At 71.9% G+C, this 54437-nt stretch carries 63 protein-coding genes, 1 pseudogene and 1 riboswitch (2 of these 65 cut by a window edge); of the genes and pseudogenes, 7 read left to right on the top strand and 57 right to left on the bottom strand.

The genetic code is table 11. The annotated features are described in order from the left end of the window. The 3 genes from ACPXCB_RS21340 to ACPXCB_RS21330 form a co-directional block, all read right to left on the bottom strand. Positions 1-40, bottom strand: partial view of a DUF742 domain-containing protein gene (locus ACPXCB_RS21340; protein WP_088998388.1) — the start only. It extends 326 nt beyond the left edge of the window; 40 of the gene's 366 nt are visible here — the first part of the coding sequence; the start codon lies at positions 38-40; the stop codon falls past the left edge of the window. A gap of 88 nt (positions 41-128) precedes the next feature. Continuing rightward, a complete protein-coding gene (locus tag ACPXCB_RS21335; RefSeq protein WP_067359650.1) occupies positions 129-536 on the bottom strand; it encodes a roadblock/LC7 domain-containing protein in 408 nt (135 codons plus the stop codon). Then, complete coding sequence (locus tag ACPXCB_RS21330) at positions 533-3703, bottom strand: nitrate- and nitrite sensing domain-containing protein (RefSeq protein WP_425877336.1); 3171 nt, start codon at positions 3701-3703, stop codon at positions 533-535. The genes ACPXCB_RS21335 and ACPXCB_RS21330 overlap by 4 nt, the downstream gene beginning before the upstream one ends. 445 nt (positions 3704-4148) lie before the next feature. Between ACPXCB_RS21330 and ACPXCB_RS21325 the strand changes: the two genes are divergently transcribed. Continuing rightward, on the top strand, positions 4149-5330 hold the full coding sequence (locus tag ACPXCB_RS21325; RefSeq protein WP_425877335.1) for an ABC transporter substrate-binding protein: 1182 nt from the start codon (positions 4149-4151) through the stop codon (positions 5328-5330). Between the two features lie 109 nt (positions 5331-5439). Here ACPXCB_RS21325 and ACPXCB_RS21320 read toward each other — a convergent pair whose 3' ends face one another. Both ACPXCB_RS21320 and ACPXCB_RS21315 read right to left on the bottom strand, forming a co-directional pair. After that, on the bottom strand, positions 5440-6273 hold the full coding sequence (locus ACPXCB_RS21320) for an ABC transporter permease (protein ID WP_425877334.1): 834 nt from the start codon (positions 6271-6273) through the stop codon (positions 5440-5442). 100 nt (positions 6274-6373) lie between these two features. Then, entirely contained in the window at positions 6374-7405 is a 1032-nt protein-coding gene (locus ACPXCB_RS21315; protein ID WP_425877333.1) for an ABC transporter substrate-binding protein, read from the bottom strand. Positions 7406-7670: 265 nt separating this feature from the next. Between ACPXCB_RS21315 and ACPXCB_RS21310 the strand changes: the two genes are divergently transcribed. From ACPXCB_RS21310 to ACPXCB_RS21295, 4 genes are all read left to right on the top strand, one after another. Further along, entirely contained in the window at positions 7671-8456 is a 786-nt protein-coding gene (locus ACPXCB_RS21310) for an ABC transporter ATP-binding protein (RefSeq protein WP_151454592.1), read from the top strand. Positions 8457-8458: 2 nt separating this feature from the next. After that, the gene (locus ACPXCB_RS21305; RefSeq protein WP_425877354.1) at positions 8459-9409 is read left to right on the top strand and encodes an LLM class F420-dependent oxidoreductase; all 951 of its coding nucleotides are present in this window, start codon (positions 8459-8461) and stop codon (positions 9407-9409) included. Then, positions 9406-9708 (top strand): cupin, encoded by a 303-nt coding sequence (locus ACPXCB_RS21300; RefSeq protein WP_088998381.1) that lies wholly within the window; start codon positions 9406-9408, stop codon positions 9706-9708. The genes ACPXCB_RS21305 and ACPXCB_RS21300 overlap by 4 nt, the downstream gene beginning before the upstream one ends. A gap of 77 nt (positions 9709-9785) precedes the next feature. Continuing rightward, a complete protein-coding gene (locus ACPXCB_RS21295) occupies positions 9786-12572 on the top strand; it encodes a hypothetical protein (RefSeq protein WP_425877332.1) in 2787 nt (928 codons plus the stop codon). A gap of 112 nt (positions 12573-12684) precedes the next feature. On the opposite strand, the gene thiC is transcribed toward ACPXCB_RS21295, so the two are convergent. The 7 genes and pseudogenes from thiC to ACPXCB_RS21260 all read right to left on the bottom strand — a co-directional run bounded on the left by thiC (position 12685) and on the right by ACPXCB_RS21260 (position 18734). Then, the gene (thiC, locus tag ACPXCB_RS21290; protein ID WP_425877331.1) at positions 12685-14277 is read right to left on the bottom strand and encodes a phosphomethylpyrimidine synthase ThiC; all 1593 of its coding nucleotides are present in this window, start codon (positions 14275-14277) and stop codon (positions 12685-12687) included. 17 nt (positions 14278-14294) lie between these two features. After that, a complete protein-coding gene (thiD, locus tag ACPXCB_RS21285; protein ID WP_425877330.1) occupies positions 14295-15083 on the bottom strand; it encodes a bifunctional hydroxymethylpyrimidine kinase/phosphomethylpyrimidine kinase in 789 nt (262 codons plus the stop codon). A gap of 200 nt (positions 15084-15283) precedes the next feature. Next, positions 15284-15886, bottom strand: a pseudogene (locus tag ACPXCB_RS21280) (thiamine phosphate synthase); the annotation flags it as partial. A 152-nt stretch (positions 15887-16038) separates the two neighbouring features. Beyond that, entirely contained in the window at positions 16039-16809 is a 771-nt protein-coding gene (locus tag ACPXCB_RS21275; RefSeq protein WP_425877329.1) for a thiazole synthase, read from the bottom strand. 4 nt (positions 16810-16813) lie between these two features. Next, entirely contained in the window at positions 16814-17014 is a 201-nt protein-coding gene (gene thiS / locus ACPXCB_RS21270) for a sulfur carrier protein ThiS (protein WP_425877328.1), read from the bottom strand. Continuing rightward, the gene (gene thiO / locus ACPXCB_RS21265) at positions 17005-18114 is read right to left on the bottom strand and encodes a glycine oxidase ThiO (RefSeq protein ID WP_425877327.1); all 1110 of its coding nucleotides are present in this window, start codon (positions 18112-18114) and stop codon (positions 17005-17007) included. The genes thiS and thiO overlap by 10 nt, the downstream gene beginning before the upstream one ends. Then, positions 18108-18734 carry a thiamine phosphate synthase gene (locus ACPXCB_RS21260; protein WP_425877326.1) on the bottom strand — a complete coding sequence of 209 codons (627 nt, stop codon included), beginning with the start codon at positions 18732-18734 and terminating at the stop codon, positions 18108-18110. The genes thiO and ACPXCB_RS21260 overlap by 7 nt, the downstream gene beginning before the upstream one ends. Further along, positions 18729-18837: riboswitch (TPP riboswitch) on the bottom strand. (Overlaps the previous gene by 6 nt.) A gap of 122 nt (positions 18838-18959) precedes the next feature. On the opposite strand from ACPXCB_RS21260, the gene ACPXCB_RS21255 reads away from it, so the two are divergent. After that, positions 18960-19865, top strand: a complete 906-nt coding sequence (locus ACPXCB_RS21255; RefSeq protein ID WP_425877325.1) for a DUF559 domain-containing protein — start codon at positions 18960-18962, stop codon at positions 19863-19865. A 175-nt stretch (positions 19866-20040) separates the two neighbouring features. Here ACPXCB_RS21255 and ACPXCB_RS21250 read toward each other — a convergent pair whose 3' ends face one another. The 4 genes from ACPXCB_RS21250 to ACPXCB_RS21235 form a co-directional block, all read right to left on the bottom strand. Continuing rightward, on the bottom strand, positions 20041-21003 hold the full coding sequence (locus tag ACPXCB_RS21250; protein WP_425877324.1) for an aldo/keto reductase: 963 nt from the start codon (positions 21001-21003) through the stop codon (positions 20041-20043). A 137-nt stretch (positions 21004-21140) separates the two neighbouring features. After that, positions 21141-21938, bottom strand: a complete 798-nt coding sequence (locus ACPXCB_RS21245; protein ID WP_425877323.1) for a nucleotidyltransferase domain-containing protein — start codon at positions 21936-21938, stop codon at positions 21141-21143. Continuing rightward, positions 21935-23614 carry an ABC-F family ATP-binding cassette domain-containing protein gene (locus ACPXCB_RS21240; RefSeq protein ID WP_425877322.1) on the bottom strand — a complete coding sequence of 560 codons (1680 nt, stop codon included), beginning with the start codon at positions 23612-23614 and terminating at the stop codon, positions 21935-21937. Before ACPXCB_RS21240 ends, ACPXCB_RS21245 begins: the two co-directional genes overlap by 4 nt. A 41-nt stretch (positions 23615-23655) precedes the next feature. Beyond that, entirely contained in the window at positions 23656-24261 is a 606-nt protein-coding gene (locus ACPXCB_RS21235) for a class I SAM-dependent methyltransferase (protein WP_425877321.1), read from the bottom strand. Between the two features lie 221 nt (positions 24262-24482). On the opposite strand from ACPXCB_RS21235, the gene ACPXCB_RS21230 reads away from it, so the two are divergent. After that, on the top strand, positions 24483-25598 hold the full coding sequence (locus ACPXCB_RS21230; protein ID WP_425877320.1) for a hypothetical protein: 1116 nt from the start codon (positions 24483-24485) through the stop codon (positions 25596-25598). Positions 25599-25677: 79 nt separating this feature from the next. On the opposite strand, the gene ACPXCB_RS21225 is transcribed toward ACPXCB_RS21230, so the two are convergent. From ACPXCB_RS21225 to ACPXCB_RS21025, 41 genes are all read right to left on the bottom strand, one after another. Next, positions 25678-26730, bottom strand: a complete 1053-nt coding sequence (locus ACPXCB_RS21225) for a P1 family peptidase (protein ID WP_425877319.1) — start codon at positions 26728-26730, stop codon at positions 25678-25680. A 68-nt stretch (positions 26731-26798) separates the two neighbouring features. Beyond that, a complete protein-coding gene (gene truA / locus ACPXCB_RS21220) occupies positions 26799-27629 on the bottom strand; it encodes a tRNA pseudouridine(38-40) synthase TruA (RefSeq protein WP_425877318.1) in 831 nt (276 codons plus the stop codon). 70 nt (positions 27630-27699) lie between these two features. Continuing rightward, entirely contained in the window at positions 27700-28260 is a 561-nt protein-coding gene (gene rplQ, locus ACPXCB_RS21215; RefSeq protein ID WP_350820879.1) for a 50S ribosomal protein L17, read from the bottom strand. A gap of 34 nt (positions 28261-28294) precedes the next feature. Next, positions 28295-29317: a DNA-directed RNA polymerase subunit alpha gene (locus ACPXCB_RS21210; protein WP_013735931.1), complete on the bottom strand. Its 1023-nt coding sequence runs from the start codon at positions 29315-29317 to the stop codon at positions 28295-28297. A gap of 98 nt (positions 29318-29415) precedes the next feature. Continuing rightward, positions 29416-30042, bottom strand: a complete 627-nt coding sequence (gene rpsD, locus ACPXCB_RS21205) for a 30S ribosomal protein S4 (protein WP_151453335.1) — start codon at positions 30040-30042, stop codon at positions 29416-29418. Positions 30043-30056: 14 nt separating this feature from the next. Next, on the bottom strand, positions 30057-30464 hold the full coding sequence (gene rpsK, locus ACPXCB_RS21200) for a 30S ribosomal protein S11 (RefSeq protein ID WP_020513613.1): 408 nt from the start codon (positions 30462-30464) through the stop codon (positions 30057-30059). 17 nt (positions 30465-30481) lie between these two features. Further along, entirely contained in the window at positions 30482-30862 is a 381-nt protein-coding gene (gene rpsM, locus ACPXCB_RS21195) for a 30S ribosomal protein S13 (protein ID WP_088998365.1), read from the bottom strand. Between the two features lie 262 nt (positions 30863-31124). Beyond that, positions 31125-31238, bottom strand: a complete 114-nt coding sequence (rpmJ, locus tag ACPXCB_RS21190; protein ID WP_012184307.1) for a 50S ribosomal protein L36 — start codon at positions 31236-31238, stop codon at positions 31125-31127. Positions 31239-31332: 94 nt separating this feature from the next. Continuing rightward, positions 31333-31554 (bottom strand): translation initiation factor IF-1, encoded by a 222-nt coding sequence (gene infA, locus ACPXCB_RS21185; RefSeq protein WP_007073013.1) that lies wholly within the window; start codon positions 31552-31554, stop codon positions 31333-31335. 228 nt (positions 31555-31782) lie between these two features. After that, a complete protein-coding gene (locus ACPXCB_RS21180) occupies positions 31783-32406 on the bottom strand; it encodes a DUF1707 SHOCT-like domain-containing protein (RefSeq protein ID WP_425877317.1) in 624 nt (207 codons plus the stop codon). 477 nt (positions 32407-32883) lie between these two features. Continuing rightward, a complete protein-coding gene (gene map / locus ACPXCB_RS21175; RefSeq protein ID WP_425877316.1) occupies positions 32884-33735 on the bottom strand; it encodes a type I methionyl aminopeptidase in 852 nt (283 codons plus the stop codon). Between the two features lie 93 nt (positions 33736-33828). Further along, complete coding sequence (locus ACPXCB_RS21170) at positions 33829-34482, bottom strand: adenylate kinase (protein WP_425877315.1); 654 nt, start codon at positions 34480-34482, stop codon at positions 33829-33831. Beyond that, complete coding sequence (secY, locus tag ACPXCB_RS21165) at positions 34483-35811, bottom strand: preprotein translocase subunit SecY (protein WP_425877314.1); 1329 nt, start codon at positions 35809-35811, stop codon at positions 34483-34485. A gap of 235 nt (positions 35812-36046) precedes the next feature. Further along, complete coding sequence (rplO, locus tag ACPXCB_RS21160) at positions 36047-36490, bottom strand: 50S ribosomal protein L15 (protein ID WP_121399885.1); 444 nt, start codon at positions 36488-36490, stop codon at positions 36047-36049. Then, positions 36490-36672: a 50S ribosomal protein L30 gene (gene rpmD / locus ACPXCB_RS21155; protein ID WP_179801875.1), complete on the bottom strand. Its 183-nt coding sequence runs from the start codon at positions 36670-36672 to the stop codon at positions 36490-36492. The genes rplO and rpmD overlap by 1 nt, the downstream gene beginning before the upstream one ends. Beyond that, positions 36672-37286 carry a 30S ribosomal protein S5 gene (gene rpsE, locus ACPXCB_RS21150; protein ID WP_132230907.1) on the bottom strand — a complete coding sequence of 205 codons (615 nt, stop codon included), beginning with the start codon at positions 37284-37286 and terminating at the stop codon, positions 36672-36674. Before rpsE ends, rpmD begins: the two co-directional genes overlap by 1 nt. A gap of 33 nt (positions 37287-37319) precedes the next feature. Further along, positions 37320-37709 carry a 50S ribosomal protein L18 gene (gene rplR / locus ACPXCB_RS21145; RefSeq protein ID WP_088998360.1) on the bottom strand — a complete coding sequence of 130 codons (390 nt, stop codon included), beginning with the start codon at positions 37707-37709 and terminating at the stop codon, positions 37320-37322. Beyond that, a complete protein-coding gene (rplF, locus tag ACPXCB_RS21140; protein WP_425877313.1) occupies positions 37706-38248 on the bottom strand; it encodes a 50S ribosomal protein L6 in 543 nt (180 codons plus the stop codon). Before rplF ends, rplR begins: the two co-directional genes overlap by 4 nt. A 16-nt stretch (positions 38249-38264) precedes the next feature. Further along, on the bottom strand, positions 38265-38672 hold the full coding sequence (gene rpsH, locus ACPXCB_RS21135; RefSeq protein WP_073828943.1) for a 30S ribosomal protein S8: 408 nt from the start codon (positions 38670-38672) through the stop codon (positions 38265-38267). A gap of 118 nt (positions 38673-38790) precedes the next feature. Beyond that, a complete protein-coding gene (locus ACPXCB_RS21130; protein ID WP_007465272.1) occupies positions 38791-38976 on the bottom strand; it encodes a type Z 30S ribosomal protein S14 in 186 nt (61 codons plus the stop codon). A gap of 1 nt (position 38977) precedes the next feature. Next, complete coding sequence (gene rplE / locus ACPXCB_RS21125; RefSeq protein WP_132230905.1) at positions 38978-39547, bottom strand: 50S ribosomal protein L5; 570 nt, start codon at positions 39545-39547, stop codon at positions 38978-38980. After that, positions 39547-39867: a 50S ribosomal protein L24 gene (rplX, locus tag ACPXCB_RS21120; protein WP_007465276.1), complete on the bottom strand. Its 321-nt coding sequence runs from the start codon at positions 39865-39867 to the stop codon at positions 39547-39549. The genes rplE and rplX overlap by 1 nt, the downstream gene beginning before the upstream one ends. Continuing rightward, positions 39864-40232, bottom strand: coding sequence for a 50S ribosomal protein L14 (gene rplN, locus ACPXCB_RS21115; protein WP_007465279.1), 369 nt, complete (start codon positions 40230-40232; stop codon positions 39864-39866). Before rplN ends, rplX begins: the two co-directional genes overlap by 4 nt. 97 nt (positions 40233-40329) lie before the next feature. Continuing rightward, the gene (gene rpsQ / locus ACPXCB_RS21110) at positions 40330-40608 is read right to left on the bottom strand and encodes a 30S ribosomal protein S17 (RefSeq protein ID WP_425877312.1); all 279 of its coding nucleotides are present in this window, start codon (positions 40606-40608) and stop codon (positions 40330-40332) included. Continuing rightward, positions 40605-40841 carry a 50S ribosomal protein L29 gene (gene rpmC / locus ACPXCB_RS21105; RefSeq protein WP_007073028.1) on the bottom strand — a complete coding sequence of 79 codons (237 nt, stop codon included), beginning with the start codon at positions 40839-40841 and terminating at the stop codon, positions 40605-40607. The genes rpsQ and rpmC overlap by 4 nt, the downstream gene beginning before the upstream one ends. Continuing rightward, on the bottom strand, positions 40841-41266 hold the full coding sequence (rplP, locus tag ACPXCB_RS21100) for a 50S ribosomal protein L16 (protein WP_007465292.1): 426 nt from the start codon (positions 41264-41266) through the stop codon (positions 40841-40843). Before rplP ends, rpmC begins: the two co-directional genes overlap by 1 nt. A gap of 3 nt (positions 41267-41269) precedes the next feature. Beyond that, the gene (gene rpsC, locus ACPXCB_RS21095) at positions 41270-42127 is read right to left on the bottom strand and encodes a 30S ribosomal protein S3 (protein WP_151453330.1); all 858 of its coding nucleotides are present in this window, start codon (positions 42125-42127) and stop codon (positions 41270-41272) included. Beyond that, positions 42127-42585: a 50S ribosomal protein L22 gene (gene rplV / locus ACPXCB_RS21090; protein WP_327029602.1), complete on the bottom strand. Its 459-nt coding sequence runs from the start codon at positions 42583-42585 to the stop codon at positions 42127-42129. The genes rpsC and rplV overlap by 1 nt, the downstream gene beginning before the upstream one ends. 40 nt (positions 42586-42625) lie before the next feature. Next, on the bottom strand, positions 42626-42907 hold the full coding sequence (rpsS, locus tag ACPXCB_RS21085) for a 30S ribosomal protein S19 (RefSeq protein ID WP_088647003.1): 282 nt from the start codon (positions 42905-42907) through the stop codon (positions 42626-42628). Positions 42908-42919: 12 nt separating this feature from the next. Then, positions 42920-43759, bottom strand: a complete 840-nt coding sequence (rplB, locus tag ACPXCB_RS21080) for a 50S ribosomal protein L2 (protein ID WP_091627702.1) — start codon at positions 43757-43759, stop codon at positions 42920-42922. 12 nt (positions 43760-43771) lie between these two features. After that, a complete protein-coding gene (gene rplW, locus ACPXCB_RS21075) occupies positions 43772-44074 on the bottom strand; it encodes a 50S ribosomal protein L23 (protein WP_088998352.1) in 303 nt (100 codons plus the stop codon). Beyond that, positions 44071-44721 (bottom strand): 50S ribosomal protein L4, encoded by a 651-nt coding sequence (rplD, locus tag ACPXCB_RS21070; RefSeq protein ID WP_151453328.1) that lies wholly within the window; start codon positions 44719-44721, stop codon positions 44071-44073. The genes rplW and rplD overlap by 4 nt, the downstream gene beginning before the upstream one ends. Further along, the gene (rplC, locus tag ACPXCB_RS21065; protein ID WP_121399890.1) at positions 44718-45383 is read right to left on the bottom strand and encodes a 50S ribosomal protein L3; all 666 of its coding nucleotides are present in this window, start codon (positions 45381-45383) and stop codon (positions 44718-44720) included. The genes rplD and rplC overlap by 4 nt, the downstream gene beginning before the upstream one ends. 11 nt (positions 45384-45394) lie before the next feature. After that, a complete protein-coding gene (rpsJ, locus tag ACPXCB_RS21060; protein ID WP_007073037.1) occupies positions 45395-45703 on the bottom strand; it encodes a 30S ribosomal protein S10 in 309 nt (102 codons plus the stop codon). 350 nt (positions 45704-46053) lie between these two features. Continuing rightward, positions 46054-47247: an elongation factor Tu gene (tuf, locus tag ACPXCB_RS21055; RefSeq protein ID WP_151453326.1), complete on the bottom strand. Its 1194-nt coding sequence runs from the start codon at positions 47245-47247 to the stop codon at positions 46054-46056. Positions 47248-47464: 217 nt separating this feature from the next. Further along, positions 47465-49561 (bottom strand): elongation factor G, encoded by a 2097-nt coding sequence (gene fusA, locus ACPXCB_RS21050; RefSeq protein ID WP_425877311.1) that lies wholly within the window; start codon positions 49559-49561, stop codon positions 47465-47467. 76 nt (positions 49562-49637) lie between these two features. Continuing rightward, positions 49638-50108, bottom strand: a complete 471-nt coding sequence (gene rpsG, locus ACPXCB_RS21045; RefSeq protein WP_077938296.1) for a 30S ribosomal protein S7 — start codon at positions 50106-50108, stop codon at positions 49638-49640. 1 nt (position 50109) lies between these two features. Further along, complete coding sequence (rpsL, locus tag ACPXCB_RS21040; RefSeq protein ID WP_014440718.1) at positions 50110-50484, bottom strand: 30S ribosomal protein S12; 375 nt, start codon at positions 50482-50484, stop codon at positions 50110-50112. 492 nt (positions 50485-50976) lie between these two features. After that, a complete protein-coding gene (locus ACPXCB_RS21035) occupies positions 50977-51324 on the bottom strand; it encodes a hypothetical protein (RefSeq protein WP_425877353.1) in 348 nt (115 codons plus the stop codon). Positions 51325-51835: 511 nt separating this feature from the next. Beyond that, positions 51836-52207 (bottom strand): hypothetical protein, encoded by a 372-nt coding sequence (locus ACPXCB_RS21030; RefSeq protein ID WP_132230900.1) that lies wholly within the window; start codon positions 52205-52207, stop codon positions 51836-51838. A 110-nt stretch (positions 52208-52317) separates the two neighbouring features. Further along, positions 52318-54437, bottom strand: partial view of a DNA-directed RNA polymerase subunit beta' gene (locus tag ACPXCB_RS21025; protein ID WP_425877310.1) — the 3' portion only. The gene runs 1774 nt beyond the window's last position; only the last 2120 of its 3894 coding nucleotides appear in the window; its start codon lies off the right edge, out of view; its stop codon occupies positions 52318-52320.

The following is a 54437-nucleotide window of genomic DNA, read 5'->3' as shown; positions in this document are numbered from 1 at the left end:
GTACCAGCGCACCACGTGGGTCCACGCGCCGTTGGTCCATCGACGATCACCTCCTCTCCCGGCCGGGCCCCTGGTCGGGCACCGGATCCTCTCGTTCCTGGCGACGCACGGTCCGCGCGTCGCGCCCGCTAGGACCGCACCGCGTCCCGCGGCAGCGGCACCAGCGCCGCACCGACGCGCTCGACCAGCAGCGCCATCTCGTAACCCACCTGGCCGACGTCGCAGCTGCGGGCCGCCAGCACGGCCATCGACGAGCCGTCGCTGATCGACATCAGGAACAGGTAGCCGCTGTCCATCTCGATGACCGTCTGGAGCACACCGCCGGCGCTGAACATCCGGGCGGCGCCCTCGGTCAGGCTGACCACGCCCGAGGTGATCGCCGCGAGCTGGTCCGCCCGGTCCGCGGGCAGGTCCCGCGAGGAGGCGAGCAGCAGCCCGTCGGCGGACACCGCCACCACGTGGGCGATCCCCGCCACGCTGTCGGCGAAGTTGGTGAGCAACCAACTCATGTCCTGCATGGCCGCTGGCCTGTTCATCGACTCGTCTCCTTGGTCGAGGTGCTGTCCTGGTCCGTTCCGGCCGCCCGGCCGCGCTGCACGCCGCGGTGGTAGGCCGACAACAGGCCCCGAACTTCGTCCGGGGTACGCCGGCTGCGGTCGCGGCCGCTCCGGGGTTCGATCCCGCCGGGCACGAGCTGTGCCTGCGGCTGCCGCTTGGGCAGCCCCGAGCGGGTGGTGCCGGCGGTGGCGGGGGCCGCCGCCTGGCTGGCCCGGGTCCAGCCCTCGTCTGCCGCCGTCCGCCAGGCGTCCGTGTCGGACGCGGGCGCCGCCGGGCGCGGGTCCGCGACCGGCGCGGCGGGGGGCGCCGCGGGGGGCGCGGGGGGAGGTGTGGGGGGAGGTGTGGCCGGCGTGGCGGGTCGCGCCGCGGCCGGCGGGGTGTACGACGGCGGTGCCGGCTGCACGGGCAGCGGAGCGGTGTCGGTGCTGCCCGGCGTACGCGTGGGCAGTCGGGGCGCACGGGGCTGCGCCGGTGCCGGCTGGGCGGCGGGTGCTGCGGCGCTGGGCGCCCCGGCGGCCTGCTGGGCCGCGGCCGACTGGCTGAAGTCGGGGCGGGTGAAGATGGCCGTGGCGTCGTTACCGTGCGACCGGAACCACACCGCCTCCATCTCCCGGAAGATCGGTGCCTCGGCCGGCAGTTCGGCGCGCGGGGTGATCGGCGCGGCGGGGGCGGGCGGGGCCGTGGCGGCCAGGCCGGCCCCGAGGCCGCGGCCGGCGCCCGGGTCGGTGCCGAAGCCGGTCTCCCGGGCGGAGCCGGCGAATCCCGCCGACAGCCCGGTGGCCGGCGAGCCGGCGATCGGGCCGACCGGCAGCGCTGGTGCGCCCGGCGCTTGCGCATCCCCGCCGGGGACGCGCTTGGGCAGCGCGTCGACCGTGGGGTACGCGACGGTCGGCGTACCGACCGAGGGGCCTGTGTCGGCGAAGGAAGGCCGGGCCGGGGGTGCCGCCGGGGGCGGCGACATCAGGCCGCCGGCCTGCACCGGGGCCGCGGTGTCCCGCGCCTGCTCCGGGGCCTGCCACGGCGTCGGGGCGGTGGACCGCCACTGGTCGGTGAGGGTGGCCGAGGCGGTACGCCCCGCGCCGGCCGGCTCACCGAGGCCGGCCGGGGTGAGCGGGTTCTGCTCGACCGCGAGCGGCTGCCGGGGCCGGGTGATCTGCTGGTCCCGGCTGTGCACGGGCGGCAGCACCACCGTCGCGGCGGGAAGCGTCACCTGGGCGACCGTGCCGCCCTCCACGTTGCGGCGCAGCTCCACCCGGATGCTGTAGCGGGAGGCCAGCCGGCTGACCACGGCCAGGCCCATCAGCCGGAACGCCGCGACGTCGACGCTCGGCGGGGCGGCCAGTCGCCGGTTGAGCGAGTCGAGCTGGTCGTCGGTCAGGCCGAGGCCCCGGTCCTCGACCTGGATCAGGACGTAGTCCCGGATCCGCCGGGCGTCGGCGACCACGGTGGTGGTCGGCGGCGAGAAGCGGGTGGCGTTGTCGAGCAGCTCGGCGACGAGCCGCACCACGTCGTTGACCGCGTGCGCCGCGACCGAGATGTCGGTGTCGACGGTGCCGAACTCGATCCGGTTGTAGAGCTCCACCTCGGACTGCGCGGCCCGCAGCACGTCCACCAGGAGGGCGTCGTCGCGGCGCGGCACGGCCGAGTCGGCGCCGGCCAGGACGAGCAGGTTCTCGTCGTTGCGGCGCATCCGGGTGGCGAGGTGGTCCAGCTCGAAGAGCTGCGCGAGCCGCTTCGGGTCCTCCTCGCCGCGCTCGATCGCGTCGAGCTCGCCGATCATGCGGTCGACGAGGGTCTGACTGCGGCGGGCCAGGTTGAGGAACATCGCCGAGACGCTGGTCCGCAGCGCGGCCTGCTCGGCCGCCACCCGGACCGCCTCGCGGTGCACGACGTTGAAGGCGAGCGCGACCTGGCCCACCTCGTCGCGGTTGTTGAGCTGGATCGGATCGCGTACCTGCCGGACGATCTCCTCGACGCCGCCGTCGCCGACGTTGCCGACGTTCTGCAGCCGCTTGACCGCGTCCGGCAGGTCGTGGTTGGCCACCGAGAGGGCGCCCTCCCGCAGCCGGCGCAGCGAGTGGTTGAGCGAGCGGGCCAGCACCACGGCGAGGGTCACCGCGACGATGAGGGTCAGCAGCACCAGCCCCGTCTCGATGAAGGCCTGCCGGATGATGGCCGACCGGGCCTGGTCGGCCTGGCTGAGCAGCCGCTCCTGGAGCCGGATCTCGGCCCACCGCATGAGGTCGTTGACCGCGCCGATGGCGGCGGTGGCGTCCTGGGCGGTCACCGGCGCGGGCTGCCCGACCGAGCGGGTGATGTCGGCGGCCACCCGGTCGGCGAGGGTCACCGCGTCGCCGGAGACCGTGCTGTCTACCAGGGCACGCTGGGTCGGGTCGGCGGCCAGGGAGAAGGCGACCAGCGCCTCCTGCTGGCTGGTCAGCGTGGCCACGAAGGAGGAGAACTGCTCCTCGTCGAGCCGGCGGGAGAGGAGGGCGGTGTAGACGACCGCCTGCTCCTCGGCGACGGCAGCCTTGGCGCGGGCGAACGCGGCGACCGCGCGCCGGGCGTCCGCGAGCCGCTCGTCACCGGGCAGCTGGGCCAGCCCGTCGCCGTACGCGACCAGGTCCGTGATGATGATCCCGTAGCGCAGCGCCGCCTCGGCGACCGCCATCTGCTGACGGTCCAGCACCTCCTGCCGGGTGCTGGCGAGCGTCTCCAGGTGCTCGTCGATGGTCGCCAGGCGCTCCCGTACGGCGGCCGGCACCTGGTCGACCCGTCCGCGCTCCGCCCGGTACGCCTCGACCCGCTGGTCGGTGCTGCGGACCCGCAGGTTGTAGGCGTCGGCCTTCTGCTGCGGCGTGGACAGGAAGGTGGCGGCGGCCATCCGCTCGGCGTGCAGGTCCTGCGTCAGCGCGGAGACGTCGATGGAGAGCGCCGTCAGTGCCTGGGCCTGGTTGGCGTCGAAGGTGTTCTCACCGACGGCGACGAGTCGGACCGTGGCCAACGCGAGCACCGCGGCGACCGGCACGACCAGGATCAGGGCGAGCTTGGAGCGGATCCGCACGTCGCGGAGCCGGGGCAGCCGACGCCGCTTGGGCTGTTCGGTGTCGCCACTCGCGGGCAGGGTCGTCGGTCCGGTGCTCACGACATCGCCTCCGTCGTTTCTTCCACGCCTGCCCCGCCGACTCGCGCCCGGTGCAGCGGACTGCGCCACACGCGGCACGGCCGCGATTTCATCAGAACTGATCCTGTTTGGGAAGTCGCGGCGGGGTAGGAAACGGTCGGAGGGCTCGCATCCCGTGATCCGGTCAACTAATACCTTCAATTCTCCATGCCCGTGAACAGGGCATGTGACTCCAGAGTGGTCATCCGTGTCGTATTAGTAAGCGCTTGCAAACTTCCCGTTGCCCCACCATGTGGGATACGCGTCCCGAAACGCATCCGAGGCTCCGCTTGACCGCAGGGCCCGGCGTTGGCAAGGTTTTGCAGGCTTCGCGCACACCGTACGGCAGACCCAACCCGTTCCTCTACTGAGGACGGACAACCCGGCGGTGACCGGGTACCGCCCGGGCCGCATCTGGAGGACTGAGTTGAGCCCCATCCGCTCCGCGACCGCCGCGGCGCTCGCATCGGCCGTGCTGGCCACCACGCTCACCGGCTGCCAGTTCGGGGCGGACGAGCAGGACACGAGTCCCATCGTCATCGCCGCGGACCTCGAACTCTCCGGCGCGGCCGCGCCCGTCGGCAAGGCGTACCAGCGGGCGCTGGAACTGAAGGTCGAGCAGCTGAACTCCTCCGGCGCGCTCAACGGCCGGAAGGTCGAGCTGCGGGTGAAGGACAACCGGTCGGACGCGAGCGAGTCACTCCGCAACATCGGTGACTTCAGCGCTGATTCCCAAGTCAGCGCCATCATCATGGGCGGCTGCAACGAATGCGCCGTCGGCGCCGTCCGCACCATCAACGAGAAGCGAATTCCCACCATTGCGCTCGCCGCCTCCAGCGCCGTGTCCGCCCCGGTCGCCGAACGGCGGTACGTGTTCAAGCTCTCCCCGAACGCGGCCGACAGCGCCGCCGCCCTCGCCGGCGAGATGCGCCGCAAGGGCGTCCGCAAGGCGGGCGTGCTGCACAGCGACGACGCCTACGGCCGCGAGGGGTCGACCGCGCTGCGCGCCGAGTTCGCGAAGGCCGGCGTCAAGTTGCTGCGCGAGGAGGCCGTGCGCACCACCGACACCGACGTCAGCAAGCAGGTCAAGGACCTGATCGGCAAGAAGCCGGACGCGCTGGTCGTCTGGACCCCGGCGGAGCAGGCGACGCTGGCCGCCACCGCCGCCCAGCAGGCCAAGTACGAGGGCGGCCTCTTCTTCGACGCGGCGGCCGCCGGAGACCTCTTCCTCGGTGCCGCTTCCGCGGCGACCGAACGCACCACGCTGGTCTTCACCCAGACCATGGTGATCGACGACGTCATCGCCACCACCCCGGCCAAGGCGGCCCGCCGCCAGTGGTTCCAGGACTACACCGCCCGCTTCGGCGGCTACAACGGATCCTCCTCGTTCGCCGCCGACGCGGTGCAGCTCATCGCCGACGCCGAACTCCGTTCGGGCGGCGAGCCCGGCGAGGTCGACCGCGACGGCGTCCGGGACGTGCTGGAGACGACCCAGCTGGACGGTCTCTCCGGGCCGATCCGGATGACCCCGGACAACCACTCCGGCCTGATGCCGCAGGCTCTCACCACCCTGGTCGCGCGCAACGGGCGCTGGCGCCTCGCGGGCTGACCGGGCGGTCGGTGGTGGACGGGATCCGGCGCACGGGACCGCGTCGGACCAGCGCGTCGGTGTGGCCCGCCGTACCCCGGCGGGCCACACCATCGACCGTTCCGACGGGTCAGCGGGCCGACGTGGTGGCGCGGACCCACGGCAGGGCGAGCCGCTCGACCAGAGACAGTGCGCTGTAGAGCAGGATGCTCATCATCGCGATCAGCACGATCGCCGCCCAGGCGGTCGCGGTGTCCCCCACGCCGTTGTACTGCAGGATCTGGTAGCCCAGCCCCGGCTTGTCGGAGTAGAACTCGCCGATCACCGCGCCGATCGCGGCCAGCGGCATCGCCACCTTGAGCCCCACGAAGATCTGCGGCAGCGCGGCGGGGAAGCGCACCTTGCGGAACGCCTGCCACCACGAGGCGTTCAGCGACCGGGCCAGCTCGGCCAGGTCGTTGGGGGTGGTGGTGAGACCGGTCGCCGTGGAGAGCACGACCGGGAAGAAGCAGAGCAGGAACACCATGGTCAGGATCGGCTTCGTACCCCAGCCGACCGAGACCACCAGCAGCGGCCCGAGGGCGATCTTCGGCACCGCGTTGACCGCCACCAGCAGCGGCGCGAACATCCGCTCGACGCGGCGGGAGCCGGCCAGGGCCATCCCGATCAGCACCCCGGCCATCGCCGACAGCAGGAAGCCGACCACCGTCATCGTGGTGGTGACGCCCAGCGCCGGCATCAGCACGTCGGCGCCCGCGACCAGCGCCTTCCACACCGCCTGCGGCGGGGGCAGCGACACCGGGTGCACCAGTTGCAGGCCCGACGTGACCAGCCACCAGGCTGCCACCGTGATCACCGCGCCGAGCAGCGGCAGCCCGACGGCTGCCGGGCGTACGCCGGAGCGGCGCGGGGCCGCGGGCTCCGTCCCGGTGCGGACGGACCGGGTACCGGTCGTCTCCGTCACGGATTTCTCCTCTCCTGCCGGCCGGGCCGGCACGCGACGGGGGGTGCGGTCCACCGGGTCGCCCCGGTCGACCGCACCCCCGTGCCACGGTGGGCGGCTGTCAGGCCTTCGGCGCGAGGCTGAAGTCGATGATCTGGTCGGGGGTGATGTTCTGCTTGAGCGCGCCGGCGCCCTGCAGGATCGCGATGCTCTTGGCGACCCGGCCGCTGTCCAGGGTGCCGAGCTGGGTGCCGGAGTTGCTGGAGCGCACGTAGCCGGCCATGAGCTGGAGCTCGGCGGCGGCCGCGGCGGGGTTGGCGGCGTCGACGTTCTTCTTCAGCAGCTCGCCCGCCTCCTGCGGGTTGGTCAGCGCGTAGTCCAGGCCCTTCAACAGGGCCCCGGTGAACCGCTTGACCATCTCCGGCTTCTCCTTGGCGATCTTGGAGGAGGTGATCAGCACGTTGCCGTAGAGGTCCTGCATCACGTTGCTGTAGGGCAGCATGACGGCCTTCTGCTTGGTCACCGTCTCGATCGTGGGCTGGCCGACGACGAACTGGCCGATGCCGTCCACCGTGCCGTTGCCGAGCATGCCCATCAGGGCCTGCGCCTGGCCGTTGACCCACTGCACCTTGCTGGCGTCCACGCCGGCCATCCGGGCGTACGTCGGGAAGAGGTTGCGCACGACGGAGCCCTCGGTGTCGGCGAGCTTCTTGCCCTCCAGGTCCTTGGGCGACGCGATGCCCTTGCCCTCGACGGTGGCGATGGCGGCCATCGTGCGCTGCTGGATCGCCGCGACCGCGACGAAGTCCTTGGCCTGGCCGCCGCCGAGCTGGAGCAGACCGCCGGTGAGGTCGATCGGGCCGAACTGGGCCTGCCCGCCGACGACCTGCTGGATCACCGCGCCTGTGCCCTGACCCGGCTTGATGTCGACGTCGAACCCGGCCTCCTTGAAGAAGCCCTTCTCCTTAGCGACCCAGGCGTAGGAGTCACGGCCGAAGTTGCCGAACGAGGTGAGGTAGGTCACCTTCTCCAACGCCGCGCCGTTGCCGCCCTTGGCGTCGGCGCCGGAGTCCGAGTCGCCGCTGCACCCGGAGACCAGGGCGAGGGCGGTGGCCAGCGCAGCGGCAGCGACCGTACGGGTCAGCCTTCTCATCAGTGCACCATGTCCTTTCCGACCGGAGCGGCGCGCCGCCGCCGGAGGGGGTTGTCTGGCGGGCCGGCCGAGGGGTTGGGCCGGCAAACCGTCGTGAGGGGACTCTTAGCTGGCACAGCGTACGAGAAACCGGCCCCGACAATGCCCCGCGTATGGGTTTCGTTACGGAAAAATCCTCGCTTCCACCCCGGACGGCGTGTCGTCCACACCGGGCGGTTACCCTGGGCCGCGATCGCTGATCGCCGACTCAGGAGGTCCGCCGGAGATGATCAAGCTTTCCGGGGTGTCCCGCACCTTCGACGGCCGCAGCGGCCGGGTCGAGGCGCTGCGCGGCATCGACCTCGACGTGGCGGCGGGCGAGTTCGTCGCCGTACTCGGCCGCTCCGGTTGCGGCAAGTCCACGATGCTGCGCCTGATCGCCGGGCTGCTCCCGGTCAGCGAGGGCAGGATCACCGTGGCCGGTGCGCCGATCACCAAGCCCCGCCCGGACATCGCGATGCTCTTCCAGCGGCCGGCCCTGCTCCCCTGGCGCACCGTCCTGGACAACGTCCTGCTGCCGGTCGAGATGTTCGGCTGGAAGCGGGCCAAGCACCGCGACCGGGCCCGGCAACTGCTGGAACTCGCCGGGCTGGGCGGCTTCGAGAAGCGGCTGCCGCACGAACTCTCCGGCGGCATGCAGCAGCGGGTCTCGCTGTGCCGGTCGCTGATCGGCGAGCCCCGGGTGATGCTGATGGACGAGCCGTTCTCCGCGCTCGACGCGCTCACCCGCGAGGAACTCTCCGGCGAGTTGCAGCGCGTGCACATGACCTCCGGGGCCACCGTCGTCTTCGTCACCCACTCGATCGACGAGGCGGTGCTGCTGGCCGACCGGGTGGTCGTACTCAGCCCCCGCCCCGGCCGGATCCGCAAGGTGGTCGACGTGAACATCCCGCGACCGCGCACCCTCGGCCGCAACGCGCACCTGGCGGACGTCGCCCGGGTCAGCGCCGACCTGCACGAACTCCTCATGGAGCGGGACCTGCCGGTGACAGCCGGCGCGGAAACACGATGAGCATGCGGGTCACCGTCTTCACCGAGCCGCACCGGGGCGCCAGCTACGACGACCAGCTCCGCTTCGCCCGGCTGGCCGAGGACGGCGGCTTCGAGGGCTTCCTCCGCGCCGACCACTACCAGGCGATGGGTGACGAGCCCGCGCCCCCCGGCCCGACCGACGCCTGGCTGACGCTGGCCGCGCTGGCCCGCGAGACCAGCCGGATCCGGCTCGGCACCCTGGTCACCTCCGCCACCTTCCGGCTGCCCGGCCCGCTGGCCGTGATGGTGGCCCAGGTGGACCAGATGAGCGGCGGCCGGGTCGACCTCGGCATCGGCGCCGGCTGGTACGAACGCGAGCACACCTCCTACGGCATCCCGTTCCCCGGGGTCGGCGAGCGCTTCGACCGGTTGGCCGAGCAGTTGGAGATCATCACCGGGCTGTGGCGGACGCCGCCGGGCGAGACGTACAGCTTCACCGGCGACCACTACCGGCTGGTGGACGCCCCCGCGCTGCCGAAGCCGGTGCAGGTGCCCGGCCCGCCGGTCATCGTCGGCGGCCGCGGCCCGAAGCGCACCCCCGACCTCGCCGCCCGGTACGCCGACGAGTTCAACATGCCGTTCAAGACGGTCGCGGAGACCGCCGCCGCGTACGAGCGGGTGCGGGAGGCCTGCGACCGGGCCGGCCGGGCCGAGTCGGGACGCGCCCCGCTCACCCTCTCCGCCGGCATCGTGGTGGCGATCGGCCGTACCGACGCCGAGGCGCACCGCCGCGCCGCCCCGCTGCACGTCACGAGCGCGCTGCCGCCGGAGGACGCGGTGGTCGGCTCGCCCGCGCAGCTCGTCGACCGGATCGGCGAGTTCGCCGCCGTCGGCGCCACCCGGGTGCACCTGCGCCTGATCGACTTCGCCGACCTCGACCACTTGGAGCTCATCGCCGCCGAGGTGCTCCCCCGACTGGACGGAACCCGATGACCGACGCACACCTCGAACTCGGCCCGGTGGGCCAGGAGATCGTGTACGAGAACGACCGCGTCCGCGTCTGGCACATCCGGCTGGAGCCGGGCGAACGGCAGCCGCTGCACCGGCACGACCACCCGTACCTCGTGGTGGCGATCCAGGGCGCGAAGAACGTCGTACAGACGATCGACGGCACCCTCATCGACGCCGACGAGCCGACCGGCGGGGTGGTCTACCGGGATCCGGGCGCCGTGCACATGCTGACCAACGTGGGCGACACGACGTACCTGGCCCGGCTGGTCGAACTGAAGTAACCGCCGTCCGGCGGGTCGCCCCCCGGCTCGCGGCGCGCCGGTGGCGGCCTGGTCAACAGGTGCGTAACGTGCCGGACATGGCCTTTCGGACCTGGGGCAGACTGCTGCTCACCGCGCTCGGGGTGAGCCTGCTGGCCGGGGCCGGTCAGCTCGGCATCGCCTTCGGCTTCGGCATCGTCCGGCTCTCCGGCACCTTCACCGGCGCCACCGTCAACCAGTGGCCGGCCCAGCTCGTCTGGGCGGGCTGGTTCGCGGCGAACGCCGCCGTGGTGGGCGCGGTGCTCACCGAGCGCCTGGCCCGCCGGGACGGCGGGCTGGCCGGCACCGGGCGCCTGCTCGCCGTCGCCGGCGCCGCCGCGCTGGGTGCCACCATCGTCGCGCCGCTCTGCATGCAGCCGGCCCGGGCGGCCGAACTCGTCTCGATGGATCCGGTCTGGGCCGTCGGCATCTGCGCGGTCCTCGGTGCGCTGGTGGGCGCGGGCGCCGCCGTCGCCGTCCTGCTTCAGCCGCCGGTGGGATGGAACGTGGCGGCGATCGCGGGCGCGCTCTGGCTGCTGGCCCTGGTCTCGGCGGCCCCGTCGCTGGTCTCGACCGGCCCGCTGGACACCGTACGACTGGGGGTGCTGGAGCCGGCGTCCCTCGACGCCGGCGCGGTGCAGGGGCTGGCCCTGGTGGTCCTGCCGCTGGTGGCGCTGCTGGCCGGCGCGGCGACCGGCGGGCTGGCCCGGTGGCGGGGCCACCCGCCGCTGGTCAGCGGCGCGACGGGGGTGGCGGGACCGGCGCTGGTCGCGTTCGCCTACCTGACCGCCGGTCCGGGCGACACCGCCGACCGCTACCAACTCACGCCGTACTACGCGGCGCTGCTCGCGGTGGCCCTCGGCGCGCTCGGGTCGGCCGCGGCCGCGCTGCTGCGCTGGCCGCTCGTCACGCGCACCGCCCCCACCGGGGCCATCGAGCCGACCGACATCCTCCGGCCGCTGCCCACCGGTCCGGCCCTGCCGCAGACCCCGGCGCCCACCGGCGGCGGCGACCCGGAGACGGTCGACCTGGCCGGCGCCACCCTGGTCGTCGCCGACCAGGCCGGCGGCGGTACGGGCTCCGGCGCGGTCACCGCCGCCACCGGCGACGGCCCGGCGCCCCGGGCCGTGCCCCCGCACTGGGACTGGCCCGCCGACGGAGGAACCGTCCCGGCTCCCGCCGCCGGCGTCCGGGCGGGCGCGGTTCCCGCGTGGACGGCCGAACCGGCGGCCTCGGCTCCCGGCAACCCGCCCACAGTCGACCGACCGCGCGAACCGGAGCCCACCCGCACCCAGGACAGCACCGACGAGCGCGCCCCGGGCACCCACGTCGCACCGATGCCACCGAGCGCTGCCGCTGCACCGGTCGCACCGAGCGTTCCGGCTGCACCGGTGGCACCGGCTGCCCCGGTGGCGCCGCTGGCACCGACCGTCCCGGCCACCCCGAGCGTCCCGGCGGCACCGGTCGCCGACGAGGCGCCGCAAGCAGGGAAGACGACGCCCGACGCGCAGCCCGCCGGCGAGGTGACGCCCGCCGAACGGTCGACCGGAGGGGCGGCGACTGCGGTACAGCCGGTCGGGGCGGCAGCGCCCGACGGACAGCCGGCCAGCGCAGCGACGCCCGCAGGACAGCCGGCCGAGGGACCGGCACAGCCGGCCAAGGGACCGGCACCCGCAGGACAGCCGGCAGAAGCGGTCCCCGACCAGCGGGTGGTCCCGAACGCGCCCAAGCCCCGCCGCGCCCGTAAGCCCCGCTCGACGCGCCAGCCCGCCGCCACGGTGGCGCCGGAGGGTGCGGGCCCGGGACCCGTCGCCACGAGCGCCCCCGAGACCGGGGCCACCGCGCCCGGCGCGGCGATGTCGTCGCCGTCCCCGGACGCCTCCGCCGCGCCTGACACCACGACTAGCACGACCGCACCCGGCACCACGACCAGCCCCCAGCCCGGCGCCCCGGCCGGCACCGGACCCGACACCAAGACCAGCCCCGCGCCCGGCAACACGGCCGGGTCTGAGTCCGGCGTCACGGCCGGGTCCGAGTCCGGCAGCACGACCGAGGCCAGGTCCGGCGCCACGACCGAGGCCAGGTCCGGCGCCACGACCGAGGCCAGGTCCGGCAGCACGACCGAAGCCGAGGCCAGGTCCGGCAGCACGGCCGACGCTGCAGCCGGCAGCACGACCGGTCCCGAGTCCGGCGCCACGGGCGACGCCGCGCCCGGCAGCACGGCCGTTGCGGGTTCCGGCGTACCGGGGTCGCACGACAGCGGCCCTCGCCCGATGCCGCTCTTCGCGGCGGACGGCGGGGCGGCTCCCGGCCGGGCCGTCGAGCCGGACGCCGGCCCCCCGTCCCCGCCCGCCCCGGCCTGGCCGGTCTCGCCCCGGCCCCAGGCCGACGGCACGGCCGAGGCGGCACAGCCGGCCACAGAACCCGCGCCCGACCCGGCGCCCCGGCCCCGCCACCGGGCCCCGATGCCCGACCTGGCCCGGGCCGCGAGCTGGGAGGCGCTCGCCACCGCACGACGGGGCGGTCCCGCCCCGGCGCCCGTCGACGTCGCGCCGGAGAACGGCATCCCCACCGCCCGGGCGGAGGCGCCGGCGCCCGGCTCCCCGTCAGCCGCCGAGGCCGAGCAGCCCACCGGGCGGGGCCGGGGCCGGCTGGGTCTGTTCCGCCGCAACCGGCCCCGGGCCGAGGACGCCCCGGCCGACCGGGGGTCCGAGCCGCTGCCGGCGCAGGACGAGGAGTACGTGGACTGGGTCACCGGCCTCAGCAAGCCGGTCCTGGACAACGAACCCGAGCAGGAGAGCGGCCGGCGGTCGTTGCGCTCCACCGGCCGCCACCACCGCGACTGACCCGACCGGGCGACGCCCGCCCCGCCCGGGGTACCGGAGCCGGGGCGGCGTCCGCCCTCCTCCCGAACGTCGGCGGGGACGGGCGTCGTCGCCGGACGCCCGGTCGCGCCGCTCAGGCGAGCGGCAGGTAGACCCGGCCACCGGAGGAGAGGAACTCCTCCGACTTGTCCTGCATGCCGCGCGCCGCGTACTCCTTCAGCTCCTGGGTGATCTTCATGGAGCAGAACTTCGGGCCGCACATCGAGCAGAAGTGGGCGGTCTTCGCCGGCTCCGCCGGCAGGGTGGCGTCGTGGTACGAGCGCGCGGTCTCCGGGTCCAGCGACAGGTTGAACTGGTCCTCCCAGCGGAACTCGAACCGTGCCCTGGAGAGCGCGTCGTCCCACGCCTGCGCGCCCGGGTGGCCCTTGGCCAGGTCGGCCGCGTGCGCCGCGATCTTGTACGCGATCACGCCGGCCTTCACGTCGTCGCGGTCCGGCAGCCCCAGGTGCTCCTTCGGGGTGACGTAGCAGAGCATCGCGGTGCCGAACATGCCGATCATCGCCGCGCCGATCGCCGACGTGATGTGGTCGTACGCGGGGGCGATGTCCGTGGTCAGCGGGCCGAGGGTGTAGAACGGCGCCTCGTGGCACCACTCCTGCTGGAGGTTCACGTTCTTCTTGATCTTGTGCATCGGCACGTGGCCGGGGCCCTCGATCATCACCTGCACGTCGTGCTCCCAGGCGACCTTCGTCAGCTCGCCCAGGGTGCGCAGCTCGGCGAACTGCGCCTCGTCGTTGGCGTCCGCGATCGAGCCGGGACGCAGCCCGTCGCCGAGCGAGAACGTCACGTCGTAGCGCGCGAGCAGCGCACACAGCTCGGCGAAGTTCGTGTAGAGGAAGTTCTCCTCGTGGTGCGCCAGGCACCAGGCCGCCATGATCGAGCCGCCCCGCGACACGATCCCGGTCACCCGGTCCACCGCCAGCGGCACGTACGGCAGCAGCACCCCGGCGTGCACCGTCATGTAGTCGACGCCCTGCTCGGCCTGCTCGATCACGGTCTCCCGGAACACCTCCCAGCTCAGCTTCACCGGGTCGCCGCCGACCTTCTCCAGCGCCTGGTAGATCGGCACGGTGCCGATCGGCACCGGCGAGTTCCGCACGATCGCCTCGCGGGTCTCGTGGATCCGCTTCCCCGTCGACAGGTCCATGACGGTGTCCGCGCCCCACCGGGTCGCCCAGGTCAGCTTCTCCACCTCCTCGGCGACCGACGAGGAGACCGCCGAGGTGCCGATGTTGGCGTTCACCTTCACCAGGAACGCCTTGCCGATGATGGCCGGCTCGCACTCGGGGTGGTTGACGTTGAGCGGCAGCACGGCCCGACCGGCGGCGATCTCGTCCCGGACGAACTCCGGCGCCATCCCCTCCCGGACCGCCACGAACTCCATCTCCGGCGTCACCAGGCCCGCCCGCGCGTACGCGAGCTGGGTGGGGCGGCGGCCGTCCGCGCCCGCGAGCGGGGTGCCCGCGCCCCGCACCGGTGCGACGTCGCCGCGCTCGGCGATCCACCCCGCACGCAGCGGCGGCAGCCCGACCTCCGGATCGGAGCCGGGGCCGGAGGTGTCGTAGAGCCGCAGCGGCGGGTTGTCGCCGGTCAGCTCCACCTCGGCGAACGGCACCCGCACGTCCGGCCGGGACCCCTCCACGTACACCTTGCGACGTGCCTGCACGACAGCCTCCCTGGTGATCAAGCGGACCAGCCGAAGTGGTCCAGCGGGCCGCGTCCCGCGCCCAGCTCCCAGTGCCGCGCGCCGGTCAGCGCGCGGAGGACGTACTCCTTGGCGGCGGCGACCGCCGTCGGCACCGGGTCGCCGAGCGCCAGCCGGACGGCGATCGCCGCCGAGAACGAGCACCCGGTGCCGTGGTTGTGCCGGGTGTCGACCCGCGGCGCGCGGAGCAGGGTCGTGACGCCGCCGCCGTGCAGCACGTCGACCGCCTCACCGCCGGCGTCCACGTCGCCGCCGGTCACCACCACGTGCGCCGACCCGCCGGCGGCCAGCGCCTCGGCGGCGGTCACCATCTCCTCGACCGTGGTCACCGGGCGTCCGGTGATGGCCGCGGCCTCCGCGCAGTTCGGCGTCGCCACCTGCGCGTACGGCAACAGCCGCTCCACGGCGGCGACCACGCCCAGCCGGTGCCCGCTGGTGGCGATGAGCACCGGGTCGACGACGAGGTGCGGCAGCCGGCCTTCCTTGGCGGCGTCCGCCACCGCGTCGGCGACCGCCGGGGTGCCGAGCACCCCCGTCTTGACGGCGCGGACGGTGAAGTCGGCGAGCACACTGTCGAGCTGCTCGGTGACGGTGCGCGGCGGCAGCGGCAGCACGGCGTCGACGCCCCTCGTGTTCTGCGCGGTGACCGCGGTGATCACGCTGGTGCCGTACGCGCCGAGGGCCGCGAAGACCTTCAGGTCGGCCTGGATGCCGGCGCCCGCGCCGGAGTCGGAGCCGGCGATGGTGAGCACGGTCGTCGGGGTCATCGTTCCTCTTCCGTGATGGCGTACGGGGGCACGGGCCGGGCCTGCGCGGTCGTTGCGCTTGAGGGCTGCGGCCGACCGTGCCCACTCCGGGCGGTCAGGCTTGATCCCTCCGTGGGCACGGTCGGCCGCAGCCCCGTCCCGGGGACCTCCGTGCGGTCCCGCCGGCTGCGCGTCGTCGCATCAGGATCTGAGCTGCCGTGCCCCGTCCGGCTCGCCGCGGCGGCGGCTGCCGTGAGGGTGGCGGCTGCTGTCTCGGGGTCGTCGGCGCGCATGATCGCGCCGAGCACCGCCACGCCGACGGCGCCCGCCTCGACGCAGGCGGTCACCTGGTCCGGGCTCTGCACACCGCCGAGGGCCAGAACCGGCACGGGGCTGGCCGTGATCAGCTCGCCGAGCCCCTCGGGGCGCAGGGGTGGGCCGTAGCCGGGCTTGGTGCTGGTCGGGTAGACGGGCGAGAGGGTGGCGTAGTCCTCCGTGGTCAGTCGCGCCAGCTCCGCCCGGTCGTGGCAGGAGCGGCCCACCAGGCCGAGCCTCGGCGGCGGGTACGGTCCCGCGGCGGGTAGGTGCACGGCGTCGCCGTCGAGCGGGTCGGGGCCAGCGACGATCAGGGTGCCGCCCGCCTCGGCGAGGATCGCGCGCAGCTCGGCGGCGAGGGCGGCGCGCTCGGCCCACGGGAGGTCCTTCTCCCGCAGCACCACCCACCGCACTCCCCCGGCCACCGCCCCCGCCACGACCTCGGCCAACGGCTGCCGAGCCTGCCGCCGGTCGGTCAGCAACAGGACGCCGGCCGGCCCGCCCGAGATCTTGGTAGGAAACGGCCCCTCCAGGGGCGCTTCCGTACCAAGATTCAAAGCCGAAGCTGGCGCGACGGCCGGAGCCAGCGCCAAAACGACAGCCGGGGGTGCCGAAACGGCACCCGGGGGCGAAGCGGAACCGGGGCCGGGGGCGGGACGGGTCACAGGTCCGGCCGTCCTTCGTCCGGGGTGGAGGCGAGCGCGTGGAAGCGCCGGGCGATCCGGCCCGCCCCGTACGCGTGCCGGCCCGCCTCGACCGCGTACCGCATCGCGGTGGCCATCGCCACCGGGTCGGCGGCACGGGTGACCGCGCTGGCGAGCAGCACGGCGTCGCAGCCCAGCTCCATGGCCAGCGCGGCGTCGGAGGCGGTGCCGATGCCGGCGTCCAGGATCACCGGCACGTCGACGCCCTGCCGGATCAGCCGGATGTGGTGCGGGTTCGACACGCCCAGGCCGGAGCCGATCGGCGCGCCCGCCGGCATCACCGCGGCGCAGCCCACGTCGGCCAGTCGGCGGGCCAGGATCGGGTCGTCCGACGTGTACGGCAAGACGACGAACCCGTCGTCGACGAGCTCCTCGGCGGCGCGCAGCAGCTCCACCCCGTCGGGCAGCAGCGTGCGCTCGTCGCCGATCACCTCCAGCTTCACCCAGTCGGTGCCGAACGCCTCCCGAGCCAGGTGGGCCACCTTGACCGCCTCGCCCGCCGTGTAGCAGCCGGCGGTGTTCGGCAGCAGCCGTACGCCGCACCGGTCCAGCAGGTCCAGCAGCCCGCCGGCGGTGCCGGGGGCGGTGTCGACGCGGCGCAGGGCCAGGGTGACCAGTTCGGTGCCGGAGGCACGGATGGCGTCCTCCAGCACGCGCAGGTTGGCCGCGCCGCCGGTGCCGAGGATCAGCCGGGACGTGAAGCTCACGCCGCCCAGGTCGAAGCTCACCGCGTCACCCGCCCTGGGCGGCGCTGAGCACCTCGACGCGGTCGCCGTCGCGTAACACGGTCGCCGGCCAGCCCGTACGCGGCACCACCTCCCCGTTGACCGTGACGGCGAGGCCGCGCTGCTGGTCGGTGACCGCGCGGACCAGGTCCGCCACGGTCGAGCCGCCGGGCAGGCTGCGCCCGGCACCGTTCACCGTCAGTTCCACGTGTGCTCCTCCTCGGATGCGGACAAGTCGTGACCGAACCGGGCCGGGCTGAAGGGGGCGAGGAGTGGGTCCGCCGCACCCGTGACGACCAGCTCGGCGATCAGGTCGGCGGTGACCGGGGTGAGCACGATGCCGTGCCGGTGGTGTCCGGTGGCGGCGAGCACGCCGGGCCGGCCGGGCAGCGGGCCGAGGATCGGGGCGTTGTCGGGAGTCCCGGGGCGCAGGCCGGCGAGCGTCTCCACCAGGTCGTACTCGGCCAGCTCGGGCAGCAGGTCGACGGCGGCGCGGAGCAGGCGCAGCACCGCCCCGGCGGACACGTCGGTGTCGGAGCGTTCCTCGACGGTCGCGCCCACCACCACCTCCCCGTCGGCGCGGGGCACGAGGTAGACGTGCTCGCCGTCGGCGTACCCCCGGATGACGTGCCGGAAGCCCGGCGCGCCGCCGCCGGGCGCGCGGAGCCGGACCACCTGACCCTTCACCGGCCGCACGGGCAGTCCCGTCAGGGCCGCCGCGCCGCAGCCGGCCGCGACCACGGTGACCGCGGCGTCCACCTCGGACAGGGAGCGCACGGCGGCGGGCACCAGCGTGGCGCCGGCCCGCTCGGCGGCCGTGCGCAGCGCGGGCACGAGCCGGCGCGGGTCGACCTGGTGGTCGGTCGCGGCGAGCGCGCCGCCGCGCACCCGGGGTGCCAGCGCCGGCTCGCGGTCCCGCAGCGCCGAAGGGCGCAGCGGCGTCACCGGCAGCCCGATCCCCTGCTGGTACGCCCACAGCCGGCGCGCCTCGGCCAGGTCGTCGGCGGTCAGCCCGACCATCAGCGTGCCCTCGGTCCGGTAGCCGACGTCCACGCCGGCGGCGGCGGTCAGCTCGGCGGCGAAGGCCGGCCAGCGGGCGGCGGAGGCGGTCAGCAGCCCGGTCAGCTCGTGCTCGCCGAAGTACGCCTCGGCGACCGGGGCGAGCATCCCGGCGGCGACGTGGGATGCGCCGGAGCCCGGGGCGGGATCGTGCACGACGACCCGCAGTCCGCGCTGCGCGCAGCGCCAGGCGATCGCCAGCCCGACCGGTCCCGCCCCCACCACGGCGACGTCCGGCCGGTTCAGCACCCCAGCGCTCCCAGCAGATCCGCCGTCGTCCGGGCGGGATCCGCCGCCCCGGAGAGCGCCCCCACCACCGCCACCCCGTACGCCCCGGCGGCCAGCAGCGCGGGCACCCGCGCGGCGGTCACGCCGCCGATCGCGACGACCGGCACGTCCACGGCGTCGGCGACGGCGCGTACCCCGGCCGGGCCGATCGGCGCCGGCAGCCTCGCCTTGGTGCCGGTGACATAACAGGGGCCCACGCCCAGGTAGCTGGCCCCGGCGGCGACCGCCTCGGCGGCCGTCCCCGGCTCGCGGGCGGTGGCGCCGAGCACGGCGGTCGCGCCGAGCACCCCGTGGGCCGCCCCGACCGGCAGGTCGTCCGCGCCGACGTGCCCACCGGCGGCACCCGCCGCCAGCGCCACGTGCAGCCGGTCGTTCACTAGGCAGGTGACGTCGTACGGGGCACAGAGCGCGACCACCCGGCGGGTCAGGTCGTACGCCTCCCGGTCGGTGGCGTCGTCCTCCACGCGGACCTGCACGACCAGTTCCGCGCGGGCCACCGCAAGGGCGGCCCGCAGCACGGTGAGCGGGTCCCGCCCGGGTCGGGTGTCGGTGATGAGATGCAGTCGCCCGAGGGACGGCACGGCAACACTCCTCCCTGCGCCGGCATTACCCGGATCAGGTTCGACGGTCGGGGGCTCACAGCCCCCCTCTCAGCCCGGTCCACCGGGCTCCCGTGGGTCACTTGCGGGTGTCACCGTACGACGGATCGGCGGATCCGCCAAGATCGGGACGCCGATTTCACATCGACCGCCCGAACCCGAGGGACGGGGCGGCGCGTGACCGTCCCGTCACGCGATGCTGTCCGGATGCCCTCCGCCGCCCGGGTGCCACCCCGCCTGGCCTTCCTGCCGTTCCGGGCCAGCGCCGCGATCGCCGACGGCCTCCTGACCCGCGCCATGCTGCGGGCTTCGGCCTGGCAACGCCTGCTGCCCGACGTGTACGTGCACCGGGACGCGCTGCGCGCTCCTGACCATCGGCTCTGGTGCGATGCGGTGGCCCTGCTTCTGCCCGCTGGCGCTGCGATCGCCGGAACGAGTGCCGCGTACCTGTGGGGCGTCGACCTGTTGGCCCGGGACCCGCCGGTCAGTGTTCTCCTGCCTCGCTCGGCGAGACTGCGTCCGCATCCCCGACTGTCGGTCACCCGTTCACACCTGCCGGAAGGCGACCTGACCTGCTTCGCCGGCCTACCGGTCACCACACCGTTGCGGACGGCGTTCGATCTCGGGCGACAGGCGCCGCGCGCCGAGGCTCTGGTGGCCGTCGACGCACTGCTGCACCGTCGGGTGGTGAGGCTGCCGGCCCTACGGGCCTACGCCGACGCTCGTCGTCGTTGGCCCGGACTGCCGCTGCTGCGGGAGGTGCTGGCGTTGGCCGAGCCCCTGAGCGAGTCTCCGATGGAGACCCGGTTGCGGCTGCTCCTGCTCGACAGCGGCCTGCCCCCACCCACGGCGCAGCACGACGTGCGCGACTCCCGAGGGCGGCTCGCCGGCCGGGTCGATCTGGCATGGCCGACGCTGCGTGTCGCGGTCGAGTACGACGGCGACCACCACCGGGAGCGCGTCCAGTTCCGGCAGGACGTCGCCCGCCTGAACGCGCTGCGCGCGGCCGGCTGGATCGTCCTGCGCTTCACCGCCGGCGACGTGCTCCGGCACCGGAACCGGACGGTACGCCTCGTCACCGCCGCCCTGCGCGAACGCCACACCGCCGTCTGACCCGCCCTCGGTGACAGCCCTGACGTTCCACTCCCAGCAGCGGGCACGTTCGCTCCGGCACCAGCGCCACTACAACGACGAGCGATGCCGACGGGTGGAACACCAAGCACGTCTCCCGGGGTCGGAAGGGTCCGTGGTGTTCCACCCGTGACTGCCCGGGCGGGGTCGACGTGGATCAGAAGGTCGCGCGCAGGGCTTCGAGGTCCTCGTCGGTGGGCTGCCAGGTGCCCGCCGCCGCGTTGGCGCGTACCTGCTCGGGCGTGGTGGCGCCGGCGATCACCGAGGTCACCGCCGGCTGGGCGGCCAGCCCGCCGATCGCCACCTGGAGCATCGACAGCCCCCGCTCGGCGGCGTACGCCTCGATCGCCTCGATGGTGTCCCAGTCGGCGGCGGCGAGGCGCTGGGCGTACCGGCCGCCACCGGCGAGGCGGCTGCCGGCCGGCGGGGCCTCGTTGCGCTTGTACTTGCCGGTGAGCAGCCCGTTGGCGAGCGGGAAGAACGGCAGCAGCCCGAGGCCGAAGCGCTCGCAGGCCGGCACCACCTCGGCCTCGACGCCGCGCTCCAGCAGGCTGTAGTGGTTCTGTGCGCTGATGAACCGGGACCGGCCGTTCGACGAGGCCACCCAGTCGGCGTCGGCGATCTGCCAGCCGGCGAAGTTGGAGTTGCCCAGGTAGCGGACCTTGCCGGCGCGGACGAGGTCGTCGAGCGCGGCGAGCGTCTCGTCGATCGGGGTGCCCGGGTCGGGTTCGTGCATCTGGTACAGGTCGATGTGGTCGGTGCCGAGCCGGCGCAGCGACGCCTCCACCGCCCGGGCGATGTAGCGGCGGGCGCCCCGGGCGCCGAAGTCGGGGCCGTTCATGCCGTTCATGTCCATGCCGAACTTGGTGGCCACCACCACGTCGTCGCGCCGGCCCTTGAGCGCCTGGCCCAGCAGTTCCTCGGAGCCGCCCTGCGGCTCTCCGTAGATGTCGGCGGTGTCGAAGAAGTTGATCCCGGCGTCGAGCGCGGCGTCGACCACCGCCCGGGTGCCGTCGAGGTCGAGCTTGCGGCCGAAGTTGTTGCAGCCGATGCCGACCACGGACACCACGAGCCCGGAGTCGCCCAACCGGCGGTAGGTCATCTCAGTCACGAGATCCACCCTATGCCCGCCGGCCCGGCGCACGTCGCAGACCACGAAGCCCCACCACGACGCACGGGCTGCGAAGTCCACCACGCAGCCGGCGAGGCCGCGCACGGGCCGCGAAGCCGCCCCACATCCCGTGGACCGTGGACCAGTCAGTCGAGCACGTCGGCGACGAGGCGGCGCGCGGCGGCGAGCGTGCCGGCCAGTTCGTCCGGCGTGTGCCCGACCCCGCCCAGCAGCGCCTGCGCCCGCCCGGCGAAGTCGGGTGGCGCGCCCGGCAGCCGCCCGGCGGAGGCGATCATGCCCTTCTCGTTGACCAGCCACCGCCCGGCCCGGGCGTGCAGCACCTGGGCGAGTACGCCGACCACCCGGAACAGGCAGCCGGCCACGTACCCGCTGTCGCCGGCCACGGCGGCCTTGGCCGCGCCGCCGATCAGGAACCGGGCCTCCCAGCCGCCGGCGGTCAGGGCGTCGGCCAGGGCGGGCGGGTACGCGAGCGTCTCCTCCCGCAGCGCGGTCAGCTCACCGGTCGGGTCGCCGAGCACCCGGCAGTACGCCACCTCGCCGGCGTACGCGCACGAGTAGAAGCCGAGCGGGTGCCCGGCCTGCACACCGACCTCGTAGCGGCCGGCCCGGCAGTCGGCCCAGATCCGGTGCACCCGGTCGAGGTCGCCGTAGATCCAGTCGACGGCCGCCCCGCCGATCCGCAGCCATCCGCCACCGTCGACCCAGGGCCCCCAACCGCCGGGCGAGGTCAACTCGACCGCCTCGTCGGCCACCGACGCGGCGACGGCGCGCAGCCCCGGCACGTCCAGCTCGCCCCGGTAGTAGAGGCCGAGGTCCCAGTCGGAGTCGGGCCGGTGCTCGCCCCGGGCCCGGCTGCCGCCGAGCGCGACGGCGACGACGCCGTCGACCGCGCAGAGGCGGTCGGCCAGGTCGGTGGGAATCACGCCACGTCCCAGACCGGCTCCGGTGTCTCCACCACCTCGTTGTCGCCCCGGAAGAGCACGAACCGGTCGAAGGTGCGGGTGAACCAGCGGTCGTGGGTCACCGCCACCACCGTTCCCTCGAACGCGGTCAGCCCAGCCTCCAGCGCCTCCGCCGAGGCCAGGTCGAGGTTGTCGGTGGGCTCGTCGAGCAGCAGCAGCGTCGCGCCGGACAGCTCCAGCAGCAGCACCAGGAAGCGCGCCTGCTGGCCGCCGGAGAGCGTGCCGAAGCGCTGGTCGCCCTGCCCCGCCAGCTCGTACCGGCTCAGCGCCGCCATCGCGGCGTGCCGGTCCATGCCGGTCCGGTGCTCGTCGCCCCGCCAGAGGATCTCGACGAGGGTCTTCGTCATCAGTTCCGGCCGGTCATGGGTCTGCGAGAAGTGCCCGGGGCGCACGCGCGCGCCGAGCCGGGCCACCCCGTCGTGCACCACCGGCGCGAGCGCGGCGGCGCCGTCGACCGGCCCGTTGGCCGGGTCGGGGTCGGTGCCGCCCCGGGCGAGCAGCCGCAGGAAGTGCGACTTGCCCGTGCCGTTGGCGCCGAGCACCGCGACCCGGTCGCCGTACCAGATCTCCAGGTCGAACGGGAAGGTCAGGCCGTCGAGCTCCAGCTGCTCGCAGATCACCGCGCGCTTGCCGGTCCGCCCGCCGGTGAGCTGCATCCGGATGTCCTGGTCCTTCGGCGGTACGGGCGGCGGCCCGGCCTCCTCGAACTTGCGCAACCGGGTCTGCGCGGCCTGGTAGCGCGACGCCAGCCCGTCGTTGTACGCGGCCTTCTGCTTGTACATCAGCATCAGCTCGCGCAGCTTCTGGTGCTCCTCGTCCCACCGCCTGCGCAGCTCGTCGAGGCGGGCGTGCCGGGCCAGCCGGGCGGAGTGCCAGCTCGCGAAGCCGCCCGGGTGTACCCAGGCGCTGCCGCCCTCCACGGCGACCACCCGGTCGGCGGTCTGGGCGAGCAGCTCCCGGTCGTGCGAGACGTAGAGCACCGACTTGGTCGACTCCCGCAGCCGCCCTTCCAGCCACCGTTTGCCGGGCACGTCGAGGAAGTTGTCCGGCTCGTCGAGGAGCAGCACCTCGTCGGGGCCGCGCAGCAGCAGTTCGAGGGCGAAGCGCTTCTGCTGACCGCCGGACAGGGTCCGGACGGGTCGTTCCCGGGCGCTCTCCCAGGACAGGCCGAGCACGATGGTGGCGACCGTGTCGAAGAGCACCTCGGCGTCGTACCCGCCGACCTCTCCCCAGGCCGCGAGCGCGTCCGCGTACGCCAGCTGGGCCTTGCCGGCGGCGGTGCTGTACTTGCCACGGACCTCGGCCGCGCGCATGGCCTCCTCGGTCTCGACCAGCCGGCGGCCGGCGTCGCGCAACGCCGGTGGGGCCAGCGACAGCGCCAGGTCGGCCAGCGTCGACTCGTCGCCGATCATCCCGATGAACTGGCGCATCACGCCCAGCCCGCCGGCGCGCGAGATCGCGCCGGTCTTCATCGGCAGGTCGCCGGCGACCATCCGCAGCAGCGTCGTCTTGCCCGCGCCGTTCGGCCCGACCAGGGCCACCTTGGCGCCCTCCCCGACCCGGAACGACACGTCGGAGTAGAGTTCCCGGCCGTCGGGAAGGATGTGCCCGACCGCTGCCACGTCCACGTATCCCACGTCGGCATCCTGCCCGAGCACGGGCCGGACGGCCCAACCAATTACCGGGTGACCCGCAGCACCCGGTAGCCCTTCTGGCTGGCGTGGCGCCCCGCCTGCCAGCCCTGCTCGACGAGCCAGCGCTGCAACGAGTCCCCGCCGAGATAGCGGGCCACCACCAGCCAGGCCACGCCGTCCGGGGCGAGTCGGGGCAGCCAGCGCAGCAGGATCGCGTGCAGTTCGTCCTTGCCGACGTGGATCGGGGGGTTGGACCAGATCTCGGCGAAGCTCAGGTCGGCGGGTACGTCGTCCGGCGCGGCGACGTGTACCCGGTCGGCCGCGCCGACCCGCGCGGCGTTGGCCGCGGTGAGTTCCCGGGCCCGTTCGTTGACGTCGACGGCCCACACGGTCGCCGTGGGGGCGGAACTGGCGAGTACGCAGGTGATCGGGCCGAATCCGCAGCCGAGATCGAGCAGGGCGCCAGCGGCCCCGGCGGACGGCAGCTCGGCCTTGCGCAGCAGCACCGCCGTGCCAGGGTCGAGGCGGGCGGCGGAGAAGACGCCGGCGGAGGAGGCCAGGGTGTAGTCGCGGCCAGCGACGGAGAACTCGACCTCGCGCGGGGTGGCGGCGGTCGTGGGCTCAGCGGTGAAGTAGTGGTCGCCGGTCACGCCGGCAATTCTCGCACCGCCGCCGGCCACGCCGGCGCGGACCCGGCCCGGCCCGGCCCGGCGGTGCAGGCGCGCCACGCCGGCGCGGGACTGGGCAGGCCGGCGCGGCCCCGCTCGACGCGGGCCCGGCGACGCCGGTGTCCAGCACGAGCCGAAACGACTCCGCCCACAATTTCCCATTATTCGCACCTAAAGGGACAATGCCTCCTACTCTGGGCGACATGGTGTATCGGTACGAGTCCGATGAGGACGCATTCATGGAGTACCCGGAGCCCGGGTCCGACGGGCCGGTGCTCGGTGCTGGTCCGCCTCCCTCCGCCGGCCCCTCCCCGTCCCGCTTCCCGACGCCGTCGCTGCCCCGCGCCAACCGGATCGCGCTGCCCTCCGCCGCGCCGGAGCCGGGCCGCGCCGCGACGCAGGTGTCGCCACCGCCGCCCGCCCACGTGCGGACGCCCGCCGAGGTGCAGTCGCCGGCCCGGCCGCCCGCGCCGGTCGAGCCCCCTCCGCCGGTCGAGTCGCCCGCGCCGGTCGAGTCGCCGCCGTCAGCAGGGCGGTCGCAGCGGGGTGGCGGCGGCAGGTTGTGGCAGGTCGTGGTCGGCGGCGCGGCCGTCCTCGCGCTGCTCGCGCTCTGCGGGCTCGGCGCCGCCGCCCTGCTGGCCGAGCGCGACGGGACGCCGCAGAACACGCCCACATCCCGACCGGAGGCGGCCGAGTCCGCCGACGTCGGGGCGCAGCCGCTCGACTCGCGGGACACCGACCAGGCGCCGCTGACCGCCAAGGAACTCTTCCCCGGCAAGCAGCTCGTCGTCGCGGACGGGGAGCCCGCCTACAAGGTGTTGAAGAGCCAGTCCAGCGCCGCCTGCGCGGTGGCGGCCACCGGGGAGGTCGCCGACCTGCTGGTCCGCCTCGGCTGCACCCAGGTGGTCCGGGCCACGCTGCGGACGCCCGACGGCGGCCACCTCGTCACCACCGGCTTGTTCAACCTGACCGACCGGGCCAACGCCGAACGCGCCCGGGACCGGATCCGGCTGCTGCTCGACGAGCGGGAGGGCCGGTTCCGGGGCATGGCGGCCGACGAGGACAGCGCGGCGATCGCCACCGCGCCGGCCCGCGTCGGCTGGCAGGTGCGCGGCCACTACCTCGCGTACGCGGTGGTCACCCGCAGCGACGGCGAGACGATCAGGTCCGGCGACACGAAGGCCCGGGAGATCCTCTTCGACATGATCGAGCTGCACCTCAACCGGGGCGTGCTGGAGCGCCGGGCGGACGGCGGCACGGCCGGCCAGCCGACCGACGAGGGCGCGAGCGACACCGGCAGGCAGGACGGGGGCGACTGACCGGGCCGCGACGGCGAGCGCGCGCAACGGGTACGTGGGCCACGGCCGCGTACCCGTTCCGCGTCCCGCCACCGGCCGCCTACGTCCGGAGCTCGACCCGGTGTGCCCGTAACAGGTCGAGCATCCGGTCGTGCGGGACCGCGTACCTGACCCGCCCCTTGACTCCGACGGTGGTGCGCGCCATGAACAGCGAGTTCAGCAGTGCCTCCTCCGCGGCCTCCAGCACCGCCGCGAAGACCGGCTCCAGGTCTGATTCGGGCGCCGTCGGCGTCTGCGTGTCGGCGGTGGAGAACGCCAAGGCGTAGTCGCCGCTGCCGCCGGCGAAGTCCGAACCGACCCGCGCCATGGCGAAGATGGCCCGGCGGGCCACCCGACCCAGCTGCCGCGCGTCGAGGCGGCCGTCCGTGGCGACCACGATGACGCAGGAGTTCCCCGGTTGCTCCGGCCGGACCGGCAGCGACAGGCTCGGCACTCCCACCTGCTCGGGCCGGATCGGCACCCCGCACACCTGTAGCAGGCCGGAGAAGTTGGACTGCACCAGCACACCGACGGTGACCGCGCCACGGGAGGTCGTGGCGAGCCGCGAGGACGTGCCGATGCCGGCCTTGAAGCCGAGGGCCGCCGTGCCCGTACCGGCGCCGACGGCACCCTCCGCGGGCAGTCCGCCGCGGGCCTCCGCCAGCGCCGCGAGGACGTGCTGCTCCCGCACCGGCCGCGCCCGGATGTCGGAGAGGAACCCGTCGTTGGTCTCCGCCACCACCGGGTTCAGCGACTCGACCGTCTCCCGGCCCGGCTGCCCGAGCATGTACGTGACCAGCGCGTCCGCGGCCCGGAACGTCGACAGCGTCGCGGTCAGCACCACCGGCGTCTCGATCTCGCCCAGCTCGGCCACCTGGGTCGAGCCGACCATCTTGCCGTGCCCGTTGCCCACGAACAGCCCCGCCGGCAGCGACCGGCGGTCGGTCAGCTGGTCCGGGACGATCGCCGTCACCCCGCTGCGGATGCTCTCCCCGTCGACAAGCGTGGTGTGGCCCACCCGCACGCCGGCCACGTCGGTGACGGCGTTCAGCGGTCCCGTCGGCAGCGTCCCGACGACGATGCCGAGGTCCCGTCCACGGCGAGGTTCCTGCACGGCTTGCGCTCCTTGACGCTCGACGATGCTCCGCCTGGACCGGGTGCCGGGAGGCGGGCCCCGGCCGGTCAGCCCTCCACGGGTACACGCAGCCGGCGGGTCGCCTCGGCCCGGTGGGCGTACTCGGCCGGGTCCTCGGGGTAGCCGACGGCGACCAGGGTCAGCCCGTGCGCCGGTGCCACGGTCACCTCGCTGGAGCGTTCCCGGCGGGCCAGCAGGCTGCCCGGCCACTCGGCCGGCCGGCGCCCGTCGCCGGCGACCAGCATGGCGCCGACGAGGCTGCGCACCATCGCCTGGCAGAACGCGTCGGCCTGCACGGTGGCCACGAGGATCCCGTCCGGGTCCCGCCGCCAGTCCAGCCGGGTCACCTCGCGCAGCGTGGTGGCGTTCTCCTTGCGCCGGCAGTACGCGGCGAAGTCGTGCTCCCCCACCAGTCCCGCCGCGGCGGCGTTCAGCGCGGCCAGGTCCAGCGGCTTCGGCCAGGCCAGGATCTCGTGCCGGCGCAGCGGCTCGGCGCCCCACGGCGCGTCGGTCACGCGGTACTCGTAGCGGCGGAAGGTGGCCGAGAACCGGGCGTCGAAGTCGGCGGGGACCTCGGCCATCGCGCGTACCCGGACGTCGGTGGGGAGCAGCCGGGCCAGTCGGCGCAGCAGCCGTCCGTCGTGCTCCCGCCACACGGCGGCCGGCAGGTCGAGGTGGCAGACCTGCCCCGTGGCGTGCACCCCGGCGTCGGTGCGGCCCGCCACGGTCAGGCCGGTCGCCGTACCCGCGCCGAGGACCAGGTCGAGGGTCTCCACGAGCACCCCGGCGACCGTGCGCCGGGTGGGCTGGGCGGCCCAACCGGAGAAGCCCGACCCGTCGTACGCGACGTCCAGCCGCAGCCGGATGCGCTCGTCCACTCGTACCTCCGCCTCACGGGGTCGGGCCCGGCACCCCGCGAGGGGGTGCCGGGCCCGACGGTGGCCTGGATCAGGCCTTGTCGTTCTCGCCGGCCTCGTCGCTGTCCTCGCGGGCGGCGGCGGTGTCGCCGGACGCCGACACGGGCGCCTCGGCGTCCTGGTCGCCCGAGTCCGACTTCGGGGCCTCCTCGGCCGGGGCGAGCGCCTCGACCTTGTCCTGCTGCGCGGCCTTGCGGGCGGCGGTCTTCTTGTTCGCCTTCGGCTCGGCGACCTGAAGCTCCTCGACCAGCTCGATGATCGCCATCGGCGCGTTGTCACCCTTGCGCGGACCGGTCTTCACGATCCGGGTGTAGCCACCGTTGCGGGTGGCGAACCGGGGGGCGATCTGGTCGAACAGGGCGTAGACCACGTCCTTGTCCTTGACGACGCCCAGCACCCGCCGGCGGGACGCCAGGTCGCCGCGCTTGGCCTTGGTGATGAGCTGCTCGGCCAGCGGACGCAGCCGCCGGGCCTTCGTCTCGGTGGTCTTGATCTTGCCGTGCTGGAACAGCGCAGTGGCCAGGTTGGCCAGCATCAGCCGCTCGTGCGCGGGGCTGCCGCCGAGGCGGGGGCCCTTGGTGGGCGTGGGCATGCTTGGTGCTCCTCAGGTGTGGCGGCAGCGCGGACTAGAGCTGCTCGGTCTCGCGATAGTCGTCGGTGTCGTAGTCGGCCTCGCCGAAGGCGTCCACGACGTGCGCCGGGTCGAAGTTCGGGGCCGAGTCCTTCAGCCCCAGACCCATCCCGGCGAGCTTCATCTTGACCTCGTCGATCGACTTCTGACCGAAGTTGCGGATGTCGAGGAGGTCGGCCTCGGTACGCCCGATGAGCTCACCAACGGAGTTGATGCCCTCGCGCTTGAGGCAGTTGTAGGAGCGGACGGTCAGGTCCAGCTCCTCGATCGGCAGCGCCAGGTCGGCCGCGAGCTGGGCGTCCTGCGGGGACGGCCCGATGTCGATGCCCTCGGCGGTCTCGTCCAGCTCCCGGGCCAGACCGAACAGCTCCACCAGCGTCGAGCCGGCGGAGGCCAGCGCGGTACGCGGGCCCATCGACGGCTTGGTCTCGACGTCGATGATCAGCCGGTCGAAGTCGGTCCGCTGCTCGACACGGGTCGCCTCGACGCGGTACGTCACCTTCAGCACCGGCGAGTAGATCGAGTCGACCGGGATCCGGCCGATCTCGGCGCCGGCCTGCTTGTTCTGCGCCGCCGTGACGTAGCCGCGACCCCGCTCGACGGTCAGCTCCATGTCGAGCCGGCCCTTGCCGTTGAGGGTGGCGAGCTTCAGGTCCGGGTTGTGCACCGAGACGCCGGCCGGCGGCTGGATGTCGCCCGCCGTCACGTCGCCCGGGCCCTGCTTGCGCAGGTACATGCTGACCGGCTCGTCGTGCTCGGAGCTGACGCAGAGCTCCTTGATGTTCATGACGAGCTCGACCACGTCCTCCTTGACACCGGGGATCGTGGTGAACTCGTGCAGCACGCCGTCGATCTTGATCGAGGTGACCGCCGCACCCGGGATCGACGACAGCAGCGTGCGCCGCAGCGAGTTGCCCAGGGTGTACCCGAAGCCCGGCTCCAGCGGCTCGATCGTGAACCGGGACCGGGTCTCGTTGATCGACTCCTCGGAGAGAGTCGGTCGCTGGCTGATGAGCATGTCTTCTCTTCTCTTCCGGGGCGCCCGCCATATGACGCCCACGACAAACTGTTCCGGTGGCCCGCCCCGGAAGGGCGGGCCACCGCAACGAGCTCCGACTACTTGGAGTAGAGCTCGACGATCAGCTGCTCCTGGACCTGCGTGTCGATGACCTGCCGGGCCGGGAGCGAGTGCACGAGCACCTTCATCTGGCTGGGGATAGCCTCCAGCCACGCCGGAACCGACTTCGAGCCGGCCTGAGCCTGCGCGACGATGAACGGGGTGAGCTCCTTGCTCTTGCCCCGGACCTCGATGATGTCGTGCTCCTTGACGCGGTACGACGGGATGTCGACCTTCTTGCCGTTCACGGTGAAGTGGCCGTGCTTGACCAGCTGGCGGGCCATGTCCCGGGACTGGGCGTAGCCCGCCCGGTAGACCACGTTGTCCAGCCGCGACTCGAGGATCTGCAGGAGAACCTCACCGGTCTTGGCCTTCTTGCCCACGGCCTCTTCGTAGTAGCCGCGGAACTGCTTCTCCAGCACGCCGTACACGCGGCGGGCCTTCTGCTTCTCACGGAGCTGGAGCAGGTACTCCGTCTCCTTCGTGCGGCCGCGGCCGTGCTGCCCGGGCGGGAACGGCCGGGACTCGAACGGGCACTTCGGGCCATCGCACTTGCTGCCCTTGAGGAACAGCTTCATCTTCTCCCGCCGGCAACGGCGGCAGTCAGCACCGGTGTAACGAGCCATCTCTCTCTAACCTCTCAGACCCGGCGACGCTTCGGCGGACGGCACCCGTTGTGCGGCTGGGGCGTGACGTCGGCGATCTGCCCGACCTCGAGCCCGGCTGCCTGCAGCGAACGGATGGCGGTCTCCCGGCCGGAGCCGGGTCCCTTGACGAACACGTCGACCTTGCGCATGCCGTGCTCCATGGCCCGACGCGCGGCGGCCTCGGCGGCCAGCTGCGCGGCGAACGGGGTCGACTTGCGGGAGCCCTTGAAGCCCACCTGGCCCGAGGAGGCCCAGGAGATGACCGCACCAGTCGGGTCGGTGATCGACACGATGGTGTTGTTGAAGGTGCTCTTGATGTGCGCCTGCCCGTGGGCGACGTTCTTGCGTTCCTTGCGCCGGACCTTCTTGACGGCGGCTCCGGCACGAGCCTTCGGTGGCATAAGTCTGTGCGCTCCTATTACTTCTTGCCGGGCTTCTTCTTGCCGGCGACGGTCCGCTTCGGGCCCTTGCGGGTCCGCGCGTTGGTCTTGGTCCGCTGGCCACGCACGGGCAGGCCCCGGCGGTGCCGGATACCCGCGTAGCAGCCGATCTCGACCTTGCGGCGGATGTCAGCGGCGACCTCGCGGCGCAGGTCGCCTTCAACCTTGTAGTTGCCCTCGATGTGGTTACGGAGCTGGACCAGCTCCTCGTCCGTGAGGTCCCGGACGCGCTTGTCCGGCGAGATGCCGGTGGCAGAGAGCGTCTCCAGGGCCCGGGTGCGACCCACGCCGAAGATGTAGGTGAGCGCGATCTCCATCCGCTTCTCGCGGGGGAGGTCGACGCCGACTAGACGTGCCATGTGCGGGCGTACTCCTCGTGATGTTCTGGCGGAGGTGTGGACCCGTCCCACCCCGCTACCGACCGTTCCGTCACCGGCGTCGTGCGCCGGCGACCAGGTCGGTCGCTGCCCGAGCGGGCCCCGGCCTCCGACCGGGGGTCAACCACGATGAGGTACGCGATGCGCACCGCCCGCGGCTGGGACGAGCATGTGATTCGTTGTCTGGATCCGCGGCCCGGACCGATTTCGACCGACCGTTGTCACACGGCCGGCCGGAACTGGTTCAGCCCTGGCGCTGCTTGTGGCGCGGGTCGGTGCAGATGACCATGACCCGGCCGTGCCGGCGAATGACCCGGCACTTGTTGCAGATCCTCTTGACGCTCGGCTTGACCTTCACGGTTGCCTTACTTCCCATCTGGCCCGACGACGCGCCGAGGCGCGACAACCGGACGTCGAAGACGGACACGGGGACGTCCCGGCCGCCGTCAGGCTTACTTGTAGCGGTAGACGATGCGCCCGCGGGTCAGGTCGTACGGCGAGAGTTCGACGACGACCCGGTCTTCCGGCAGGATGCGGATGTAGTGCTGCCGCATCTTGCCGCTGATGTGAGCCAGCACCTTGTGGCCGTTCGCGAGCTCCACCCGGAACATGGCGTTCGGCAGGGGCTCGATGACCCGACCCTCGATCTCGATGGCTCCGTCTTTTTTCGGCATGTCCTCCGCTGTCCTGACGTCGGTTACTCCGGACGGCCCACAACGTCTTACACGGGCCACCGATCAAGATCAGATTGCCCGCGCCAGCCGCGGCTCCGGCTCCCACCGAAGCGCAGGGTGGGCATGCCGGAGTGGACGCTGTGCGCCGATCAGAAAGTGTACGCCCGCCTGCGGGCCGTCGCCAAACCGGCCGGGAATCGGTGCGTCGAACCGGACGGAACGGGCCATTCACACCTCGGCGTCGGCCCCGCCGGGCAGGCCTTCCCGCTGGGCCGCCGGCAGCTCCCGCACCGGCCCGTGGCGATCCTCCTCGCCGGCAGCCAGCTCCCGCTTGCGCGCCCGCTTCGCCCGGCGGCGCTCGCGCCGCCGGTCCCGCTGCTCAGCCTCCCGCCGCGGCTCCCCGCCGACGAGGCCGGCGACCGTGCGCACCACGAGCACCCCTCCCCACGGCCCGGCCACCCAGACGGGCCAGAAGTAGAGCAGATCCGTGGAGAGCGCGGACGTCACCGCCCAGACGGTCACCGTGATCGCGACCACCCGCAGGTACGGCAGCCAGACCTCGGCCAGCCACCGGGCCGTCACGGACGAGGTCGCCGACGACCGGACACCCTCCGCCGGCGACGGGACGGTCTCCGGCCGCGGGGCGAGCTCCGACGCCGCCAGGGCCGCCGGCGCCGGCAGGTCGATCGCCAGCGCGTCCAGCTCGCCGTAGGTGCGCGCGGCGTACGCCCGCTGCAACCGCTCGTCGTACTCGTGCAGGTCCAGCCGGCCCTCGTCGACGGCCAGCCGCAGCCGCTCCGCCAGCGCCTGGCGGTCGGCGTCGGCGGCCCGCATCCCGTCGCGTCCCTCCATGCCCGCAAGCATGCCACCGCTCCACCAGCCGCTGCCTCTCCCGCTGCTGCCCCTCCCGCCGCTGCGCGTCCGAGACGCGGGCGGGTGCCCCGGCCAGCGGGCGGGGCGGCGGAGCCGGACACGTGCCGGTCCGGCATCGCGCAGCCGGGCCCCGCGACTCCGGCCCTCGGTGCGCGGGGCCGTCCGGGCCCTGTGGGCGGTCGCCATCCGGGCCCTCGGTTCGAGTCGCCGTCGAGGCCCTCGGTGCGGTCGCCCTCGGGCTCTCGGTGCGCGTCGCCGTCCGTGCCCTCGGTTCGAGTCGCCGTCGAGGCTCTCGGTTCGAGTCGCCGTCGAGGCTCTCGGTTCGAGTCGCCGTCTGGGCCCTGGGGCGGTCGCCGTCCAGGCCCTTGGGGCGTGTCGCCCTCCGGCCCCTCGGCGCGGCTGGTGCGCGCCTCAGCGGGCGGGAGGACGGGACGCGGCGGAGCGCGGCTGGGGGGCTCAGCGGGCCGGCGAGTCCGCGGGCTGCCGGGAGGTGACGAGCTCGCCCAGGCGGGCGCGCCCGCCGTCCGGCGCGGTCAGCACCCAGACGCCGTCCGGGAGCAGCGCCATCGTGTGCTCGACGTGCACCGCCATCGACCGGTCCCGGGTGATCACCGTCCAGCCGTCGGAGAGCTCGACCGTCCGGGGCGAGCCCATCGTGATCATCGGCTCGATGGCCAGCGCCATGCCCGGCACCAGGCGCGGGCCCTTGCCCGGCCGCCCGTGGTTGAGCACGTGCGGATCCTGGTGCATCTCGGTGCCGATGCCGTGCCCGCCGTAGCCGTCGACGATGCCGTACCGCCCGCCCTTGCGGACCGCGTCCTCGACGGCGTGCGAGATGTCGGTCAGCCGGCCCTTGCCGCTGGCCGCGCCGCGAGCGCCTGCGGCGATGCCCGCCCACATGGCGTCCTCGGCCACGGCCGCCATCTTCAGCAGCGCCGGTTCGACCTCGCCCACCCCGACGGTGATGGCGGCGTCGCCGTGCCAGCCGTCGAGCACCGCACCGCAGTCGATGGAGATCATGTCCCCGTCGCGGAGCACCTGCCGCGCCGACGGGATGGCGTGCACGACCTGCTCGTTGACGGACGAGCAGATCGACGCGGGAAAGCCGTGGTAGCCCTTGAAGGAGGGGACGGCACCGGCTTCGCGGATGGTCGACTCGGCGATGGCGTCCAGGTCGGCGGTGCTGACCCCTGGGGCGACCGCCTCCCGCATCCGACGCAGCGCCTCGGCAACCACCAGCCCGGCGGCCCGCATCTTCTCGATCTGGTCAGGGGTCTTCAGCTGGATGTCCAGCTGGGGACGACGCATGGAGCCGTTACCTTTCGTTGCAGATGCCGAAGAGCGGGGCACGTCAGGCGTACCCCGCTCTTCGCACTCTATCCGCCGGAACCCGGCGGGACGTCAGCCGCCGTACGAGCGCAGGGCGTCGATGGCGCGGACGGTGACGTCCTCCACCGGACCGGTGGCGTCGATGCCCACCAGCTTGCCCTGGGCGCCGTAGTAGTCGACCAGCGGCGCGGTCTTGTCCGCGTACTCGCGCAGGCGGGTGGCGATGGTCTCCGGCTTGTCGTCGTCGCGCTGGAACAGCTCGGCGCCGCACCGGTCGCAGATGTCGTCACGCGAGGTGGCGTCGAACTCGACGTGCCAGATCTTGCCGCACCCCCGGCAGGTACGCCGACCGGAGAGCCGCCGGATCACCTCGTCGTCGTCGACGACCAGCTCCAGCACCAGGTCCAGCGCGGTGCCCAGGTCGGCGAGGAGCTTGTCCAGCGCGGCGGCCTGCGGCGTCGTGCGCGGGAACCCGTCGAGCAGGAAGCCCTCGGAGGCGTCCGGCTCGGCGAGCCGGTCCCGCACCATGTTGATGGTGACCTCGTCGGGCACCAGCTCGCCGGCGTCCATGTAGCGCTTCGCCTCGACGCCGAGCGGGGTGCCCTGCGAGACGTTCGACCGGAAGATGTCGCCGGTCGAGATCTTCGGGACCGAGAGGTGCGCGGCGATGAACTCGGCCTGCGTGCCCTTGCCCGCACCCGGCGGGCCAACCAGAACGAGTCTCATCTACCGCAGGAACCCTTCGTAGTTCCGCTGCATGAGTTGGCTCTCGATCTGCTTCGTGGTCTCCAGACCGACGCCGACCATGATCAGCACAGCGGTGCCGCCGAACGGGAAGTTCAGGTACTGCTGCTTGTCCAGCCAGATGAAGAAGAAGTTCGGCAGGATCGAGATGATGCCCAGGTACAGGGCGCCCGGCAGCGTGATCCGACTGAGGATGAAGTCGAGGTAGTCGGCGGTCGGCTTGCCCGGGCGGATGCCCGGCACGAAACCGCCGTACTTCTTCATGTTGTCCGCGACCTCGGTCGGGTTGAACGTGATCGAGACGTAGAAGTACGTGAAGAAGATGATCAGCAGGAAGTAGACCGCGATGTAGATCGGGCTGGTCGGGTCCACCAGGTTGTTCTGGATCCACGCCTGCGTCTTGCCCGGGTTGTTCTGGTCGAAGAACTGCAGCGCCAGCTGGGGCAGGTAGAGCAGCGAGGAGCCGAAGATGACCGGGATGACACCCGCCTGGTTGACCTTCAGCGGGATGTAGGTCGAGGTGCCGCCGTACATCCGCCGGCCGATCATGCGCTTGGCGTACTGCACCGGGATCCGGCGCTGCGCCTGCTCGATGAAGGTGACCGCGGTGATGACCACCAGGACCAGCGCGATGACGAGCAGGAACTTGCCCCAGCCACCGGTCTGCTTGATCTGCCAGCCCTCGCTGGGCAGCCGGGCGGCGATCGAGGTGAAGATCAGGACGGACATGCCGTTGCCGACGCCCCGGTCGGTGATCAGCTCGCCGAGCCACATCACCACGCCGGTGCCGGCGGTCATCGTCATGACCAGGAGGCTGAGGGTCAGCCAGTCCGGGATCCCGGTCCCCTCGGGGATGATCGGGAACTGGTCGCACTGGTTGTTGAAGAGCTGCCCGGAGCGGGCCAGCGCCACGAACGCCGACGCCTGGAGGACACCCAGGCCCAGGGTCAGGTAGCGGGTGTACTGGGTGATCTTCGCCTGGCCGGACTGGCCCTCCTTGCGGAGCTGCTCCAGCCGGGGGATCACCACCGTCAGCAGCTGCAGGATGATCGACGCTGTGATGTAGGGCATGATGCCCAGCGCGAAGACCGAGAGCTGCAGCAGCGCGCCGCCGGAGAAGAGGTTGAGCAGGTTCATCACGCCCGTGGAGCCGGTCTCCATGGCGTCGATGCACTTCTGGACGTTGCCGTACGAGACACCCGGGCTGGGCAGCGTCGCCCCGAGCCGGTAGACCGCGATGATGCCTACTGTGAACAGCAGCTTCTTGCGCAGGTCAGGCGTACGGAACGCACTGAGAAAGGCGGACAGCAACTTCTTCCTCCTGCGCGAGGCGGGCCGCCGGTGATCCCTGGCGGGGCGGGTTGGGTGCCGGGCGAGTGCCCGATATCCATGGCTGGGAAGGGACTCTAACAGCCCGATCCCCGTCCGGGCAGATGTGCCCGGCTACATAAACCGAATCCGATGTTACCCGGCGCACACATGCCAGGCAGACCATGACGCCCGCCCAGTTTCGACAACTGAGCGGGCGCCGTGGATCGTGCAGCCCTTACAGCTCGGTGACGGAGCCACCGGCGGCGGTGATCTTCTCCTTGGCCGACGCGCTGAACGCGTGCGCCGACACCTGGAGAGCGACACCGCCCAGGTCCCCGGTGCCGAGGACCTTGACCGGGTGGCCCTTGCGGACCGCACCGGCCTCGACCAGCTCGAGCGGGCCGACCTGGCCGCCGTTCGGGAACAGCTCGGCGAGCCGGTCCAGGTTGACCACCTGGAAGACCACCTTGAACTTGTTCTTGAAGCCCTTCATCTTCGGCAGGCGCATGTGGATGGGCATCTGCCCACCCTCGAACGCCGCCGAGATGTTCTTACGGGCCTTGGAACCCTTGGTACCGCGACCGGCGGTCTTGCCCTTGGAGCCCTCACCGCGACCCACACGGGTCTTCGCGGTCTTGGCACCGGGCGCCGGGCGCAGGTGGTGGACCTTGATCGTCATTACTCGACCTCCTCGACCTTCACGAGGTGGTTGACCGCGAAGATCATGCCGCGGATCTCCGGACGGTCCTCCTTGACCACCACGTCGTTGATCCGCTTGAGACCGAGCGAACGCAGCGAGTCACGCTGGTTCTGCTTGGTCCCGATCCCGGACCGGACCTGGGTGACCTTCAGGCGAGCCATCAGGAAGCCACCCCCGCCCGCGACGCCAGCATGGCGGCCGGCGCGACGTCCTCGACCGGCAGGCCACGACGGGCGGCGACGGCCTCGGGGGACTCGAGCCCCTTCAGCGCCGCCACAGTGGCGTGCACGATGTTGATCGGGTTCGACGAACCGAGGCTCTTGGAGAGCACGTCGTGGATACCCGCGCACTCCAGCACGGCACGCACCGGGCCACCGGCGATGACACCCGTACCGGCGGACGCCGGCTTGAGCAGCACCACACCGGCCGCGGCCTCACCCGTCACCGGGTGCGGGATCGACGCGGCGATCCGCGGCACCTTGAAGAAGTGCTTCTTGGCCTCCTCGACGCCCTTGGCGATCGCCGCGGGCACCTCCTTGGCCTTTCCGTAGCCCACACCGACGGTGCCGTCGCCGTCGCCCACGATCACCAGGGCGGTGAAGCTGAAGCGACGACCGCCCTTCACGACCTTGGCGACGCGGTTGATCGCGACGACCCGCTCGAGGTGCGGGGTCTTCTCGACGGGCGCGTTTCCGCGGCCGCCCTCACGGCGGTTGTCGCGGCGACCACCCTCGTTGCCACCGGACCCGCCGCCACGGCGCTGTTGACCTGGCATCAGCAGCCTTCCTTCTCTCTCGTGACGGGGTTTCTAGAACTCGAGCCCGGCTTCGCGGGCGGCGTCGGCAAGCGCGGCGACCCGCCCCGCGTACCGGTTGCCACCGCGGTCGAAGACGACCTTGGAGACGCCGGCGGCCTTGGCGCGCTCGGCGAGCAGGGCGCCGACCTTGCCGGCCAGGGCGCTCTTGTCGCCCTCCGTGCCGCGCAGCGAGGCGTCCAGGGTCGAGGCCGACGCCAGGGTGTGACCCTTGGTGTCGTCCACGATCTGGGCGACGATGTGCCGCAGGGAGCGGGTGACCACGAGGCGGGGACGCTCGGCGGTGCCGCTGACGTTCTTGCGGACCCGGAAGTGCCGGCGCGCACGCCCGACGGCACGCTTGGCGGCGACGCCGCGGCGGCGCTTGAGCAGCGTGGCGCTCACTTCTTACCTGCCTTTCCAGCCTTGCGGCGGATGACCTCGCCCTGGTACTTCACGCCCTTGCCCTTGTAGGGCTCCGGCGGGCGGATCTTCCGGATGTTGGCGGCAACCTCACCGACGAGCTGCTTGTCGATGCCGGCCACGTGGAACAGCGTCGGCCTCTCCACCGTGAAGGTGATGCCGTCCGGCGCCGGCACGTGCACCGGGTGCGAGAACCCGAGCGCGAACTCCAGGTCCTTGCCCTTGGCGGTCACGCGGTAACCGGTGCCGGCGATCTCCAGGCTCTTGCGGTAGCCCTCGGTGACGCCGACGATCATGTTGGCGACCAGGGTACGGCTGAGGCCGTGCAGTTCCTTGGCCTTGCGCTCGTCGTTCGGGCGGTTGACGTTCAGCTGCCCGTCCTCGGCCCGGTCGACCGTGATCGGCTCGGCCAGGGTGTGCGAGAGCTCGCCCTTCGGGCCCTTGACCTTGACGGTCTGCCCGTCGATCGTGATGTCGACGCCGGTCGGCACCGGGATCGACTTACGTCCAATACGCGACATTTCTACCTGTCTCCCGTTACCAGACGAAGGCGAGGACTTCCCCGCCAACGCTCCGCTTGCGGGCCTGCCGGTCGGTGAGCAGCCCCTGGGACGTCGAAATGATCGCCACGCCCAGCCCGCCGAGCACCCGCGGGAGCCCGTCCGACTTGGCGTAAACCCGCAGACCGGGCTTGGACACTCGCTTGATGCCGGCCAGGCTCCGCTCCCGGTTCTGGCCGTACTTCAGCTCGACGACCAGTCGCTTGCCGACGGCGCCCTCCTCGGGCTCCTCGACCGACCAGGTGGCGATGTAGCCCTCGGCCTTGAGGACCTCGGCGATGTTCGCCTTGATCTTCGAGTAGGGCATCGTCACCTGGTCGTGGTACGCCTGGTTGGCGTTACGCAGACGCGTGAGCATGTCTGCGATCGGGTCGGTCATCGTCATGGATTTCGTCAGCCTTTCTCGCCGGGGTTCCCGAGGCGATACGCCCCGGGCCTACGGCGAAGAGCAATACGTGATCGGTGCAAGGGGTCCCGGCCCGAAGGCCGGGACGCGGTTGCCCTTACCAGGAAGCCTTGGACACGCCCGGCAGCTCACCGCGGTGGGCCATCTCCCGGATGCAGACCCGGCAGAGACCGAACTTGCGGTAGACCGCCTTGGGACGCCCGCACCGCTGGCAGCGGGTGTACGCGCGAACCGAGAACTTCGGCTTCGCGGCCGCCTTGATGATCAGCGCCTTCTTGGCCATCTCAGTTCTCCTTGAACGGGAAGCCCAGGAGCTTGAGCAGCGCCCGGCCCTCGTCGTCGGTCGTGGCGGTCGTGACCACCGTGATGTCCATGCCCCGCTGCCGATCGATCTTGTCCTGGTCGATCTCGTGGAACACCGACTGCTCGGTCAGACCGAACGTGTAGTTGCCGTGCCCGTCGAGCTTGCGCCCGTCCAGACCGCGGAAGTCACGGATACGCGGCAGCGCGATCGACAGCAGCCGGTCCAGGAACTCCCACATCCGGTCGCCGCGAAGGGTCACCTTCGCGCCGATCGGCATGCCCTCGCGGAGCTTGAACTGCGCGATGGACTTGGTCGCCCGCCGCACCTGCGGCTTCTGGCCGGTGATGGTGGCCAGGTCCCGGACGGCGCCGTCGATCAGCTTGGCGTCCCGGGCGGCCTCGCCGACACCCATGTTGACGACGATCTTGACGAGCCGCGGCACCTGCATCGGGTTACCGAACTGGTGCTGCTCCTGCAGCTGCGCCACGATCTCGTTGCGGTACCGCTCCTTGAGGCGCGGCATGGTCTTGGTTTCGGTAGCCGTGGTCATCACAGGTCCTTACCGGTGCTACGCGCGATGCGGACCTTCTGGCCGTTGTCGTCGATCCGGTAACCGACGCGGGTCGGCTTGCCGTCGGAGTCCAGGACCTGCACGTTCGAGACGTGGATCGGGGCCTCCTGGGTGACGATGCCACCGGTCTTGGCGCCACGCTGGGTGGTGCTGATGCGGGTGTGCTTCTTGACCCGGTTCACGCCCTCGACCAGGACCTTGTCCTGCCGCGGGTAGGCCGCGATGACCTTACCCTTGGCACCCTTGTCCTTGCCGGCGATGACGACGACCGTGTCGCCCTTCTTGACCTTCACGGTCACAACACCTCCGGCGCGAGAGAGATGATCTTCATGAACCGCTTGTCCCGCAGCTCCCGGCCCACCGGGCCGAAGATGCGGGTACCGCGCGGGTCCCCGCCGTCCTTGATGATGACGGCGGCGTTCTCGTCGAAGCGGATGTACGAACCGTCCGGCCGCCGCCTCTCCTTGGCGGTGCGAACGACGACGGCCTTGACGACGTCGCCCTTCTTCACACCGGCACCCGGGATCGCGTCCTTGACGGTGGCCACAATGACGTCGCCGATACTCGCGTAGCGCCGACCGGAGCCACCGAGAACCCGGATGCACAGGATCTCCCGGGCACCCGTGTTGTCGGCGACGCGCAGTCGCGACTCCTGCTGAATCACGTCTATCTCCTATGTCTGCCGGTTCTCCGGCCGCGCATGGCGGCCGGAGCCTGGCGGAACCCGCGCCCGACTGACGCCGGGCGAGCTCGAGCCTTCGCTACTTGGCCTTTTCCAGGATCTCCACGATCCGCCACCGCTTCGTGGCGGACAGCGGCCGGGTCTCCATGATCGAGACCCGGTCGCCGATGCCGGCGGTGTTCTGCTCGTCGTGCACCTTCAACTTGCGCGTACGGCGCATGATCTTGCCGTACAGCGCGTGCTTGACCCGGTCCTCGACCTCGACGACGACGGTCTTTTCCATCTTGTCGCTGACCACGAGGCCCTCACGCACCTTGCGGCGGGCCCGCGCGGCGGCGGCGGTGGTGTTCTCGCTCATGATGCAGTCACCTCAGTCGGCGCGGCCGAGAGACCCAGCTCGCGCTCACGCATGATCGTGTAGATCCGGGCGATCTCCCGACGGATGACCTGCAGCCGCCGGTTGTTGTCCAGCTGGCCGGTCGCGGCCTGCACGCGGAGGTTGAACAGCTCCGCCTTGGCCTCGCGCAGCTTCGTGACCAGCTCCTCCTCGGAGAGCTCACGCAGCTCGGAGGCCTTAACGCCCGCTGCCATCAGGATTCACCCACTTCGCGCGTAACAATGCGGCACTTCATCGGGAGCTTGTGGATCGCGCGACGCATCGCCTCTCGCGCGATCTGCTCGTTGGGGAAGGACATCTCGAAGAGAACCCGCCCCGGCTTGACGTTGGCGACCCACCACTCGGGCGAGCCCTTACCGGAACCCATCCGGGTCTCCGCCGGCTTCTTGGTGAGAGCCTGGTCCGGGAAGATCGTGATCCAGACCTTGCCACCACGCTTGATGTGGCGGGTCATCGCGATACGCGCCGACTCGATCTGGCGGTTCGTCACGTACGCCGGCTCGAGAGCCTGGATCCCGAACTCGCCGAACACCACCCGGTTACCACCCTTGGACGCGCCACTGCGGTCCGGGTGGTGCGGCTTGCGGAAGCCCTTCGGGGGCTTGCGCGGCATCAGCATCTGTCAGCCCTCCTGCTGCGTTTCTGCCGCGGCGGCGACGGCGGCGGGATCCACCGCGTCACCACTCGGCGTCTCGGCCTGCTGCGCGATGGTCGTCGCGGCGGCGGCCCGGCCGGCCTCGGTCCCGCCGGCGGTCGTGCCGGACGAGCCGGACCGGCCACGGCGCGGCCGCTCCGGGCGGTCGCCACGGTCACGGCGCGGACGCGACGGAGCCTCGGTCGGGGTCTCCCGACCCGGCACCGCGTCGCCCTTGTAGATCCAGACCTTCACGCCGATCCGGCCGAAGCTCGTACGGGCCTCGAAGAAGCCGTACTCGATGTTGGCCCGCAGCGTGTGCAGCGGAACCCGGCCCTCGCGGTAGAACTCGGTCCGGCTCATCTCGGCGCCGCCGAGGCGACCCGAGACCTGGACCCGGATGCCCTTGCAGACCGGGTTCTTCATCGCGGACTGCATGGCCTTGCGCATCGCCCGACGGAAGCTGACCCGGCTGGAGAGCTGCTCGGCCACACCCTGTGCGACGAGCTGCGCGTCCGACTCGGGGTTCTTCACCTCGATGATGTTCAGCTGGACCTGCTTGCCGGTCAGCTTCTCGAGCTCGCCGCGGATCCGGTCGGCCTCCGCACCCTTACGGCCGATGACGATGCCCGGCCGGGCGGTGTGGATGTCGACGCGGACCCGGTCGCGGGTGCGCTCGATGTCGACCTTGGAGATGCCGGCGCGCTCGAGGCCCTTGGACATCATGCGGCGGATCTTGACATCCTCGCCGATGTAGTCCTTGTAGAGCTTGTCCGCGAACCAGCGGGACTTCCAGTCGGTCGAGATGCCGAGCCGGAACCCGTGCGGGTGAACCTTCTGACCCATTACTCGGCGTCCTCCGTCTTGCTCTGCGTCTCGGCCGGCTCCGCCTGCTTCGCCGGGGCAGCCTTCTTCGCGGCCGCCTTCTTCGGCGCGGCCGGCGCCACCGCCTCCACCGCGACGGTGATGTGGCAGGTGCGCTTGCGGATCCGGTACGCCCGGCCCTGCGCCCGCGGCTGGAACCGCTTCATGGTCGGGCCCTCGTCGACATACGCCTCGCTGACGAGCAGCGCGTCGGGGTCCAGCCGCTCGTTGTTCTCCGCGTTGGCGATGGCGCTCGCGAGCACCTTGTACACCTGCTCGCTCGCAGCCTGCGGCGCGAACTGCAGCACCGTGAGCGCCTCCTTCGCGGGCAGGCCGCGGACGAGGTTGACCACCCGGCGCGCCTTCATCGGCGAGATGCGCACGTGCCGCGCAATCGCCCGCGCGCCCGGAAGCACCGGAGCGTCGCCCTTTCCTGGCATCGCTGTAACCCCTTGTTCCTCTATCCGTATGCCCGCGGCGTCAGCGCCGACGGCTCTTCCGGTCGTCCTTCTCGTGACCCTTGAACGTGCGGGTCAGCGCGAACTCGCCGAGCTTGTGCCCGACCATCGCCTCGGTCACGAACACCGGGACGTGCTTGCGTCCGTCGTGCACGGCGATCGTGTGACCCAGCATCTCCGGGATGATCGTCGAGCGCCGCGACCAGGTCTTGATGACGTTCTTCGAGCCCTTGTCGTTCTGCGTCTCCACCTTCTTGAGCAGGTGGTCGTCGATGAACGGGCCCTTCTTCAGGCTGCGAGGCATGTCTTATCTCCCTCAGCCGCGCTTACGCGTGGCGTAGCGGCGGCGGACGATCAGCCGGTCACTCGGCTGGCCCTTACGACGGGTGCGGCCCTCGGGCTTACCCTGCGGGTTGACCGGGTGGCGACCACCGGAGGTCTTACCCTCACCACCACCGTGCGGGTGGTCGACCGGGTTCATCGCGACACCACGGACGGTCGGGCGCTTGCCCTTCCACCGCATACGGCCGGCCTTGCCCCAGTTGATGTTCGACTGGTCGGCGTTGCCGATCTCGCCGATGCTGGCGCGGCAGCGGACGTCGACCCGCCGGATCTCGCCGGACGGCATGCGCAGGGTCGCGTACACGCCCTCACGGCCGAGCAGCTGGATGCCGACGCCGGCCGAGCGGGCCAGCTTGGCGCCGCCGCCCGGACGCAGCTCCACGTTGTGGATCGTGGTACCGACCGGGATGTTGCGCAGCGGCAGGTTGTTGCCCGGCTTGATGTCGGCGCCCGGACCCGACTCGACGCGGTCGCCCTGCTTCATGTCCTTCGGCGCGAGGATGTAGCGCTTCTCGCCGTCGGCGTAGTGCAGCAGCGCGATGCGCGCGGTGCGGTTCGGGTCGTACTCGATGTGGGCGACCTTCGCCGGCACGCCGTCCTTGTCGACCCGCTTGAAGTCGATCAGACGGTACTGGCGCTTGTGGCCGCCACCGTGGTGCCGCGCGGTGATCCGGCCGTGGGCGTTACGCCCGCCCTTCTTCGGCAGCGGAGCCAGCAGCGACTTCTCGGGCGTCGACCGGGTGATCTCAGCGAAGTCGGCGACGCTGGAGCCACGCCGGCCCGGCGTCGTCGGCTTGTACTTACGGATAGCCATTGTCTACACCCCTCAGCTGACCGGGCCGCCGAAGGCCTCGATACGGTCACCGTCAGCCAGCTTCACGATCGCCCGCTTGGTGGCCTTACGCTGCCCGAAACCGGTCTTGGTCCGCTTGCGCTTGCCCTGGCGGTTGAGCGTGTTGACCGTCAGGACGCGGACGTCGAAGATCTGCTGGATCGCGATCTTGATCTCGGTCTTGTTCGCGTCCGGGTGCACCAGGAAGGTGTACCAGTTGCGGTTCAGCTCGCTGTAGCTCTTCTCCGAGACGACCGGCGCCACGATGATGTCGCGCGGGTCGGCGATCGTGCTCACTTGCCACCCTCCTCGGTGGTCTCGGCGGGAACACCCAGGAACTCGTCCAGGGCGTCCTTGGTGAAGACCACGTCGTCGGCCACCAGCACGTCGTACGTGTTGAGCTGGCCGGCCTCGATCAGGTGCACCCGCGGCTCGTTGCGCAGCGACACCCAGTTCAGCTCGTCGGTGCTGCTCAGCACGACCAGGACCCGGCGGGCCTCGGTCAGCTTCGTCAGCGTGGCCAGGGCGGCCTTGGTCGACGGCTTCTCACCCGAGACGAACGCCTCGACGACGTGCACCTGCCCGGCGCGGGCCCGGTCGGAGAGGGCGCCACGCAGGGCGGCGGCCTTCATCTTCTTCGGGGTCCGCTGGCTGTAGTCGCGCGGCACGGGGCCGTGCACGACGCCACCGCCGGCGAACTGCGGAGCGCGGATCGAGCCCTGCCGGGCGCGACCGGTGCCCTTCTGCTTGTACGGCTTCTTGCCGCCACCGGCGACCTCGCCGCGGGTCTTGACCTTGTGCGTGCCCTGCCGGGCCGCCGCGAGCTGGGCCACCACGACCTGGTGCATCAGCGCGACGTTGGCCTGGACGTCGAAGATGTCGGCGGGCAGCTCGACGGAGCCGCTCTTGGAGCCTTCGACGGTGAGGACGTCAACGGTGGTCACTTGGCCGCACCGCCCTTCTTCGCCTTGGTCTTGGCCGCGGTACGGACCAGGACCAGCGCGCCCTTGGGGCCGGGAATGGCGCCACGGACGAGCAGGAGGTTGTTCTCGGTGTCGACCGCCTGAACGGTCAGGTTCTGCACGGTGTAGCGCACGCCACCCATGCGGCCGGCCATCCGGGTGCCCTTGAAGACACGACCCGGGGTGGCGCAGGCGCCGATGGAGCCCGGCGAGCGGTGCTTGCGCTCGACACCGTGGCTGGCGCGCAGACCGTGGAAGCCGTGCCGCTTCATCGGGCCGGCGTAGCCCTTGCCCTTGGTCTTGCCGGTCACGTCGATGGAGACGCCGGCCGGGAACTCCTCGACCGTGATCTCCTGGCCGAGCGAGTAGTCCGCCGCGTCGGCGGTGCGCAGCTCGACGATGTGCCGGCGCGGCGCGACGTCGGCCTTCGCGTAGTGCCCGCTGATCGGCTTCTTGACCTTGCGCGGGTCGATCGTGCCGTACGCGAGCTGGACCGCGGAGTAACCGTCCTTCTCGGCGCTACGAACCTGGCTGATGACGCACGGGCCGGCCTCGACCACGGTCACCGGGACAACACGGTTGTTGTCCCAGACCTGGGTCATGCCGAGCTTGGCGCCCAGGATCCCCTTGACTTGCCTGTCCATTTGTCCGGTCCCTACAGCTTGATCTCGATGTCGACGCCAGCCGGCAGGTCGAGGCGCATGAGCGAGTCGACCGTCTTCGGGGTCGGGTCGATGATGTCGATCAGCCGCTTGTGCGTGCGCATCTCGAAGTGCTCGCGCGAGTCCTTGTACTTGTGCGGCGAGCGGATAACGCAGAAACGGTTGATCTCCGTGGGCAGCGGCACCGGGCCCGCGACCTGCGCCCCGGTACGCGTCACCGTCTCGACGATCTTCCGAGCCGAGGAGTCGACGACCTCGTGGTCATAGGCCTTGAGCCGGATGCGGATCTTCTGTCCCGCCATGGTGGCTTCTGTTCCTTCTCTCGATGCCGCTGTGTTGCGGGCGCCTGTACCGGCTGGCACAGGCCCACTTCGCCGACCCCCGCGGTCGGGCGTGTCGCGCCCTCGGGCCAGGCTCCGCCCCGGGACTCCGGAGCGACTCTGACCGCGCGGTGGGTCAAGGCGTCGATCGCACTACCGCGACCTGAACGCCGCGCGAGGGTGGTTGGCGGACGGGCCGCCAACCACCCTACGCTCGACTGCTCTGCCACCCGGAGGTTCAGCGAAAGCCGAACACAGGCAGCGAACTGTCGTTACGCAACCTGACTAGTATGCCGCACGACCGGCGGCGGGTCTAATCGGGGTTACCTAGCTCACTTGATGATCTTGGTGACGAACCCGGCGCCGACGGTGCGGCCACCCTCGCGGATCGCGAACTTGAGGTTCTCCTCCATGGCGATGGGCTGGATCAGCTTCACCGTCATGGTGGTGTTGTCACCCGGCATGACCATCTCGGTGCCCTCGGGGAGGGTGACGACACCGGTGACGTCCGTGGTCCGGAAGTAGAACTGCGGACGGTAGTTCTGGAAGAACGGGGTGTGGCGGCCACCCTCCTCCTTGGAGAGGATGTAGACCGTCGCCTCGAACTCCGTGTGCGGGGTCGTGGTGCCCGGCTTGATGACGACCATGCCGCGCTCGACGTCCTCGCGCTTGATGCCACGCAGCAGCAGACCGACGTTCTCGCCCGCGCGGGCCTCGTCGAGCAGCTTGCGGAACATCTCGATGCCGGTGCAGGTCGTCTTCATCGACTTCTCGCGGATGCCGACGATCTCCACCTCCTCGTTCGGCTTGAGCACGCCACGCTCGGCGCGGCCGGTGACGACCGTGCCACGACCGGTGATCGTGAAGACGTCCTCGATGGGCATGAGGAACGGCTTCTCGGTCTCGCGCTCCGGCTGCGGGATCGCGGTGTCGACCGCGGTCATCAGGTCGAGCAGCTTGCCGGTCCACTCGGGGTCACCCTCGAGGGCCTTCAGCGCGGAGACCCGCACGACCGGCAGGTCGTCGCCCGGGTACTCCTGGTTCGACAGCAGCTCACGGACCTCGAGCTCGACGAGCTCCAGGAGCTCCTCGTCGTCGACCATGTCGCTCTTGTTGAGCGCCACGACGATGTACGGCACGCCGACCTGGCGGGCCAGCAGCACGTGCTCGCGGGTCTGCGGCATCGGGCCGTCGGTCGCCGCGACCACCAGGATCGCGCCGTCCATCTGGGCGGCACCGGTGATCATGTTCTTGATGTAGTCGGCGTGACCGGGGCAGTCGACGTGCGCGTAGTGCCGCGCCTCGGTCTGGTACTCGACGTGCGCGATGGAGATCGTGATGCCGCGGGCCTTCTCCTCCGGCGCCTTGTCGATCTCGTCGAACGGCGTGTAAGGGTTCAGGTCGGGGTACTGGTCGTGCAGGACCTTGGTGATGGCCGCCGTCAGCGTCGTCTTACCGTGGTCGATGTGACCAATGGTGCCGATGTTGACGTGCGGCTTAGTCCGCTCGAACTTCGCCTTCGCCACTGGGTCCTCCTGTGGACTTCTTGGTTCGTACGCCCGGCGCGCCGGTCGGCGCTTAGGACTCTGTCGACAGCCTTTCCGGCCTGACGGCCGGAGAGCTTTGGTGGGTTCTGCGGCGATGAAGCCTACAGGCCCGGTCTCACGCGTTCCGACCGAGGTGGTCGCGGGCGGGAGCACCCTCCCGCGACCGCCTCGGATCATCGATCACGTCAGGTGAGGGTCACTCACCCGTCGCCTTGGCGATGATCTCCTTCGCGACCGAGGACGGAACCTCGGCGTAGGAGTCGAACTGCATGCTGTAGCTAGCCCGGCCCTGGGTCTTCGACCGCAGGTCGCCGACGTAGCCGAACATCTCCGACAACGGCACCAGAGCCTTGACGACGCGGGCGCCGCTGCGCTCCTCCATCGCCTGGATGATGCCGCGGCGGGAGTTGAGGTCGCCGATGACGTCACCCATGTTCTCCTCAGGAGTGGTGACCTCAACGGCCATCATCGGCTCGAGGAGCGCGGGGTCGGCCTTGCGGGCCGCCTCCTTCATCACCATCGAGCCGGCGATCTTGAATGCCATTTCCGACGAGTCGACCTCGTGGTACTGGCCGTCCAGCAGCGTGAGCTTGACACCCACCAGCGGGAAGCCGGCGAGGATGCCGTACTGCATGGCGTCCTGCGCGCCCGCGTCCACCGACGGGATGAACTCCCGGGGGATGCGGCCACCGGTGACGGCGTTGGCGAACTCGTAGGTCGGGGCGTCGTTGCCCAGCGGCAGCGGCTCCAGGCTGATGATCACCCGGGCGTACTGGCCGGAACCACCGGTCTGCTTCTTGTGGGTGTACTCGACCTTGTCCACCTTGCGGCGGATGGTCTCGCGGTACGCCACCTGCGGCTTGCCGATGTTGGCCTCGACGTTGAACTCGCGGCGCATCCGGTCGACCAGGATGTCCAGGTGCAGCTCGCCCATGCCGGAGATGACCGTCTGACCGGTCTGGTCGTCCAGCTTGACGCGGAAGGTCGGGTCCTCCTCGGCCAGCCGCTGGATGGCGGTGCTGAGCTTCTCCTGGTCGGCCTTGGTCTTCGGCTCGATGGCGACCTCGATGACCGGCTCCGGGAAGGTCATCGACTCCAGGATGACCGGGTTCGCCGGGTCGCACAGGGTGTCGCCGGTGGTGGTCTGCTTCAGACCCTGCACCGCGATGATGTCGCCAGCCTGGGCCGAGCTGCGCTCTTCCCGCTTGTTGGCGTGCATCTGGTAGATCTTGCCGATCCGCTCCTTGCGGTCCTTGGTGGAGTTGACCACCTGGGAGCCGGACTCGAGCGTGCCGGAGTAGATCCGCACGTAGGTGAGCTTGCCGAGGTGCTTGTCCGTCTGGATCTTGAAGGCGAGCCCCGACAACGGCTCCGACTTCGACGGCTTCCGCTGCAGCGGGGTCTCGCCGTCGGTGGCCGTACCCTCGATCGCCGGGATGTCCAGCGGCGACGGCAGGTACGCGATGACCGCGTCCAGCATCGGCTGGATGCCCTTGTTCTTGAAGGCGGTGCCGGTGAGGACCGGGTTGGCCTTGCCGGCGATGGTGGCCCGACGGATGGCGTCCTTCATCTCCTCGACGGAGATCTCCTCGCCCTCCAGGTACTTCTCCATCACCGCGTCGTCGACGTCGGCCAGGGTCTCCACCAGCTTCTCGCGCCACTCCGCGGCGGAGTCGGCGAGGTCGGCCGGGATCTCCTCGATCGCGTAGTCCTCACCCTTCTGCGTCTCGCCGCGCCAGGTGAGGGCCCGCATCTCGACCAGGTCGACCACGCCGATGAAGTCGGACTCGGCGCCGATCGGGATCTGAAGGACCAGCGGGGTGGCGTTGAGCCGGTCGATCATCATCTGCACGCAGCGGAAGAAGTCGGCACCGGTCCGGTCGAGCTTGTTGACGAAGCACATCCGGGGAACGTTGTACTTGTCCGCCTGCCGCCAGACGTTCTCCGTCTGCGGCTCCACGCCGGCGACACCGTCGTAGACCGCGACCGCGCCGTCCAGCACCCGCAGCGACCGCTCGACCTCGACCGTGAAGTCGACGTGGCCGGGCGTGTCGATGATCTGGATCGTGTGGCCCTTCCACTCACACTTGGTAGCAGCGGAGGTGATGGTGATACCACGCTCCTGCTCCTGCTCCATCCAGTCCATGACGGCACCGCCCTCGTGGACCTCACCGATCTTGTACGTGATGCCGGTGTAGAAGAGGATCCGCTCGGTGGTGGTGGTCTTACCGGCATCGATGTGGGCCATGATGCCGATGTTGCGTACGTTGGCGAGCGCGTCTGCGGCGGCCACTTCAATCCCTACTTATCGTCGTCTCGACACAACTGGTGGCGGTTCCGGCGCCCGCAGGGGCGCCGGAACCAGGGTGTTACCAGCGGTAGTGCGCGAAGGCCTTGTTGGACTCGGCCATCTTGTGCGTGTCCTCGCGCCGCTTGACGGCGGCACCGAGGCCGTTGCTCGCGTCCAGCAGCTCGTTCATCAGCCGCTCGATCATGGTCTTCTCGCGACGGGCGCGGGAGTAGGTGACCAGCCAGCGCAGGCCCAGGGTGGTCGCCCGGGCGGGGCGGACCTCGACCGGGACCTGGTAGGTGGCGCCACCGACGCGGCGGCTACGCACCTCGAGAGTCGGCTTGACGTTGTCCATCGCCCGCTTGAGGGTGACGACCGGGTCGGTGCCGGACTTCTCACGGCAGCCCTCGAGGGCGGCGTAGACGATGCGCTCGGCGAGCTGACGCTTACCGCGCAGGAGGATCTTGTTCACCAACTGGGTGACCAGCGGCGAGTTGTACACCGGGTCAGCGACCAGCGGCTTCCGCGGAGCGGGTCCCTTACGCGGCATGTCAGCTCTTCTCCTTCTTCGCGCCGTAACGGCTGCGCGCCTGCTTGCGGTTGCGGACACCCTGGGTGTCCAGCGAACCGCGGACGATCTTGTAACGCACGCCGGGAAGGTCCTTCACCCGGCCGCCGCGGACGAGCACGATCGAGTGCTCCTGCAGGTTGTGGCCGACGCCCGGGATGTAGGCGGTCACCTCGATCTGGCTGCTGAGCTTGACACGAGCGACCTTGCGCAGCGCCGAGTTCGGCTTCTTCGGGGTGGTGGTGTACACGCGGGTGCACACGCCGCGCCGCTGAGGGGAACCCTTCAGCGCCGGGGTCTTGGTCTTACTCGTCTTAGCCTGGCGGCCCTTTCGGACCAGCTGCTGGATCGTGGGCACCGGGTTTCTCCGCTCCCTTCGACCGCCTGGTGGCGGCCGCACCGTCTGCCGTAGCCGACCAGATGGTCGACTCTCCTACATTCCGACCAGGGCCACCTCGCGGTGGTCCCGGCACCCGCGGTCGGGCGTGTCGCCCAGCTCACGGCCCCGGCGCCGACGCTCGCGCGTGTCGACGGGGTCTTGCACCGGCGCACGGCAGGCCGCGCGCCGGATCTTTGGCTTTGTCGTGCTCCCACGCGATCTCCGGCTCACCGGATCCAGCGCACGCACGAGTTGCCCGGGCTTGCCCGGGCACAAGGGGAAAGAGTACCTACCACAACCGCACAGGTCAAAACGGAGCGGCCTGCGGAGCGTCCACCGCCTGCCGATCGAACCCGTCGCGCCTACCCGCCCGTGGAGGGCACCTACGGACCCAAGTGTACCGGCTTCCCCGTGGACCGACCCGTCGACCCCGTCACGGCCGCCGTCACGCCCCACGGGCGGGCGCGGGCGTCACCCGAGCGTCAGCAGCAACGCCAGCCCCAGGCCGAGCAGGCTGAGCAGCAGTCCCGCCGCGCCACAGCTGACGCCGGCCACCGCCAGGCCCCGCCCGGTGAACCGGACCGCCGGCGGGGCGGCCGGCCGCCGGACCTGCCGCATCCCCAGCAGGCCGGCCACGACGGCACCCGCGCCGGCCAGGACGCCCAGCACCGTGAAGGCGCCGGCCGCCCAGGCGCCGCCCACGCCGCCGACCGCGCCGACACAGATCACGAGCATCGCGACCAGCGTCGAGACGATCCCGGCCACCAGCGAACCCACGGCCAGGCCGGAGGTGACCGGCGGCACGTCGAGGTGCACCACGCCGAAGGACGTGCCCGCGACCGGGTCGACCCGCTTCGGCGGCCGGGCGGCCTCACGCGGTGGCGGGGGCGGGGGCGGGGCGACCGGACCCGGACCCCAGCCCGGGGCCGGCGACGGGCCCGCTGCCGCGGGCGAGGTGCCCCACGAGGACACCGACGACGGGCCCGGGACCCCTGCCCCGGGCGCGCCCCAGGGCGACGCCGGCGACGGGCCCGGGTCCCCTCCCCCGGACGGGCCGTTCCAGGGCGCCACCGGCGGCGGGTACCCCGGCGCGACGGACGGAGTGCCCGCGTCGGGTCGCGCCCACTGCGTCCCGCCGGGCGGGGCGTCGGGATTCGCGGCGGGGTGCGCCACGGGATCGCCGCCCGGGTAGCGCGCCGGTTCCGTCACGGGTCCTCCTGTCGACGTCTCGGCGTCCACCGCCGCGCGACGGACACCGGGCCAGGCTACCGCCGCCGGCCCGACGGCCCGCGCCCGGCGCGAGACCCGTTCCCCTCGGGCGGTCGGTCAGTCAGTCCATGTTCGGTGCGAAGTCCTGCCCGTAGGGCGTGTCGGCGAGCCGGACCACCCCGAGCACCACCGCGGCCACCACGCTGACGGCGACGAGCACCAGGCCCGTCCAGGCCAACCGCTCCCCCCGCCGCAGCCAGGCGGAGCCGGTCAGGAAACCCCCCGAGGCGTACGCCTCCCTGCGCGCCTGCCGGGCGAGCTGGAGCGCCACCGTGGCCGGCACCACGCCGCCGATGAACAGGCCGGTCAGCGCGCCGATCAGGCCGAGTGCGAAGACCGCCCGCGCCTTGGTGGCCCGGGCCGGGTCCGGATCGAGCGGATGGCGGGGCAGCCCCGGCTGGGCGACGGGCGCCTGCCCGGGTGCGGTCGTCATGCCCCCATCATGCCCTGGTCTGCTCCGCCGCGGCGCCCGCACGGGCCACCCCGGCCCCGGGACGCGACGAGGCCCCCGGCACGTGCCGGGGGCCTCGTCGATCATGCTGCCTAGCGGTACGACCCGAAGTCGAAGTCGTCCAGCGGAACCGCCTGGCCGCTGGCCGGCCCGAAGCCGTAGTCGGTCTCCGGGTAGCCGGTCATCGAGTAGACCTTGGCCTTCGCCTCCTCGGTCGGCTCGACCCGGACGTTGCGGTACTTGCTGATGCCCGTACCGGCCGGGATGAGCTTACCGATGATCACGTTCTCCTTGAGGCCGACGAGCGAGTCGCTGCGCGAGTTGATCGCCGCGTCGGTCAGCACCCGGGTGGTCTCCTGGAAGGAGGCCGCCGAGAGCCAGGAGTCGGTGGCCAGCGAGGCCTTGGTGATACCCATCAGCACCGGGCGGCCGGCGGCGGGCTCGCCGCCCTCGGAGACGAGTCGGCGGTTCTCCGACTCGAACAGCGCCCGGTCGACCAGCACGCCCGGCAGGAACTCGGTCGAGCCGGAGTCGATGACCGTCACCCGCTTGAGCATCTGGCGGATGATGATCTCGATGTGCTTGTCGTGGATGAGCACACCCTGCGAGCGGTAGACCTCCTGGACCTCACTGGTCAGGTGGACCTGGACCGCCCGCGGACCCATGATCCGCAGAAGCTCGTGCGGGTCGATGGTGCCCTCGGTCAGCTTCTCGCCGACCGCGACGTGACCGCCGTCGTGGGTCCGCAGCCGGACCCGCTTGGAGATCTTGTCGTAGACGATCTCGTCGCTGCCGTCGTCCGGCACCACGATGATCTTCCGCGAGCGCTCGCCGTCCTCGATCCGGATCCGGCCCGGGGTGTCGGCGATGGGCGCCTTGCCCTTCGGGACCCGGGCCTCGAAGATCTCCTGGACACGGGGCAGACCCTGGGTGATGTCCTCACCCGCGACGCCACCGGTGTGGAAGGTACGCATCGTCAGCTGCGTACCCGGCTCACCGATCGACTGGGCGGCGATGATGCCGACCGCCTCGCCGACGTCCACGGTCTTGCCGGTCGGCAGCGAGCGGCCGTAGCACGCACCGCAGACGCCCAGCTTCGACTCGCAGGTGAGCACGCTGCGCACCCGGACCGTCTCCGTCCCGGCTGCGACGATCTTGTCGACCAGGATCGAGTTGATGTCCTGACCCCGCTCGGCGACGACGACGCCGTCCGGCCCCTTGATGTCGTCGGCCAGCGTCCGCGCGTGCACGCTGGTCTCGGCGTGCTCGTGCACGACCAGCTTGCCGTCGATCCGCTCGCCGATCTGCATCGGGATAGCGCGGTCGGTGCCGCAGTCCTCCTCGCGGATGATGACGTCCTGCGAGACGTCCACCAGACGACGGGTCAGGTAACCCGAGTCGGCGGTACGCAGGGCGGTGTCCGCGAGACCCTTACGGGCACCGTGCGTGGAGATGAAGTACTCCAGCACGGACAGACCCTCCCGGTAGCTGGCCTTGATCGGCCGCGGGATGATCTCGCCCTTCGGGTTGGCCACCAGACCACGGATCGCCGCGATCTGCCGGAGCTGGAGGAGGTTACCGCGAGCACCCGAGTGGATCATCTTCCACAGCGGGTTCTCCTGCGGCAGGGCGGTGTCCATCTCCTTGGCGACCTCGTTGGTCGCCTTGGTCCAGATCTGGATGAGCTCGCCGCGACGCTCCTCCGGGGTCATCAGACCGCGCTGGTACTGCTTGTCGATCTGGTCGGCTTCCTTCTCGTACCGCTCCAGGATCTCCCGCTTGCGCGGCGGGGCGATGACGTCCTCCATGCCGATCGTCACGCCGGACCAGGTGGCCCAGTGGAAGCCGGCCTCCTTGAGCCCGTCCAGGGTGGCGGCCAGCGCCACCTTGGGGAAGCGCTCGGCGAGGTCGTTGACGATCGCGGAGAGCTGACCCTTGCGGATCTCGTAGTTCACGAAGCGGTAGCCCTGCGGCAGCGTCTCGTTGAACAGCACCCGACCGAGAGTCGTCTCGACGGTCAGCGGCTCGCCCTCGACCCAGCCCTCCGGGGCGGCCCACGCCTCGGCGCCGGCGCCGGCGCCGTTGTCGACCCCGACCACGCCCCGCAGGCGGATCTTCACCGGGGCCTGCAGGTGCAGCTCGCCGTTGTCGTACGCCATCCGCGCCTCGGCGTCCGAGCTGAACGCCCGGCCCTCGCCCTTCTCGCCCGCCG

Origin of the sequence: Micromonospora sp. DT62, assembly GCF_049847285.1 — a bacterium.
GTDB lineage: Bacteria > Actinomycetota > Actinomycetes > Mycobacteriales > Micromonosporaceae > Micromonospora > Micromonospora reichwaldensis.
This window is presented reverse-complemented; position numbering and strand designations above follow the sequence as displayed.

Excerpts from the sequence above, each read along its gene's own strand:
- rplB (WP_091627702.1), bottom strand. The coding sequence starts at position 43,759 with ATGGCTATCCGTAAGTACAAGCCGACGACGCCGGGCCGGCGTGGCTCC.
- ACPXCB_RS21295 (WP_425877332.1), top strand. The coding sequence starts at position 9,786 with ATGGCCTTTCGGACCTGGGGCAGACTGCTGCTCACCGCGCTCGGGGTG.
- ACPXCB_RS21310 (WP_151454592.1), top strand. The coding sequence starts at position 7,671 with ATGATCAAGCTTTCCGGGGTGTCCCGCACCTTCGACGGCCGCAGCGGC.
- ACPXCB_RS21170 (WP_425877315.1), bottom strand. The coding sequence starts at position 34,482 with ATGAGACTCGTTCTGGTTGGCCCGCCGGGTGCGGGCAAGGGCACGCAG.
- ACPXCB_RS21230 (WP_425877320.1), top strand. The coding sequence starts at position 24,483 with ATGGTGTATCGGTACGAGTCCGATGAGGACGCATTCATGGAGTACCCG.
- rpsH (WP_073828943.1), bottom strand. The coding sequence starts at position 38,672 with ATGACGATGACCGACCCGATCGCAGACATGCTCACGCGTCTGCGTAAC.
- ACPXCB_RS21030 (WP_132230900.1), bottom strand. The coding sequence starts at position 52,207 with ATGACGACCGCACCCGGGCAGGCGCCCGTCGCCCAGCCGGGGCTGCCC.
- rplO (WP_121399885.1), bottom strand. The coding sequence starts at position 36,490 with ATGACGATCAAGGTCCACCACCTGCGCCCGGCGCCCGGTGCCAAGACC.
- rplF (WP_425877313.1), bottom strand. The coding sequence starts at position 38,248 with ATGTCGCGTATTGGACGTAAGTCGATCCCGGTGCCGACCGGCGTCGAC.
- rpsM (WP_088998365.1), bottom strand. The coding sequence starts at position 30,862 with ATGGCACGTCTAGTCGGCGTCGACCTCCCCCGCGAGAAGCGGATGGAG.
- infA (WP_007073013.1), bottom strand. The coding sequence starts at position 31,554 with ATGCCGAAAAAAGACGGAGCCATCGAGATCGAGGGTCGGGTCATCGAG.
- ACPXCB_RS21335 (WP_067359650.1), bottom strand. The coding sequence starts at position 536 with ATGAACAGGCCAGCGGCCATGCAGGACATGAGTTGGTTGCTCACCAAC.
- rplE (WP_132230905.1), bottom strand. The coding sequence starts at position 39,547 with ATGACCACGGCTACCGAAACCAAGACCATGCCGCGCCTCAAGGAGCGG.
- rpsS (WP_088647003.1), bottom strand. The coding sequence starts at position 42,907 with ATGCCTCGCAGCCTGAAGAAGGGCCCGTTCATCGACGACCACCTGCTC.
- rpsQ (WP_425877312.1), bottom strand. The coding sequence starts at position 40,608 with ATGAGCGAGAACACCACCGCCGCCGCCGCGCGGGCCCGCCGCAAGGTG.
- ACPXCB_RS21300 (WP_088998381.1), top strand. The coding sequence starts at position 9,406 with ATGACCGACGCACACCTCGAACTCGGCCCGGTGGGCCAGGAGATCGTG.
- rpsD (WP_151453335.1), bottom strand. The coding sequence starts at position 30,042 with ATGGCTCGTTACACCGGTGCTGACTGCCGCCGTTGCCGGCGGGAGAAG.
- ACPXCB_RS21305 (WP_425877354.1), top strand. The coding sequence starts at position 8,459 with ATGCGGGTCACCGTCTTCACCGAGCCGCACCGGGGCGCCAGCTACGAC.
- rpmC (WP_007073028.1), bottom strand. The coding sequence starts at position 40,841 with ATGGCAGCGGGCGTTAAGGCCTCCGAGCTGCGTGAGCTCTCCGAGGAG.
- map (WP_425877316.1), bottom strand. The coding sequence starts at position 33,735 with ATGCGTCGTCCCCAGCTGGACATCCAGCTGAAGACCCCTGACCAGATC.
- ACPXCB_RS21130 (WP_007465272.1), bottom strand. The coding sequence starts at position 38,976 with ATGGCCAAGAAGGCGCTGATCATCAAGGCGGCCGCGAAGCCGAAGTTC.
- ACPXCB_RS21210 (WP_013735931.1), bottom strand. The coding sequence starts at position 29,317 with ATGCTCATCAGCCAGCGACCGACTCTCTCCGAGGAGTCGATCAACGAG.
- rpsK (WP_020513613.1), bottom strand. The coding sequence starts at position 30,464 with ATGCCACCGAAGGCTCGTGCCGGAGCCGCCGTCAAGAAGGTCCGGCGC.
- ACPXCB_RS21180 (WP_425877317.1), bottom strand. The coding sequence starts at position 32,406 with ATGGAGGGACGCGACGGGATGCGGGCCGCCGACGCCGACCGCCAGGCG.
- ACPXCB_RS21315 (WP_425877333.1), bottom strand. The coding sequence starts at position 7,405 with ATGAGAAGGCTGACCCGTACGGTCGCTGCCGCTGCGCTGGCCACCGCC.
- rpsJ (WP_007073037.1), bottom strand. The coding sequence starts at position 45,703 with ATGGCGGGACAGAAGATCCGCATCCGGCTCAAGGCCTATGACCACGAG.
- thiD (WP_425877330.1), bottom strand. The coding sequence starts at position 15,083 with ATGACCCCGACGACCGTGCTCACCATCGCCGGCTCCGACTCCGGCGCG.
- rpsC (WP_151453330.1), bottom strand. The coding sequence starts at position 42,127 with ATGGGTCAGAAGGTTCACCCGCACGGGTTCCGGCTCGGCATCTCGACC.
- rplV (WP_327029602.1), bottom strand. The coding sequence starts at position 42,585 with ATGCCAGGAAAGGGCGACGCTCCGGTGCTTCCGGGCGCGCGGGCGATT.
- rplP (WP_007465292.1), bottom strand. The coding sequence starts at position 41,266 with ATGCTGATGCCGCGCAAGCCCCCGAAGGGCTTCCGCAAGCCGCACCAC.
- rpmD (WP_179801875.1), bottom strand. The coding sequence starts at position 36,672 with ATGGCTCGCCTGAAGGTCACCCAGGTCCGGTCCGGGATCGGGACCAAG.
- rplC (WP_121399890.1), bottom strand. The coding sequence starts at position 45,383 with ATGGACAGGCAAGTCAAGGGGATCCTGGGCGCCAAGCTCGGCATGACC.
- rpsE (WP_132230907.1), bottom strand. The coding sequence starts at position 37,286 with ATGCCAGGTCAACAGCGCCGTGGCGGCGGGTCCGGTGGCAACGAGGGT.
- ACPXCB_RS21255 (WP_425877325.1), top strand. The coding sequence starts at position 18,960 with ATGCCCTCCGCCGCCCGGGTGCCACCCCGCCTGGCCTTCCTGCCGTTC.
- rplQ (WP_350820879.1), bottom strand. The coding sequence starts at position 28,260 with ATGCCCACGCCCACCAAGGGCCCCCGCCTCGGCGGCAGCCCCGCGCAC.
- rpsG (WP_077938296.1), bottom strand. The coding sequence starts at position 50,108 with ATGCCGCGTAAGGGACCCGCTCCGCGGAAGCCGCTGGTCGCTGACCCG.